The sequence below is a fragment of the Leifsonia sp. NPDC056665 genome (assembly GCF_042791795.1).
Lineage (GTDB): Bacteria > Actinomycetota > Actinomycetes > Actinomycetales > Microbacteriaceae > Leifsonia.
On the sequence record NZ_JBHTXK010000016.1, the window covers coordinates 6,432 to 62,295 of the forward strand.

Annotated in this window: 56 protein-coding genes and 4 tRNA genes (1 of these 60 running past the window's edge); 39 read left to right on the plus strand and 21 right to left on the minus strand. The window is 70.4% G+C overall.

Annotated features, from left to right (window positions below):
• Positions 1–86 precede the first annotated feature (86 nt).
• From ACFQ9V_RS14590 to ACFQ9V_RS14620, 7 genes are all read right to left on the minus strand, one after another.
• Positions 87–1,331: an arginine deiminase gene (locus ACFQ9V_RS14590; RefSeq protein WP_382459850.1), complete on the minus strand. Its 1,245-nt coding sequence runs from the start codon at positions 1,329–1,331 to the stop codon at positions 87–89.
• Positions 1,332–1,389: 58 nt separating this feature from the next.
• Entirely contained in the window at positions 1,390–2,784 is a 1,395-nt protein-coding gene (locus ACFQ9V_RS14595) for a basic amino acid/polyamine antiporter (protein ID WP_382459933.1), read from the minus strand.
• A 194-nt stretch (positions 2,785–2,978) separates the two neighbouring features.
• Complete coding sequence (locus ACFQ9V_RS14600) at positions 2,979–3,794, minus strand: hypothetical protein (protein ID WP_382459851.1); 816 nt, start codon at positions 3,792–3,794, stop codon at positions 2,979–2,981.
• A 97-nt stretch (positions 3,795–3,891) separates the two neighbouring features.
• Complete coding sequence (locus tag ACFQ9V_RS14605; protein ID WP_382459852.1) at positions 3,892–6,051, minus strand: 3-hydroxyacyl-CoA dehydrogenase NAD-binding domain-containing protein; 2,160 nt, start codon at positions 6,049–6,051, stop codon at positions 3,892–3,894.
• Positions 6,052–6,057: 6 nt separating this feature from the next.
• Entirely contained in the window at positions 6,058–7,266 is a 1,209-nt protein-coding gene (locus ACFQ9V_RS14610; RefSeq protein WP_382459853.1) for a thiolase family protein, read from the minus strand.
• A 72-nt stretch (positions 7,267–7,338) separates the two neighbouring features.
• Positions 7,339–8,535 (minus strand): HRDC domain-containing protein, encoded by a 1,197-nt coding sequence (locus ACFQ9V_RS14615; RefSeq protein ID WP_382459854.1) that lies wholly within the window; start codon positions 8,533–8,535, stop codon positions 7,339–7,341.
• The gene (locus ACFQ9V_RS14620) at positions 8,528–9,133 is read right to left on the minus strand and encodes a DUF3000 domain-containing protein (RefSeq protein ID WP_382459934.1); all 606 of its coding nucleotides are present in this window, start codon (positions 9,131–9,133) and stop codon (positions 8,528–8,530) included. The genes ACFQ9V_RS14615 and ACFQ9V_RS14620 overlap by 8 nt, the downstream gene beginning before the upstream one ends.
• A gap of 131 nt (positions 9,134–9,264) precedes the next feature.
• Here ACFQ9V_RS14620 and ACFQ9V_RS14625 point away from each other — a divergent pair, with 131 nt between their 5' ends.
• Both ACFQ9V_RS14625 and ACFQ9V_RS14630 read left to right on the plus strand, forming a co-directional pair.
• Positions 9,265–10,458, plus strand: coding sequence for an alpha/beta hydrolase family protein (locus ACFQ9V_RS14625; protein ID WP_382459855.1), 1,194 nt, complete (start codon positions 9,265–9,267; stop codon positions 10,456–10,458).
• Entirely contained in the window at positions 10,455–11,516 is a 1,062-nt protein-coding gene (locus ACFQ9V_RS14630; RefSeq protein ID WP_382459856.1) for a S66 peptidase family protein, read from the plus strand. Before ACFQ9V_RS14625 ends, ACFQ9V_RS14630 begins: the two co-directional genes overlap by 4 nt.
• 30 nt (positions 11,517–11,546) lie before the next feature.
• Here the strand turns inward: ACFQ9V_RS14630 and ACFQ9V_RS14635 are convergent, their stop codons facing one another.
• Positions 11,547–11,984, minus strand: coding sequence for a SufE family protein (locus tag ACFQ9V_RS14635; RefSeq protein ID WP_382459857.1), 438 nt, complete (start codon positions 11,982–11,984; stop codon positions 11,547–11,549).
• A 34-nt stretch (positions 11,985–12,018) separates the two neighbouring features.
• Positions 12,019–12,918, minus strand: a complete 900-nt coding sequence (locus ACFQ9V_RS14640; protein WP_382459858.1) for a sulfurtransferase — start codon at positions 12,916–12,918, stop codon at positions 12,019–12,021.
• Positions 12,919–13,045: 127 nt separating this feature from the next.
• On the opposite strand from ACFQ9V_RS14640, the gene zapE reads away from it, so the two are divergent.
• The 5 genes from zapE to ACFQ9V_RS14665 all read left to right on the plus strand — a co-directional run bounded on the left by zapE (position 13,046) and on the right by ACFQ9V_RS14665 (position 18,748).
• A complete protein-coding gene (gene zapE, locus ACFQ9V_RS14645) occupies positions 13,046–14,101 on the plus strand; it encodes a cell division protein ZapE (RefSeq protein ID WP_382459859.1) in 1,056 nt (351 codons plus the stop codon).
• A 208-nt stretch (positions 14,102–14,309) separates the two neighbouring features.
• Positions 14,310–15,584 carry an ammonium transporter gene (locus tag ACFQ9V_RS14650; protein ID WP_382459860.1) on the plus strand — a complete coding sequence of 425 codons (1,275 nt, stop codon included), beginning with the start codon at positions 14,310–14,312 and terminating at the stop codon, positions 15,582–15,584.
• Between the two features lie 111 nt (positions 15,585–15,695).
• On the plus strand, positions 15,696–16,913 hold the full coding sequence (locus ACFQ9V_RS14655; RefSeq protein ID WP_382459861.1) for an ammonium transporter: 1,218 nt from the start codon (positions 15,696–15,698) through the stop codon (positions 16,911–16,913).
• The gene (locus ACFQ9V_RS14660; RefSeq protein ID WP_382459862.1) at positions 16,855–17,388 is read left to right on the plus strand and encodes a type II toxin-antitoxin system PemK/MazF family toxin; all 534 of its coding nucleotides are present in this window, start codon (positions 16,855–16,857) and stop codon (positions 17,386–17,388) included. Before ACFQ9V_RS14655 ends, ACFQ9V_RS14660 begins: the two co-directional genes overlap by 59 nt.
• Before the next feature lie 67 nt (positions 17,389–17,455).
• Complete coding sequence (locus ACFQ9V_RS14665; protein WP_382459863.1) at positions 17,456–18,748, plus strand: O-acetylhomoserine aminocarboxypropyltransferase/cysteine synthase family protein; 1,293 nt, start codon at positions 17,456–17,458, stop codon at positions 18,746–18,748.
• A gap of 109 nt (positions 18,749–18,857) precedes the next feature.
• Here the strand turns inward: ACFQ9V_RS14665 and ACFQ9V_RS14670 are convergent, their stop codons facing one another.
• Positions 18,858–20,087, minus strand: a complete 1,230-nt coding sequence (locus tag ACFQ9V_RS14670; RefSeq protein WP_382459864.1) for a MalY/PatB family protein — start codon at positions 20,085–20,087, stop codon at positions 18,858–18,860.
• Between the two features lie 41 nt (positions 20,088–20,128).
• Between ACFQ9V_RS14670 and ACFQ9V_RS14675 the strand changes: the two genes are divergently transcribed.
• On the plus strand, positions 20,129–20,443 hold the full coding sequence (locus tag ACFQ9V_RS14675) for a thioredoxin family protein (protein ID WP_382459865.1): 315 nt from the start codon (positions 20,129–20,131) through the stop codon (positions 20,441–20,443).
• Positions 20,444–20,509: 66 nt separating this feature from the next.
• Here ACFQ9V_RS14675 and ACFQ9V_RS14680 read toward each other — a convergent pair whose 3' ends face one another.
• Positions 20,510–21,937 (minus strand): arabinofuranosidase catalytic domain-containing protein, encoded by a 1,428-nt coding sequence (locus ACFQ9V_RS14680; protein ID WP_382459866.1) that lies wholly within the window; start codon positions 21,935–21,937, stop codon positions 20,510–20,512.
• Positions 21,938–22,159: 222 nt separating this feature from the next.
• Here ACFQ9V_RS14680 and ACFQ9V_RS14685 point away from each other — a divergent pair, with 222 nt between their 5' ends.
• The 8 genes from ACFQ9V_RS14685 to ACFQ9V_RS14720 all read left to right on the plus strand — a co-directional run bounded on the left by ACFQ9V_RS14685 (position 22,160) and on the right by ACFQ9V_RS14720 (position 30,937).
• On the plus strand, positions 22,160–23,371 hold the full coding sequence (locus ACFQ9V_RS14685; RefSeq protein WP_382459867.1) for an ROK family transcriptional regulator: 1,212 nt from the start codon (positions 22,160–22,162) through the stop codon (positions 23,369–23,371).
• 30 nt (positions 23,372–23,401) lie between these two features.
• On the plus strand, positions 23,402–24,214 hold the full coding sequence (locus ACFQ9V_RS14690; protein ID WP_382459868.1) for an ABC transporter permease: 813 nt from the start codon (positions 23,402–23,404) through the stop codon (positions 24,212–24,214).
• Complete coding sequence (locus ACFQ9V_RS14695) at positions 24,211–25,005, plus strand: ABC transporter ATP-binding protein (RefSeq protein WP_382459869.1); 795 nt, start codon at positions 24,211–24,213, stop codon at positions 25,003–25,005. Before ACFQ9V_RS14690 ends, ACFQ9V_RS14695 begins: the two co-directional genes overlap by 4 nt.
• A 116-nt stretch (positions 25,006–25,121) precedes the next feature.
• A complete protein-coding gene (locus ACFQ9V_RS14700; RefSeq protein ID WP_382459870.1) occupies positions 25,122–26,153 on the plus strand; it encodes an aliphatic sulfonate ABC transporter substrate-binding protein in 1,032 nt (343 codons plus the stop codon).
• On the plus strand, positions 26,150–27,673 hold the full coding sequence (locus tag ACFQ9V_RS14705) for a sulfatase-like hydrolase/transferase (RefSeq protein WP_382459871.1): 1,524 nt from the start codon (positions 26,150–26,152) through the stop codon (positions 27,671–27,673). Before ACFQ9V_RS14700 ends, ACFQ9V_RS14705 begins: the two co-directional genes overlap by 4 nt.
• On the plus strand, positions 27,670–29,088 hold the full coding sequence (locus ACFQ9V_RS14710) for a sulfatase (RefSeq protein WP_382459872.1): 1,419 nt from the start codon (positions 27,670–27,672) through the stop codon (positions 29,086–29,088). The genes ACFQ9V_RS14705 and ACFQ9V_RS14710 overlap by 4 nt, the downstream gene beginning before the upstream one ends.
• Positions 29,089–29,153: 65 nt before the next feature.
• Positions 29,154–30,053 carry a hypothetical protein gene (locus tag ACFQ9V_RS14715; RefSeq protein ID WP_382459873.1) on the plus strand — a complete coding sequence of 300 codons (900 nt, stop codon included), beginning with the start codon at positions 29,154–29,156 and terminating at the stop codon, positions 30,051–30,053.
• A 65-nt stretch (positions 30,054–30,118) separates the two neighbouring features.
• Positions 30,119–30,937: a class I SAM-dependent methyltransferase gene (locus tag ACFQ9V_RS14720; protein WP_382459874.1), complete on the plus strand. Its 819-nt coding sequence runs from the start codon at positions 30,119–30,121 to the stop codon at positions 30,935–30,937.
• 51 nt (positions 30,938–30,988) lie between these two features.
• On the opposite strand, the gene ACFQ9V_RS14725 is transcribed toward ACFQ9V_RS14720, so the two are convergent.
• Positions 30,989–31,064 (minus strand) — tRNA-Val (locus ACFQ9V_RS14725).
• A 188-nt stretch (positions 31,065–31,252) separates the two neighbouring features.
• On the opposite strand from ACFQ9V_RS14725, the gene ACFQ9V_RS14730 reads away from it, so the two are divergent.
• From ACFQ9V_RS14730 to ACFQ9V_RS14760, 7 genes are all read left to right on the plus strand, one after another.
• Positions 31,253–31,325 (plus strand) — tRNA-Gly (locus ACFQ9V_RS14730).
• Positions 31,326–31,394: 69 nt separating this feature from the next.
• Positions 31,395–31,465, plus strand: a tRNA-Cys gene (locus tag ACFQ9V_RS14735).
• Positions 31,466–31,487: 22 nt separating this feature from the next.
• Positions 31,488–31,562, plus strand: a tRNA-Val gene (locus ACFQ9V_RS14740).
• Between the two features lie 120 nt (positions 31,563–31,682).
• Complete coding sequence (locus ACFQ9V_RS14745) at positions 31,683–31,886, plus strand: hypothetical protein (RefSeq protein WP_382459875.1); 204 nt, start codon at positions 31,683–31,685, stop codon at positions 31,884–31,886.
• Between the two features lie 2 nt (positions 31,887–31,888).
• Complete coding sequence (locus ACFQ9V_RS14750; protein WP_382459876.1) at positions 31,889–32,065, plus strand: DUF4236 domain-containing protein; 177 nt, start codon at positions 31,889–31,891, stop codon at positions 32,063–32,065.
• A gap of 146 nt (positions 32,066–32,211) precedes the next feature.
• Entirely contained in the window at positions 32,212–32,337 is a 126-nt protein-coding gene (locus ACFQ9V_RS14755) for a hypothetical protein (protein ID WP_382459877.1), read from the plus strand.
• The gene (locus ACFQ9V_RS14760) at positions 32,334–33,059 is read left to right on the plus strand and encodes a Type 1 glutamine amidotransferase-like domain-containing protein (protein WP_382459878.1); all 726 of its coding nucleotides are present in this window, start codon (positions 32,334–32,336) and stop codon (positions 33,057–33,059) included. Before ACFQ9V_RS14755 ends, ACFQ9V_RS14760 begins: the two co-directional genes overlap by 4 nt.
• Positions 33,060–33,085: 26 nt before the next feature.
• Here the strand turns inward: ACFQ9V_RS14760 and ACFQ9V_RS14765 are convergent, their stop codons facing one another.
• On the minus strand, positions 33,086–33,388 hold the full coding sequence (locus ACFQ9V_RS14765) for a hypothetical protein (RefSeq protein ID WP_382459879.1): 303 nt from the start codon (positions 33,386–33,388) through the stop codon (positions 33,086–33,088).
• 89 nt (positions 33,389–33,477) lie between these two features.
• Entirely contained in the window at positions 33,478–34,167 is a 690-nt protein-coding gene (locus ACFQ9V_RS14770) for a GNAT family N-acetyltransferase (protein WP_382459880.1), read from the minus strand.
• 83 nt (positions 34,168–34,250) lie between these two features.
• Here ACFQ9V_RS14770 and ACFQ9V_RS14775 point away from each other — a divergent pair, with 83 nt between their 5' ends.
• Both ACFQ9V_RS14775 and ACFQ9V_RS14780 read left to right on the plus strand, forming a co-directional pair.
• Positions 34,251–34,772, plus strand: coding sequence for an AAA family ATPase (locus ACFQ9V_RS14775; RefSeq protein WP_382459881.1), 522 nt, complete (start codon positions 34,251–34,253; stop codon positions 34,770–34,772).
• Positions 34,769–35,293, plus strand: a complete 525-nt coding sequence (locus tag ACFQ9V_RS14780) for an AAA family ATPase (RefSeq protein WP_382459882.1) — start codon at positions 34,769–34,771, stop codon at positions 35,291–35,293. The genes ACFQ9V_RS14775 and ACFQ9V_RS14780 overlap by 4 nt, the downstream gene beginning before the upstream one ends.
• A gap of 141 nt (positions 35,294–35,434) precedes the next feature.
• Here ACFQ9V_RS14780 and ACFQ9V_RS14785 read toward each other — a convergent pair whose 3' ends face one another.
• Genes ACFQ9V_RS14785 through ACFQ9V_RS14795 form a run of 3 tightly spaced genes read right to left on the minus strand, consistent with a single transcriptional unit; the run spans position 35,435 to position 36,814 of the window.
• Positions 35,435–35,905 carry a 2'-5' RNA ligase family protein gene (locus tag ACFQ9V_RS14785; protein WP_382459883.1) on the minus strand — a complete coding sequence of 157 codons (471 nt, stop codon included), beginning with the start codon at positions 35,903–35,905 and terminating at the stop codon, positions 35,435–35,437.
• Positions 35,902–36,657 carry a class I SAM-dependent methyltransferase gene (locus tag ACFQ9V_RS14790; RefSeq protein WP_382459884.1) on the minus strand — a complete coding sequence of 252 codons (756 nt, stop codon included), beginning with the start codon at positions 36,655–36,657 and terminating at the stop codon, positions 35,902–35,904. Before ACFQ9V_RS14790 ends, ACFQ9V_RS14785 begins: the two co-directional genes overlap by 4 nt.
• Before the next feature lie 25 nt (positions 36,658–36,682).
• Positions 36,683–36,814: a hypothetical protein gene (locus ACFQ9V_RS14795; RefSeq protein WP_382459885.1), complete on the minus strand. Its 132-nt coding sequence runs from the start codon at positions 36,812–36,814 to the stop codon at positions 36,683–36,685.
• Here ACFQ9V_RS14795 and ACFQ9V_RS14800 point away from each other — a divergent pair.
• Positions 36,813–37,439 carry an AAA family ATPase gene (locus ACFQ9V_RS14800; RefSeq protein WP_382459886.1) on the plus strand — a complete coding sequence of 209 codons (627 nt, stop codon included), beginning with the start codon at positions 36,813–36,815 and terminating at the stop codon, positions 37,437–37,439. The two genes, ACFQ9V_RS14795 and ACFQ9V_RS14800, sit on opposite strands and share 2 nt — an antisense overlap.
• The gene (locus ACFQ9V_RS14805; protein WP_382459887.1) at positions 37,429–37,983 is read left to right on the plus strand and encodes an adenylyl-sulfate kinase; all 555 of its coding nucleotides are present in this window, start codon (positions 37,429–37,431) and stop codon (positions 37,981–37,983) included. The genes ACFQ9V_RS14800 and ACFQ9V_RS14805 overlap by 11 nt, the downstream gene beginning before the upstream one ends.
• A 7-nt stretch (positions 37,984–37,990) precedes the next feature.
• Here ACFQ9V_RS14805 and ACFQ9V_RS14810 read toward each other — a convergent pair whose 3' ends face one another.
• Complete coding sequence (locus ACFQ9V_RS14810; protein ID WP_382459888.1) at positions 37,991–38,431, minus strand: GNAT family N-acetyltransferase; 441 nt, start codon at positions 38,429–38,431, stop codon at positions 37,991–37,993.
• Positions 38,432–38,579: 148 nt separating this feature from the next.
• Between ACFQ9V_RS14810 and ACFQ9V_RS14815 the strand changes: the two genes are divergently transcribed.
• Positions 38,580–40,637: a protease pro-enzyme activation domain-containing protein gene (locus tag ACFQ9V_RS14815; RefSeq protein WP_382459889.1), complete on the plus strand. Its 2,058-nt coding sequence runs from the start codon at positions 38,580–38,582 to the stop codon at positions 40,635–40,637.
• Between the two features lie 65 nt (positions 40,638–40,702).
• Here the strand turns inward: ACFQ9V_RS14815 and ACFQ9V_RS14820 are convergent, their stop codons facing one another.
• Entirely contained in the window at positions 40,703–42,874 is a 2,172-nt protein-coding gene (locus ACFQ9V_RS14820; RefSeq protein WP_382459935.1) for a cell wall-binding repeat-containing protein, read from the minus strand.
• Positions 42,875–43,120: 246 nt separating this feature from the next.
• On the opposite strand from ACFQ9V_RS14820, the gene thrS reads away from it, so the two are divergent.
• Entirely contained in the window at positions 43,121–45,091 is a 1,971-nt protein-coding gene (thrS, locus tag ACFQ9V_RS14825) for a threonine--tRNA ligase (protein ID WP_382459890.1), read from the plus strand.
• A complete protein-coding gene (locus tag ACFQ9V_RS14830) occupies positions 45,079–45,693 on the plus strand; it encodes an HIT family protein (protein WP_382459891.1) in 615 nt (204 codons plus the stop codon). The genes thrS and ACFQ9V_RS14830 overlap by 13 nt, the downstream gene beginning before the upstream one ends.
• A gap of 72 nt (positions 45,694–45,765) precedes the next feature.
• Here ACFQ9V_RS14830 and pdxY read toward each other — a convergent pair whose 3' ends face one another.
• Both pdxY and ACFQ9V_RS14840 read right to left on the minus strand, forming a co-directional pair.
• Positions 45,766–46,617 carry a pyridoxal kinase PdxY gene (gene pdxY / locus ACFQ9V_RS14835; protein WP_382459892.1) on the minus strand — a complete coding sequence of 284 codons (852 nt, stop codon included), beginning with the start codon at positions 46,615–46,617 and terminating at the stop codon, positions 45,766–45,768.
• A 17-nt stretch (positions 46,618–46,634) separates the two neighbouring features.
• Positions 46,635–47,963 carry an aminotransferase class I/II-fold pyridoxal phosphate-dependent enzyme gene (locus ACFQ9V_RS14840; protein ID WP_382459893.1) on the minus strand — a complete coding sequence of 443 codons (1,329 nt, stop codon included), beginning with the start codon at positions 47,961–47,963 and terminating at the stop codon, positions 46,635–46,637.
• Positions 47,964–48,058: 95 nt separating this feature from the next.
• Between ACFQ9V_RS14840 and pdxS the strand changes: the two genes are divergently transcribed.
• From pdxS to yajC, 9 genes are all read left to right on the plus strand, one after another.
• Positions 48,059–48,961, plus strand: coding sequence for a pyridoxal 5'-phosphate synthase lyase subunit PdxS (gene pdxS, locus ACFQ9V_RS14845; RefSeq protein WP_382459894.1), 903 nt, complete (start codon positions 48,059–48,061; stop codon positions 48,959–48,961).
• Entirely contained in the window at positions 48,951–49,586 is a 636-nt protein-coding gene (gene pdxT, locus ACFQ9V_RS14850) for a pyridoxal 5'-phosphate synthase glutaminase subunit PdxT (RefSeq protein WP_382459895.1), read from the plus strand. The genes pdxS and pdxT overlap by 11 nt, the downstream gene beginning before the upstream one ends.
• A 138-nt stretch (positions 49,587–49,724) precedes the next feature.
• On the plus strand, positions 49,725–50,648 hold the full coding sequence (locus ACFQ9V_RS14855) for an Abi family protein (protein WP_382459896.1): 924 nt from the start codon (positions 49,725–49,727) through the stop codon (positions 50,646–50,648).
• 59 nt (positions 50,649–50,707) lie between these two features.
• Positions 50,708–52,369 (plus strand): FAD-dependent oxidoreductase, encoded by a 1,662-nt coding sequence (locus ACFQ9V_RS14860; RefSeq protein WP_382459897.1) that lies wholly within the window; start codon positions 50,708–50,710, stop codon positions 52,367–52,369.
• 86 nt (positions 52,370–52,455) lie between these two features.
• A complete protein-coding gene (locus tag ACFQ9V_RS14865; RefSeq protein WP_382459898.1) occupies positions 52,456–53,217 on the plus strand; it encodes a YebC/PmpR family DNA-binding transcriptional regulator in 762 nt (253 codons plus the stop codon).
• A 15-nt stretch (positions 53,218–53,232) separates the two neighbouring features.
• Positions 53,233–53,832 carry a crossover junction endodeoxyribonuclease RuvC gene (gene ruvC, locus ACFQ9V_RS14870; RefSeq protein ID WP_382459936.1) on the plus strand — a complete coding sequence of 200 codons (600 nt, stop codon included), beginning with the start codon at positions 53,233–53,235 and terminating at the stop codon, positions 53,830–53,832.
• Positions 53,829–54,461 carry a Holliday junction branch migration protein RuvA gene (ruvA, locus tag ACFQ9V_RS14875; RefSeq protein ID WP_382459899.1) on the plus strand — a complete coding sequence of 211 codons (633 nt, stop codon included), beginning with the start codon at positions 53,829–53,831 and terminating at the stop codon, positions 54,459–54,461. The genes ruvC and ruvA overlap by 4 nt, the downstream gene beginning before the upstream one ends.
• Positions 54,458–55,510 carry a Holliday junction branch migration DNA helicase RuvB gene (gene ruvB, locus ACFQ9V_RS14880; RefSeq protein ID WP_382459900.1) on the plus strand — a complete coding sequence of 351 codons (1,053 nt, stop codon included), beginning with the start codon at positions 54,458–54,460 and terminating at the stop codon, positions 55,508–55,510. Before ruvA ends, ruvB begins: the two co-directional genes overlap by 4 nt.
• 60 nt (positions 55,511–55,570) lie before the next feature.
• Positions 55,571–55,864 carry the 5' portion of a preprotein translocase subunit YajC gene (yajC, locus tag ACFQ9V_RS14885; RefSeq protein WP_382459901.1) on the plus strand. Its footprint extends 108 nt past the window's final position, so the window shows 294 of its 402 coding nt (coding positions 1–294); its start codon is at positions 55,571–55,573; its stop codon lies beyond the right edge, outside the window.

The following is a 55,864-nucleotide window of genomic DNA, read 5'->3' on the forward strand; positions in this document are numbered from 1 at the left end:
GCCGAGGGGCACGTTGTTGTCGCTTTTCGGGGCGAAAGGTGACAACAACGTGCCCCTCGGCGGTGGATAGCGCGTGTGGGGGTGGGTTAGAAGTCGATGGGGTCTCTTAACAGCGGGCAGGTCATGCAGTGGCCGCCGCCGCGGCCGCGGCCGAGCTCGGCGCCGACGATCGGGATGACCTCGACGCCGGCGCGACGCAGGGCGTCGTTGGTGGCGGTGTTGCGGTCGTAGGCGTAGACGACGCCGGGCCGCAGCGCGACGGCGTTGTTGCCGCTGTCCCACTGCTGGCGCTCGGTCTCGTAGTTGTCCCCAGCGGTCTCGATCACGCGGAGGCGGGGGAGGCCGAGCGCGCCCGCGACCACGTCCACGAAGGCGCGGCCGTCCTCGTCGATGACGTCGACCGGGTTCGCGCCGGTGCCGGGGCGCAGCGTGAAGGTGTGCACGCGGTCCATGATGGCCGGGTACAGCGTCACCAGGTCGCGGTCGGCGAATGTGAGCACGGTATCGAGGTGCATGGCCGCGCGCAGCTTGGGCATGCCGGCGACGATGACCTGCTCGGCCGCGCCCGCCTCGAAGAGCGCCGCCGCGGTCTGCGTGATCGCCTGCCGTGAGCTGCGCTCGCTCATGCCGATGAGCACGGCGCCGTTGCCCACGGGCATGACGTCGCCGCCCTCCAGTGTCGCCTGTCCCCACTCGCGCTCGGGGTCGCCCCACCACACCCGCGCGCCCGCGAACGCCGGGTGGAACAGGTAGATGGCCTTCATGAGCAGGGTCTCGTCGTGCCGGGCCGGCCAGTAGAGCGGGTTGAGGGTGACACCGCCGTAGATCCACGACGTCGTGTCGCGCGTGTAGAGCGTGTTCGGCAGGGGGGGCATGAGGTACTCCTGCACGCCGGTCGACTCGCGGGCCAGCGCGATGTAGCCGGTGCGGTAGTCCTCCGGGAGGTCGACGGTGGAGAGTCCGCCGATGAGGAACTCGGCCAGCCGCTCGGCGGGCAGGGACTCCAGGAACGCCCTGGTGCCCTCCACGAGCCCGAGGCCGACCTCGTTCGGGACGACCTTGCGGTCGAGCAGCCACGCGCGCGCCTCCGGCTGCGCGACGGTCTCGGCGAGCACCTGGTGCAGCTCGAGCACCTCGACGTCGTGGGAGCGCAGGTCGGCCACGAAGGCGGCGTGGTCGCGCTTGGCGTTCTCGACCCACATCACGTCGTCGAAGAGGAGGTGGTCGGCGTTCGTCGGCGTGAGCCGGTGATGCGCGAGCCCGGGCGCGGCCACGAGCACGCGCCGGAGCTGCCCGACCTCCGAGTGGACGCCGAATGTCGTGTCGGTCACAGTGTTCCCCTTACGTGTCGTACGTGATGGATGTTCGAGCGGGAGCGTGCGGGCGTCGTCACAGCGTGATCCAGCCGAGCGAGAGCGCCACGATTCCGGCGATCGCGCCGAGTATCGAGACGGCGAGGATGACCAGCTCCCGGCCGCTGAAGAGCGTCCTGCCCTGCTCGCGCCGGACCATGACGAACAGGATGGTCGCCGGCGCGTAGACGATGAACGACAACAGCACGAAGGTCAGGCCCGCCGCGAACAGCAGGAATGCCGTGTAGGCCACCGCAAGGATCGTCACGACCAGGTCGCGGCCCCAGCCGCGCGGCTGGTCGACGTAGCTCTCCCTGGTCAGCACGAGCTTGAGCGCGTACAGCGCGGCGAGGAAGAACGGGATGAGCGTGAGTGCGCTCGTGAGGTCGAGCGCCAGGTCCAGCGCGTTGTGCGCGAAGTACAGGATCACCAGGACGGCCTGCACGAACAGGGCCGTGAGCAGCAGCGCGTTCACCGGCACGTCCTGCTTGTTCGCCCGGGCGAGGAACCGCGGCATGTCGTGGTCCTGGGCGGCCACGAACAGCACTTCGGCCGCCATGAGCGACCAGGCGAGGTAGGCGCCGAGCACCGACACGATGAGGCCGATGCTCACGAACCAGGCGCCCCACGGCCCGACCGCCGCCTCCAGCACGCCGGCCATCGACGGCTGGCGGAGCTTGGCGATCTCGCCCATCGGCAGGACGCCATAGGACACGATCGTGACCGAGGCGAACACCGCGAACACACTCACGAAGCCGAGGATCGTGGCGCGCCCCACGTCCGCCCGGCGCTTCGCGTGCCGGGAGTACGTGCTCGCGCCCTCCACGCCCAGGAACACGAAGACCGTGACAAGCATGGTGCCGCGCACCTGGTCGAACAGCGAGCCGGCGTAGGCCGCTCCGCCCCAGTTGGCGGCGAACACGTCCGGCTTGAAGACGAACAGTGCGAGCAGGATGAAGATGATGATCGGCACGACCTTCGCGACCGTGACGATGCGGTTGATTGCCGCGGCCTCCTTGATGCCGCGGCGGATCAGGAGGAAGAACCCCCAGAGCGCGACCGAGGAGATCCCGATCGCGAGGACGGTGTCGCCGCTGCCGAACGCCGGGACGACCGCGCCGATGGTCGACATGATGAAGACCCAGTAGAAGACCAGGCCGACGGCGGCGCTGGCCCAGTAGCCGAATGCGGAGAAGAAGCCGAGGTACTCGCCGAAGCCCGCTTTGGCGTAGGCGTACACACCGGCGTCGAGCTTCGGCTTGCGGTTGGCCAGGAGCTGGAAGACGAACGCCAGCATGAGCATGCCGGCACCCGCGATGGACCACGCGATGAGGGCGCCGGCGACGCCGGTCTCCTGCGCGAAGCGCCGGGGGAGCGAGAAGACCCCGGCTCCGACCATGCTGCCGACGACCATGCCGGTCATCGTGAGCATCGAGAGCTTCACCGGGGCGGACAGTCCGGTCTGCGGTGCTGCCTTCTGATCCGTCACGGAACCCCCCAATTTCGCACACCAGTGAGATATACGAACCGTAACGACGCCCTTTCCCCAGGGTCAAGACCCGTCGCGGGTGAAAAAACCAAACCGCCGAGTACGCAGTCAAGCACGCGCCCTCGCCGTGATCCTGGTCATTTCTGGCTATCGCATGTCTGCTTTCTCCAGGTCTTGCCTTCCACCGGAGCAAGGCCGCGAGCATAAATCGAGAAGGTCAGTCCCTCTTCGTTCGTAGATGAGCACGCAGCGCGCAGCGATGCTTCAGAGAGAAGCACGCGTACTCGTGCGTCCTTTTGAGATTCGATAACGAGGCGCTGATCGCACGCCGAATAGAGGTCCGCCGCGTCGTCGTAGCAGTCGAATGCACCTGACACCCAACTCATGTCACTCTTTCGAATTCCGACTCCCGTCACGGTGGCCTTGAATCGGCCCTCGTTTACGACTGTGATCTCAAGATACGCGTAACTGTCTTTGGCACCCAGAACGATGGGCTTGAGCGGATCGTTTTCAACCCATCCAGGCGGATCAGTGGCGTTTGACCAGACCGAGATCCAAGCGTTGGCTCGGACCACCGGGCCTTCGTACGACTGCTGCATGCGCCAGTTGGCGAGTTCTTTCCTGAGGTTCTCCGCCTCGCGTCGAGCAGCATCGGCATTGGCTTTCGAAGCCGATATCGCACGGTCCTGCTGCCGAGCCTGAGCCTCAAGCGAGCTACGGGCCGATTCAATCTCGCTATTGAGGCTCCAGTGCGAGTACCCGACCGTCGCAGAAAGCATTAGCAACGAGACGGCGAGCGTTAGGCGCTTGTACCACCGTCGTGCATTGGCTTCACGCGCGGATGCCCGATTCCCGGCGTTTAGGGCCATCGTTGCGCGGCGCTGTTGGACGAGGCTCAGCCCGCCCCTGGACTCGTGATATGTCCAGGCCCGGCGTCGAGAGTGCTGTTTCACCCCTCATGTCTAGAGTATGAATGTATAATATTGCAAGTAGCCGCCGGGCACGCAGTTTTTCTGGGTGCCCGGCGGCTCCGGTGGCTTTCGTCGCGGGTTAGGCGGCGGCCTCCACGGGGGTGGGGACGCCGCGGACGGGCGGGTGCTGGAAGGTGTCGCCGAAGACTCTCTCCGAGGCGCCCACGCGGTCGAGGTACGGCGTGATGCCGCCCATCTGGAACGGGAAGCCCGCGCCGAGGATCATGCAGAGGTCGATGTCCTCCGGCGCCTCGACCACGTGGTCGTCCACGAGCATGCGGTGGATCTCGTCGGCCAGGCCGTCCTCCAGCCGGCGCAGGATCTCCTGCTCCGTCCAGGGGTTCTTGCCGCCGGCCAGGATCTTGGCCGCGCCCTTGTCGAGGCCCTCCACCTTGCCCTTGGAGTCCTTCTCCAGGAGGGTGCCGTGCTCCGCGAGGCGGTGCAGGTTCTCGCTGCGGTAGAACCGGTCGGGGAAGGCCGCGTGGTGCGTGTCGAGCACGTGCGCGCCGACCTTCAGGCCGACCAGGTCGAGCAGCACCGAGGGCGCCATCGGCAGGCCCAGCGGGGCGAACGCCTTGTCCACGGTCTCGAACGGGGTGCCGTCGTCGACCGCGTGCATCGCCTCGCCGAGGACCTTCGCGAGCACCCGGTTCACGACGAACCCGGGGGTGTCGGCGGTGATGACCGCGTTCTTCTTGAGCGCGGCCGCCGTGACCATGGCGGTCGAGAGGGTCGCGTCGTCGGTGTGCGGCGTCTTCACCACCTCGATCAGCGGCATGACCGCGACCGGGGTGAAGAAGTGGAAGCCGACCAGCCGCTCAGGGTGCTTCAGCTTCGCGCCGATCTGCTCCACCGACAGCGAGGAGGTGTTGGTCGCCAGCACCGCCTCGTCGGAGAGGTATTGCTCGACCTCCGCGAAGACGTTCTGTTTGACGGTCAGCTCCTCGAAGACGGCCTCGATGACCCAGTCGCAGTCCGCGAAGTCGGCCCTGTCCGTGGTGCCGGTGACGAGCGCGCGCAGGCGGTTGGCCTCGTCGGGGGAGATGCGGCCCTTCTCCTGGAGCGTGCCGATCTCGTCGTGGATGTACGCCACGCCCTTGTCGACGTGCGCCTGGTCCAGGTCGGTGATGACCACGGGCACCCGCAGCCGGCGGACGAACAGCAGCGCAAACTGGCTGGCCATGTAGCCGGCGCCGATGACGCCGATCTTGGTGACCTTCTTGGCCAGCGCCTTATCCGGCGCGCCCGCGGGCCGCTTGGCGCGCTTCTGCACCAGGTTGAACGCGTAGATGCTCGCCTGGAACTGGTCGCCGGAGATGAGCTCGCCGAGCGCGTCGTCCTCCAGCTCGAAGCCGGCGGCGCGGTCGTTCGACTTGGCGGCCTTCAGCAGGTCGAGCGCCCGGTACGGCGACTTCGGGACGGTGCCGATGCGGCTCTCCAGCATCTTGCGGGCGATGCCGATGGCGGCGTCCCACTTGACCAGCCGCTCGACCTTGCCGGGCACGTTCGGGCGCTTGACCTCGACGGCTCCGGTGAGCACCTTGTCGGCCCAGAGCAGCGAGTCCTCGAGGAAGTTCGCCGAGTCGAAGATCGCGTCGGCGATCCCGAGCTCGAAGACCTCCTGGGGCTTCAGCATCCGGTTCTGCTTGAGCGGGTTCTCGATGACGACCTTGAGGGCGTTCTCGATGCCGATCAGGTTCGGCAGGATGGTCGCGCCGCCCCAGCCCGGGATCAGGCCGAGGAACACCTCGGGGAGCGCGAACGCGGCCGCGTTGCGGTCGATGGTGCGGTAGTCGGCGTTGAGGCCGATCTCCACGCCGCCGCCGAGCGCGAGGCCGTTCGTGAACACGAACGACGGGACGCCGAAAGTCGCCTGCTTGCCGAGCACGTAGTGGCCGAGCTGGGGGAGCAGCTTGGCGACCTCCACGCTCGGGATGTCGCCCACTCGGCTGAGGTCGGCGCCTGCGGCGAGGATGAACGGCTTGCCGGTGACGGCGACCGCGTCGATCTCGCCGCGCGCCGCGCGCTCGGTCAGCGCGTCGAAGGTGCGGCCGAGCTCCAGGAGCGTGGCGGGGCCCATCGTGTTCGGGCGGGTGTGGTCGCGGCCGTTGTCGAGCGTGACCAGCGCGAGGGTCTTGCCGCTGGGCAGCGGCACGTCCTTCACGTAGGAGTGGCTGACGACCTCGTCGATGGTGAGCTCGACGAGCGGGGAGAAGTCGATGGTGCTGTAGTCGGTCACTGGTGCTCAGCCCTTCTTCGCCGCGCGCTTGCTGTAGTGGGGGTTCTCCCAGATCACGGTGCCGCCCTGGCCGAGGCCGACGCACATCGCGGTGAGTCCGTAGCGGACCTCCGGGTGCTCCTCGAACTGGCGGGCGAGCTGGATCATCAGGCGCACGCCGCTCGCGGCCAGCGGGTGGCCGACCGCGATGGCGCCGCCCCACTTGTTGACGCGGGGGTCGGCGTCGTCGATGCCGAAGTGGTCGAGGAACGACAGCACCTGGATGGCGAACGCCTCGTTCAACTCGAACAGGCCGATGTCCTCGATGGTCAGGCCGGCCTTCCGGAGCGCCTTCTCGGTCGAGGGGACAGGGCCGATGCCCATGATCTCCGGCTCGACGCCGGCGAACGCGAAGCTGACCATGCGCATCTTGGGCGTCAGGCCGAACTCCTTGACGGCGTCGGAGGACGCCAGCAGGCTCGCGGTCGCGCCGTCGGTGAGCGGCGACGCGTTGCCCGCGGTCACCCGGCCGTGCGGGCGGAACGGGGTCTTCAGCGTGGCGAGGCCTTCAAGCGTGGTCTCGGGGCGCATGCCCTCGTCCTGCGTGGCGAGGCCCCAGCCCTGCTCGGAGCGGATGGCGACGGGCACCAGGTCCGGCTGCAGCTTGCCCGCGGCGTACGCGGCGGCGGTCTTCTGCTGGCTGCCGAGGGCGAACCGGTCGGAGCGCTCCTTGGTGAGCGCGGGGAACCGGTCGTGGATGCGCTCGGCGGTCATGCCCATGTTGAGGGCGTCCTCGCCGACCATGCGCTCCGACAGGAAGCGCGGGTTGGGGTCGGCGCCGAAGCCCATCGGGTGCCGGCCCATGTGCTCCACACCGCCGGCGATCACAAGGTCGTAGCTGCCGAACGCGATGCCGGAGCCGAGCGTCGTGACGCTGGTCATCGCGCCGGCGCACATCCGGTCGATCGCGAAGCCGGGCACCGACTTCGGCAGCCCGGCAAGCAGCGCCGCCGTGCGGCCCAGGGTCAGGCCCTGGTCGCCCTGCTGCGTCGTCGCCGCGATGGCGACATCGTCGATGCGCTCCTTGGGCACGTTCGGATTCCGCTCCATCAGGCCGATCATGGCCTTGACGACGAGGTCGTCGGCGCGAGTGTTCCAGTACTGCCCTTTTTCGCCCGCACGTCCAAACGGAGTACGGACTCCGTCGACGAACACGACATCCGTTCTATCGGCCACAGTGCCTCCCAAATCAGGTCGCTGACGATCCTAAGGAGGCCCGAACGCCGCAGTGGAATCGTTTGATTCTTTCTACGAAGCGGCTTCGGACGCGTCGCCGGGCGTTTGGCTGCTTTCCACAAAGGCCTGGGCGATCGACTGTGCGGTTGCCTCAATCTGCCAGCGCCGGGCGCCGTGCTGGGCGAGCGCGTCTCCGACGGCCGACGGCGTGACGTCGGCCGGCGGCGCCCAGGCGACGCGGCGCAGCGTGTCGGGGGTGAGCAGGTTCTCCAGCGGGAGCGAAAGCTCCTCGGCCAGGACCCCCAGGGCGGCGCGCGCAGCCTTGAGCCGGGCGTCGGCCTCCGGGTTGCGGTCGGCCCAGGCCCGGGGCGGCGGGAGGCTCTCACCAGTGCCGCGCAGGACGGGGAGGTCGTCGGTCGTGCGTCCTGCCTCGATCGCGCCCCACCAGCGGTCCAGCTCGGTGCGGCTGGCGCGGCCGGTGAACTCCCGCATGGCGGCGAGGGCGCGCTTGGACTCGGGCATCGCCTTGGCGGCGGCGGTCAGGGAGGCGTCGGGGACGAGCCGCCCCGGCGCGACGTCGAGCTGCTGGGCGAGCGCGTCCCTGCTGAGCCACAGCTCGCGCGCGGCGGCGAGGTTGCGGAGGCCCCGGATCGAGTGGATGCCGGACAGCCGCCGCCACGGCTCGTGGCGCGGCACGACGAGCTCGCGGGTGAGCTCGTCGGCGAACTCCTGCCGGGCGATGTCGGTCTTGCCCGCCTCCAAGAGCAGCCCGGCGATCGCGTCGCGGAGGTCGGGCAGCAGCTCGACGTCGAGGGCGGCATACTGCAGCCACGGCTCGGGCAGCGGGCGGGTCGACCAGTCGGCGGCGCTGTGCTCCTTCGCCAGGTGGACGCCGAGCAGCTCCTCCACGACGGTGCCGAGGCCCACGCGCGGCAACCCGAGCAGGCGCGCGGCCAGCTCGGTGTCGAAGATGCTGACCGGGTCGAGGCCGACCTCGCGCAGGCAGGTGAGGTCCTGGGTCGCCGCGTGCAGGACCCACTCGTCGCCCGCGATCGCGTCGTTGAGCTCGTCGAACCGGCCGACCGCCGGAGGGTCGAACAGGAAGGTGCCAGAGCCGCGCCGGAACATCTGGATGAGGTACGCGCGCTGGGAGTAGCGGAAGCCGCTCGCTCGCTCGGCGTCGACCGCGATCGGCCCTTCGCCCGCGACGATGAGGTCGAGGGCGCGGTGGTAGCCGTCGCGCGTGTCGATGACGGTGTGATCAGCCACGCGGTGTCCGTCTCGTGCTCAGCAGGCTCACCCCTTCGCCCGTCGGCGGCAGGCCGGCCAGCATGCACAGCAGCTCGCCCCAGCCCTCCACGTGGGCGGCGATGTCGGTCTCCAGCGGGCTCCAGGAGGCGCGCAGCTCGATCTGGGCGCCGTCGCCCTGGGCGGCGAGCTCGCCGAAGCCGGTGGAGATGATCTTGGTCGCGGTGCCGCTGGCCGCGGTGTACCTGGCGTGCCGGGCGTCGAGCGCGTCGACCAGCCACGACCAGGCGACGTCGGCGAGGAACGGGTCGAGCCCGATGTCGGTCTCCAGCGGAGCTTGCGCGAAGCAGACGATGCGGAACGGGCCGCCCCAGGCCTCCGGCTCGTCGGGGTCGTAGAGCAGGATGAAGCGTCCGGTGCCGAGGTCGGAGTCGTCACCGTGCCGCGCCGGCCGCACGTCCGCCGCGAGCGCGATGGAGTACGGCGCCAGCTGCGCGGGAGCAGGGATCTCCGTGACCACGAGTTCGGGCCGCGACGTCGCGGCACGGATGGACTCCAGCGCGGCCGCATATTCCTTGGGCAGGTGCGGCTCCCTGGGCTGGTGCGGGTCCCCGGGCAGGTGCGGCGGGGTCGAAGTGGGTGTCGACACGCTACGAACACTAGAAGGGTTCGGGGGCCTGCGACAGTAAGGCACGCCGCCTGACGAACTCCTGAGGGCGGCGGCCACCGGGCGCGGCTACGCTGTCGGGCATGGCGAGCACGAGCAGCGGATCGGGCGGGAACGGGGCACTCGGGAAGGCGATCGGCGTCGGCGCGGCCGTAGCCGGAGGAATCGCGCTGGTCGCGGCGGCGTCCGCCGCCTACGCGGTCGCGCGGGTGGCCAGGACCGTGATCACACCCGTCCGCCGCCGGCCGCAGCGCGAGTTCGTGCGCGGCGTGGACGAGGCGCTCGGCACGATCACGCTCAAGCGGACGCCGGACTCCGCGATGCCGGGGCGCTTCGGGCTGTGGTTCGGGTCGGAGTCGGGCTACGCCAAGCTCGGCGGCCTCCTGGAGACCACGGACGGCAGCGTCGTCCGCGAGCTGGAGCGCATCCACTTCGGCGAACTCGGGCCCGGACGCGCACGGATCAGCGGGTACTACTACCTGGAGCCGGAGGAGCTCGGGCTGCCGGTGGAGAGCGTGGTGATCGAGACGGACCTGGGGCAGGCGCCGGCGTGGGTGTTCCCGGCGGATGGTTCTGCTTCGGGTGACCGCTGGGTCGTCCAGGTGCACGGCTGGGGCGCGTCGCGGCAGGAGGGGCTGCGTGCGGTGCCGACGTTCCACGCCGCCGGGTACACCTGCCTTCTGGCCTCCTACCGCAACGACGGCGACGCCCCGGAGAGCGCCGACCGCCGCTACGGCCTCGGCGGCACCGAGTGGCGCGACATCGACGCCGCGATCCGGTACGCCGCGGACCACGGTGCGCGCTCGATCGTGCTGATGGGCTGGTCGATGGGCGGCGCGGTGGTGCTGCAGACGGTCACCCGCTCGGAGAACCTCGACCTGGTGAGCGGCGTGGTGCTGGAGTCGCCTGTCGTCGACTGGATCGACACGCTCGAGTTCCAGGCGAACATGCTGCGCCTCCCCGACGCGATCGCCCAGGGCGCGATGCGGCTGATCGCCTCGAACTGGAGCGGGCCGATCACCGGGCTGGGCGCCCCGATCGACCTGCGCAGCATGGACTTCGTGGCGCGGGCGGCGGACCTCAGCCTCCCGATGCTCATCCTGCACAGCCAGGACGACGGCTTCGTGCCGGACTCCGCCTCGCGCGCGCTCGCCGCGGCGCGCAGCGACATCGTGACGTTCGTGCCGTTCACGGTCGCTCTGCACACCAAGCTCTGGAACTACGACGAGGCGAAGTGGTCGTCGGCCGTCCGGGAGTGGCTGGACGAGCGCGCGTGACCGGTGCGCACCGCCCGGTCGTGCCGCCCGCGGCCCGGCCGGGGGACAGGGTCGCCGTGCTGTCGCCGTCGTCCGCGGCGCCCGCGCGCTGGCCGGCCGTGCACGAGCAGGCGCTGCGGAGGCTGGAGGAGCTGACCGGGCTGGTGCCGGTCGAGTATCCGACCACCCGGCAGCTCGGCGCGACGCCGGAAGATCGGGCGCGGGACCTGAACGCCGCCTTCGCGGACCCCGGCATCCGTGCGGTGCTGGCGACCATCGGCGGCGACGACCAGCTCCGGGTGATCCCGCACCTCGACCGGGAGGCCGTGCTGGCCGACCCGAAGCCGTTCCTCGGCTACAGCGACAACACCAGCCTCCTGAACTGGCTCTGGTCGGCGGGCGTCGCCGGGTTCTACGGCGGCAGCACACAGGTGAACCTGGGGCCGGGGCCGCGCGTCCACGACATCCACCTCCGTTCGCTGCGCGCCGCCCTGCTCGGCGGCGACCCGATCGAGCTGACCGACCCGGGCGAATCGGAGGACTTCGGGACCGACTGGGGAGACCCGCGCGCCCTGACGGAGACCGGGGAGCGCGAGCAGACCGACGGATTCGCGTGGGCGGGTCCGGCGCTCAGCGTCACCGGCACGACGTGGGGCGGCTGCCTCGAGGTCGTGGACTGGATCCTGCTCGCCGACCGCTTCGCGTTCCCGCCGTCGGCGCTGGAGGGCGCTGTGCTGCTGGTGGAGACGAGCGAGCTGACGCCGCCGGCGCACTGGGTGCGCTACACGCTGCGCGCTCTGGGCGAGCGCGGGCTGCTCGCGCCGCTCGCAGGCGTGCTCGCGGCGTGGCCTCCCGTGAGCACGTTCGAGCGGCGGCCGGACGCGGCCGAGCGCAGGCGGCTCCGGGACGCGCAGCGCGACGCCGTCATCGAGACCGTCGCCGAGTACAACCCGGACGCGGTGGTCTGCGTCGGCGTGCCGTTCGGGCACACCTCGCCCCAGTGGATCGTGCCGTACGGCGGGCGGATCACCCTCGACGGCGAGACGCGCCGGGTGTTCGCCGACTACCGCCGCGGCTGAGCGGGGCCGACTGAGCGCGGGCCGACTGAGCTAAGCTGCCGCGACCTTCGCCCGCACCTGCCGCTTCGCGCGCCCGAGCAGCGCCGACATCCCGCGCAGGCGCAGCGGCGACACGGCCTGCGTGAGGCCGAGGGTGTTCGGGAAGTCATCCGGCACCGCGAGCACCTCGTCGGCCGTGAGCCCGGCGAGGCCCTGCACGAGGATCGAGGCGAAGCCGCGGGTGGTGGGGGCCTCCTGGGGAGCCGTGGCGAAGAGGTGGACGATGTCGTGCTCGTCCACCTCCACGAAGATGTAGACCGGCGCCTGGCACTCCTCGACGCGCTCCAGCAGGTCGGGGTGGTCGCGGTAGCGCTCCGGGAGGTCGGGCAGCTCGTCGGAGAACTCCAGCAGCAGCTGCAGGCGGTCGTTCTGCTCCAGCGCCTGGAAGTCGTCGCGGATCTCGGCGAGCGTGCCGGTGAGGGCGGTCATCTCTTAAGGCTACCTTCGTGCGGGTGCAGCAGGGTCAGTGTGCCGGGACCTCGCCCGGCTCCGTCCCCGTCACGATGGGGACGCGCACGGCCGAGCCCCACTCGGTCCACGAGCCGTCGTAGTTGCGGACGTTCTCGAAGCCGAGCAGGTGGGTCAGCACGAACCAGGTGTGGCTGGAGCGCTCGCCGATGCGGCAGTACGCCACCACCTCGTCGCCCGGCTTCAGGCCGGCGTCGCCGAGGTAGATGGCCTCCAGGTCGGCGCGGCGCTTGAAGGTCGCGTCCGGAGCCGCGGCACGCGCCCACGGCACGGAGGCGGCCGACGGGATGTGGCCGGCGCGCAGCGCGCCCTCGGTCGGGTAGCCCGGGATCTCGGTGCGCTCGCCGCTGTACTCCTCGGGCGAGCGGACGTCGATGAGCGGCTTGCCGAAGTGGGCGAGCACGTCGTCCTTGAACGCGCGGATGGTATGGTCGTCGCGCTCCACCACCGGGTACTCGACCGGGGCCGGCGTCGGCGTCTCGCGGGTGAGCTCGCGGCCCTCCGCGATCCACTTGTCCCGGCCGCCGTCGAGGAGGCGGACGTCTTCGTGGCCGAACAGGGTGAACACCCACAGCGCGTAGGCGGCCCACCAGTTGTTCTTGTCGCCGTAGATGACGACGGTGGTGTCACGGGCGATGCCCTTGGCGCCGAGCAGCTCGGCGAACCGCTCCGGGCTGACGTAGTCGCGGACCACCGGGTCGTTGAGGTCGGTATGCCAGTCGATCTTCACCGAGCCGGGGATGTGGCCGGTCTCGTAGAGCAGCACGTCCTCGTCGGACTCCACCACGACCAGGCCGGCCTCGCCGAGGCGCTCGGCCAGCCAGCCGGTGGTCACCAGCCGTTCGGGGTGCGCATAGCCGGCGAAGTCGGTCGAGGGGTCGGGGGCGATGGCCATGCTGCTGATCCTCCGGGTTAAGCTGGGAGCCTGCGAAATCGCGGGCCAGGAGTCCAGGCTACGCGGCCCGCAGCGGGTGACGAACGTCCCGTCAACACTTCTTCACACTAAAGGTGCGCATCCACACATGACGATCGAGACGACCGGAGCCCTGCCCCGCCTCGCGGACCGCTCGCCGGCGATCACCGGCGCCGAGATCGCGGCGAGCCTGGTGCCGCCGTCGCAGTTCGAGCACGCAACCTTCGACTCGTACCGGCCGGACCACGACTACCCGTCGCAGTCGGAGGCCGTGGCCACGCTCAAGCTGTTCGCCAAGTCGTGGGAGCCGCAGCGCCCGGCCGGACTGTTCAGCCGCAGCCGCCGCAAGGTGGAGGCCATGAAGCCGGGCGTGTACCTCGACGGCGGCTTCGGCGTCGGCAAGACCCACCTCCTCGCCGCGCTGTGGCGCGAGGCGCCCGGACCCAAGTACTTCGGCACCTTCATCGAGTACACCGCGCTCGTGGGGGCGCTCGGCTACGCCGGCGCTGTCGACCTCCTGCGCGGCTCCACCCTGATCTGCATCGACGAGTTCGAGCTGGACGACCCGGGCGACACCATGATGATGACCCGGATGCTGGGCGAGCTGGTCGCCTCCGGCACCCGCATCGCCGCCACGAGCAACACGCCCCCGAACGCACTCGGTGAGGGCCGGTTCGCCGCGAGCGACTTCCTGCGCGAGATCCAGTCGCTCTCCGCCAACTTCCAGACCCTGCGCATCGACGGCCTCGACTACCGGCGCCGCGACACCTCCGGTGCAGCGGTCAGCGTCGACGCCGCACAGTACGACCGGATGCTCGCGGCTCTCGCAGCGCGCGGCGAGACGGCCACGAGCGACACCTTCGACGGCCTCATCGCGCACCTGGCCACCGTGCACCCGTCGCGCTACATCAAGATGCTCGACGGCGTCGACGTCATCGGCCTCTCCGACGTCCACGTGCTCCACGACCAGATGGCGGCACTCCGGCTCGTGGCTTTCGTCGACCGCGTGTACGACGCGGAGATCCCCATCGTGCAGACCGGGACGGCGATCAGCGAGGTGTTCGACGACGAGATGCTGGGCGGCGGCTACCGCAAGAAGTACCTCCGCTCGGTGTCGCGCATGATCGCGCTGACGGCGGGCGAGCTGCCGCCGCACGACGAATAGGGTTCCCTCCCCGCGACCGCCCCGGACATTCGCACGGCGGCGAAACAGACTGTTTACACAGCGCAGGGATGCGTAACACCCGCGAAACACGAGTAGCCCGCAGCCGAAACCTCCCGCGATCAGACTGGCTCCACCCCGAAGCGCCCGGCTCGGCTCCGATGAGTCAGAACCCCCCCCAAGGGCGTCGCATAGAGAGGTAGAGACTCGCATGGTGTTGCACACAGCAGCGGACTACGCACCGGTAGGGACCGTCAACTCCCTGTGGCTGCTCGTCGCCGCAGCCCTCGTCCTTCTGATGACCCCCGGCGTCGCATTCTTCTACGGCGGCATGGTCCGCGCGAAGAGCGTCGTCTCCATGATGATGATGAGCTTCGGCGCGATGGCCATCGTCGGCGTCCTGTGGGTCGTCTACGGTTACGGCCTCGCGTTCGGGACGCCGCTCATCCCGCACGTGCTCGGCACGCCGGACTGGTTCCTGTCCAGCCTGATGGGCAAGGACGGCATCACCCCCGACCTCGGCGGCCTCGCCTTCGCGGGGTTCCAGGCCACCTTCGCCATCATCACCGTGGCCCTGATCTCCGGCGCGATCGCCGACCGCGCGAAGTTCGGCGCCTGGATGGTCTTCGCGGGCGTCTGGGTGACGGTCGTCTACTTCCCGGTCGCGTTCTGGGTGTTCAACCTGTCGCAGGGCTGGATCTCCTCCGTCCTGCACGTGAACGACTTCGCCGGTGGCACCGCGGTGCACATCAACGCCGGTGCGGCGGGCCTCGCCCTCGCCCTGGTGCTCGGCAAGCGCGTCGGCTTCCAGAAGGGCATGAGCAAGCCGCATAACGTGCCGCTGACGCTCCTCGGCGCCGCGCTGCTGTGGTTCGGCTGGTTCGGCTTCAACGCCGGATCGGAGGCCGCGGTCGATGGCGTCGCCGCGATCGCCTGGATCAACACGCTCGCCGCCCCGGCCGCCGCGACCATCGGCTGGCTGATCGTCGAGAAGATCAAGGACGGCAAACCGACCTCCATCGGCGCGGCGTCGGGTGCGGTCGCCGGCCTGGTCGCGATCACCCCGGCCTGTAACATCCTGACCCCGGGCTTCGCGATCCTGCTCGGCCTGGTCGCCGGCGCGGTCTGCGCCGTCGCGATCGACCTCAAGTTCAAGCTCGGCTTCGACGACTCGCTCGACGTGGTCGGCATCCACCTCATCGGCGGCATCATCGGAACGCTGTGGATCGGTGTCTTCGGCTTCACCCACATCGACGGCGACGCCACCAAGCCGTTCTCCAGCCTCTGGTACGGCGGGAGCCTGGTGCAGCTCGGAGCGCAGGCGATCGGCGCCTTCAGCGTCCTGATCTACTCCTTCGTCCTGGCCTACGCGATCGGCTGGGTCATCCAGAAGACGATGGGCTTCCGGATCAAGAACGAGGACGAGCTGGCCGGCGTCGACACCGTCGTGCACGGCGAGGAGGGCTACTCGCTCGAGCCGGTGTGACCCGACCACACCATCGAGCATCCGCGAACGGGGTGCCGCCTGCGGGCGGCGCCCCGTTCCGCGTGTGCCGGGCCGCTAGGGTAATGCTTGCATTGAGGCGGAAGGAGCGGGATGGCCGCCACGAGCGAGCAGGTCGACACCCTGCTGCTGTTCGTCTGCGGGGCGCTGACGCTGCTCGTCCCGTTCGGCCTCGCCTTCTTCGTCGGCGGGCTCGGTGGGCGCTCCACGACCTCCCGTGCCATGAAGTTCGCCCTGACCGGCACGGCGGCGACGATCCTGCTCGGCGTGGCGGGCGGCTACGGCATGATCGCCGGACGGCCGTTGCTGGCGCACGTGATCGGCGCTCCGTCGTTCGACCTCGCCAGCGGCTTCGGGGCGGCGACGCACCGGCCCGACCTGTACGCGCTGGCCAAGGCGGGGGCGATCCTCGCGGCGGCAGCGGTGTCGGTCGCGATCGTGGGCGTCGCCGTCGCGTCGCGGATCACGCTGCGCGCCTGGCTGGTCTTCACGGTGCTCTGGTCGGTGCTGGTGCTGTACCCGGCGGGCTACGCCGTGTTCGCGCTGGACGACGGCTGGGCGACCGGCGTCCTCGGCGTGATCGACTTCGGGGGAGCGCTGCCCATCGGCGTGGCTGCGGGAGCGGCGGCCGCCGGGGTCATCCTGGCGTGCGGGCGCGGCGAGCACCGGCCTCCCGAGCAGCGCAGCTTCCCGGCCATCGCCATCGGCGGGACGCTCCTCTGGGTCGGCTGGCTCGGGCTGGTCGTCGGGTCGGAGGGGGCGGTGGACTCCTTCACCGGCCTGATCTCGATCAACGCGTTCGTCGCCTCCGCCGGGGGCTGCCTGGCCTGGATGGTCGTGGACAGGGTGCTGCTGCGACGGCCCACCACGGTGAGCGCGCTCTGCGGCGCGTTCTCCGGGCTCGTGGCGATCACGCCCGCGGCCGGCGTGCTGACCGTCGGCTGGTCGCTGCTGCTCGGCGCGATCGCTGCGGTGGCGTGCGCGACGATGGTCGACCTGGCCGCGCGGGCGCGGTTCGGCGCGTCGATGGCGCTGATCGTGATCGTGACGGTCGCGAGCATGGTCGGCCTGCTCTACCTCGGGCTGTTCGCCGCGGGCGGCGGGATGGTGGACAGCGGGAACTTCGACCTGTTCACGGCCCAGGCGATCGCGGGATTCTCGGTGCTGATCGGCTCGTTCGTGGTGTCGCTGCTGCTGGCGCTCGCGCTGCGCTTCACGGTGGGCCTCACCCGGATCCGCTATCGTGCCACGAGTGAGCCGACTCCTCGACGCGATCGCGCGACTGTTCCGGCCGGCGGCGCGGAAGACTGAACGACCGGCCTCCCGGTTCGCGCGTGCCCGCTCCGGACGCGTCGCCGGGGTCGAGCCCGGGCGCGGCGGCGTCGACGCGACGATCCAGGTCGACCCGCGCCGGCTGAAGGGCCTGCGCACCTCGTACAACCCGAAGACGGACGGCGAGCCCGACCCCGGCGAGATCGTCTGGACCTGGGTGCCGTACGAGGAGAACGACGGCCGCGGCAAGGACCGCCCGGTGCTCGTGGTGGCGGCAGAGCCCTCCGGCTCCCTGATCGCGGTCGCGCTGACCAGCCAGGCGCATCCCGGGCGTCCCGAGTACCTGGCGATCGGCGCGGGAGACTGGGACGGCCAGGGAAGGGCGAGCTTCGTCCGGCTCGACCGGGTCTTCCGGGTGCACCGCACCGGGATGCGCCGGGAGGCCGCCGCCCTCGACGCGCGCCGGTTCGCGACCGTCCGCACCGCGCTGCGGACGCTGTACGGCTGGAGCTGAGCGGCGTCCGTGACGAACGGTGAACGCGGAGTGCACGGCGCCCGCCCTGCGTCACTACAGTGTCGGCATGCCTGACGACTGTTCGCACCCTCTCGACTTCGAGACCCGGCAGATCCACGCCGGCGCGGTGGTCGACGCTGAGACCCGCGCCCGCGTCACCCCGATCTACCAGACCGCCGGCTACGTCTTCGACGACTTCGACGACGGCGAGGAGCGCTTCGCCGGCCGCAGCCGCTACCGCGCGTACTCGCGCAACGACAACCCGACCAACGCGGTGGCGGGGCGGCGGATCGCCGACCTGGAGGGCGGCGTCGACGGGATCGTGGTCTCCAGCGGGCAGGCCGCCATCGCCGCGGCGCTCAACGCGCTCGCCGAGGCGGGCGACCACATCCTCGCCACCCGGTCGCTGTACGAGGGCACGCGGGAGATGTTCCGCGGCATCCTGAAGCGGCAGGGGATCGCGTTCGAGTACGTGGCCGACGACGCGTCCGACGCGGAGTGGGCTGCGCGGTTCCGGCCGAACACGAAGGCCGTCTACACCGAGACGCTGCCGAACCCGCTCAACCAGGTGGTCGACATCGAGCGGCTGGCCGGGATCGCGCACGCGGCCGGCGTCCCGCTGGTCGTCGACAACACCGTGCCGACGCCGTACCTCTGGCGCCCCATCGAGGACGGCGCCGACATCGTCGTGCACTCGACCTCCAAGTGGCTGTCCGGTCACGGATCGGTGATCGGCGGTGCGGTGGTCGACGGCGGCCGGTTCGACTGGGCGGCGCACACCGACCGCTTCCCGCAGCTCACCGCGCCTCCGCGGCCCGGGGTCCCGTCGTTCGTGGAGCGGTTCGGCGACGGCGCGTACCTGGCCTACCTGCGCTCGGTGATCGTGTTGGAGTACGGCCCGACGGTGCCGCCGATGAGCACCTTCCTGCTCCTGCACGGCATCGAGACGCTGTCGGTGCGGATGGACAGGCACGTCGCCAACGCGCAGGAGGTGGCGGAGTTCCTGGCCGGCCGGCCGGAGGTGGCGCGGGTGTTCTACCCGGGGCTCGCCGGGGACCCGTTCCACGACCTCGCGGCCAGGTACATGCCGAAAGGCGCCGGCTCCATCGTGTCCATCGACCTCGCGGGCGGGAGGGCCGCGGCGCAGCGGTTCCTCGACGCGCTGCGGCTGGTCAGCCCGATGACGCACATCGGCGACGTGCGCACGCTGGCCATCCACCTGGGCAGCACCATCCACGCCAAGCTCACCGAGGAGGAGCGGCTGGAGGCCGGGATCACCCCCGGCCTGGTGCGCTTGTCCATCGGGATCGAGAGCCTCCGCGACATCATCGCCGACCTCAAGCAGGCGCTCGAGGCGTAGCCCCGCGCGACATTCGTGCCGAATCGCGCGAATGCGCCGCCGTTTCGCGACATTCGTGCGGAATCGCGGGAGGGTCCTTTCGCGACATTCGTGCCGAATCGCGAGAGCGTTACGCGGGGAGGGGCGCCAGCGCCGGGCTCGCCGCGGCCACGGTCGCGGCGATCCGGCGGACCGCCTCCACCACGGTGTTCGGGTCGCAGGCGAGGTTGATCCGGGCGAAGCCGCGGCCCTGCTCGCCGAACGCGAGGCCGGAGTTGAGGGCGACCCGGCCGACGTCGATCAGGGTGCGGGCGGGGTCGTCGCCGAGCCCGGTCTCCCGGAAGTCCAGCCAGGCCAGGTAGCCGGCATCGGGCCGGATGACGTGCACAGACGGCGCGTGCACGGCGAGCTCGGCCTCCAGCAGCCGGAGGTTCGTCACGAGCTGGTCGAGCAGGCCGTCCCGCCAGCGCAGGCACGACAGCGCCGCGACGTTGGCGTGGAGGCCGAGGATGCTGGTGCGTGCCGCGAGCTCCTCCGGGAGCCGGGTGAGCAGGTCGGCGGTGGCCGGCTCAGCGGCGACGATGACCGCGCACTTGAGCCCGGCCAGGTTCCACGCCTTGCTGGCGGAGGTCACCGTGACGGCGCGGGCGCCGGCGGCCAGGGCGACGGGCGCGAACGGCGTGAAGCGGGCGCCCGGGTGGGCGAGCGGGGCGTGCACCTCGTCGCTGACGACGAACACCCCGTAACGGGCGGCGAGGCGGGCGAGCGCCTCCAGGGAGCGCCGGCTGTGACATCGGCCGGTCGGGTTCTGCGGGTTGCAGAGCAGCATCGCGTCGGCTCCCGCGGCGAAGGCGGCCTCCAGGTCGTCGAGGTCGAGCGTCCAGCCGGCGTCCTCGCGCAGCGGGACCGTGATCGCGACGGCGTCGGCCTCCTCGATCATCTCGAAGAACGGCGGATAGACGGGAGGCGTCAGCACGACGCGCCCACCGGCCTCCGGCAGCACCAGCCGCAGCGTCTCGACCACGCCCACCGTCACGTCGGTGGCCAGGTGCACCCACTCCGGGTCGACGCCCCACGACCACGAGCTCCACGCGAAGTCCGCGAAGGCGGGCGCCAGCGGACCGGCCGAGTCGAGGTAGCCGGTGTCCGAGTTGCGGAGCGTCTCGGCGACCCGGTCGAGGATGGCCGGCTCGACGTCGAAGTCCATCTCGGCGACGAAGACCGGCAGGACGTCCGCGGGATAGCGGCGCCACTTGATGCTGGACCTGGACGCGTAGAGCTGCTCCAGGGGGCGGGCCGGTGCGAAGCTCATCGCCCAAGGATGCGGCACCGCGGCGCCGAGCGCATCCGGTCGTGTCACGGAACGTAAGGTAAGGACGGGAGAGGGTCGATCGGAGGGCTATGCAGGTCGAGGTGCTGCACATCCAGGACTGCCCGAGCTGGCGCGAAGCCGGCGCACGGCTGGAGGTCGCGCTCGCCGAGGCCGGGATCGACGCGGCGGTGGAGTACCGGCTGCTGGAGGATCCCGCCGACCTCGCCGGGACGGTGTTCGCCGGCTCGCCGACGATCGTGGTCGACGGCGCCGACCTGTTCCCGGCGGCCGAGCCCATCCGGGAGCTGGCGTGCCGTGTCTACCCGACACCGGCCGGACTCAGGGGGATGCCGGACACCGAGCAGCTGGTGACGGCGCTGCGCGCGCTCGCGCCCGGCGGCTAGGCCGGGAGAGGTTCCCGGGGGCGCACGCGACCTCCGGAGACCCGCTCGCTCAGCGGTGCCCGCGACTCAGTGGATCGGGAAATGCTGCGCGGGGAGGCCGTTGCAGGTGTAGATCTGCAGCTGCGTCCCCGGTGTGACGCTCCCGCCCGGGTCGTCCAGGCAGAGCCCGGACTGCGGGTTGAGAAGCGAACCGTTCGACTGCGGGACCCAGACCTGGCCGCCGGCGGAGTCGCAGGTCCAGAGCTGGACCTTCGTGCCCTTCACCGTGCTGTTGCCCATGATGTCGAGGCAGGCGCCGACCGTCGTGACCGTGTCGTCCGGGTTGAGCACCCATTTCTGATCCAACGCGGTGGAGTCGCAGGTGTTGAGTTGCACCTGCTCCCCGTCGCCTCCGGTGTCGTTGCCGGAGGGGTCCACGCACAGGCCGCCCTTGCCGACGACCTGCACGCCGCCACGGCTGTAGCCGGCGTAGTTCGTCGAGACGATGTTCGCCTGGATGGCGGCGTCCGTCGCGTCCGGCGCATATCCCGCCGTCATCGCACCCTCGAAGAAGGAGCCGGTGCCGCGGTTGCTGTCGTCGCCTCCGGTGCCGAGCACGATCGAGCCCTCCAGGTGCATGGGCGCGTATCCTCCCGCCGGCAGCGGCCCGTCGTACCAGGTGGTCAGAGCCCCGGACTGGGAGTCGCCGCCCTTCAGCGCGAAGCCCGTGGTGCCGTTGTTCTTCAGCACGGCCGTGACGAAGTCGCTGCTGTTGCCGTGGTTGGAGTTGTCGGTGAGCGTGGCGCCCTTGTAGAGGCCGTTCTCCAGGTCGGCGGCGACCCAGGGGCCGTTGCCGTAGCTGCCCGTAGCGTTGCGCACCGAGATGTTGAGCGCGTCCATGTGCCCGGCGCCGGTGTCGGCCTCCTGCACCTCCGCGTTGCCGAAGTCGGAGCAGCACTTGTCGTTGGCGTTCGTGCCGCTGCCGACCAGGTACATCGACTCGGGCTGCGAGCCGGTCGCGACGCCAGCGCCGCTGGTGTGCCGGTAGCCGACGCCCGGCTGCATGAGGATGCCGTACGCCTCGTGGCCGTTCACCGTCACCGGGAGCAGGTCGGCGATGGCGCCGACGTCCTGGCCGCCCTGCACGCCCGGTCCCTCGATGGTGAGGTCGTTGTGGCGCGGCGACTGGTCGTAGACGACGGTGATCGTGCAGGTGGTGCCGGCGCAGAACGTGTCCTGCGCCGCGGCGTTCGCGTAGCCTCCCGCGCTCAGCACCCCGATGTCGAGGGTGTGGCCGTCGGAGGCACGTGTCACCTGGTACAGGCTGCCGCTGTAGCCGACGTAGAGCGCGCGCACGGAGCTGTACGCGGCGACGCACGGAGTGGAAGCCGAGCCGTACAGGTCGCAGGGGAGCGACGAGGCGGCGGTCGCGCTCTGCGGCACGGCGACGAGGGCGAGCGCGGTGACCGTGAGCGCGAGCGCGCCCAGCGCGAGGAGATTCCGGAGACGTTTCATGGTGCCCCTTCCTGTGGCGCAACTCTGCGCCGGAGAGCGCCGAGGCTCGGCGCTGCCACATGCTAGATCCCGCGAATTCTTCCGGAAACCGGGCGGTCGAATGGATATCTCCGGGCTGTTCCGCGCCTGATTCCCGCAGCGGAGCGGGCGTCAAGGATGTTGTGAAAATTCATTTATGCCGTTGCGTTGACGGAATAATTCACACTCCATACAGTTGCGATCGTGCACAAGCCCACTGACGTGCCGCAGCTGATCCGGCGCACCCACGAAGAGCGGATTCTCGCGACTCTCCGCGAGATCGGCCCGCTGACCCGTGCGGAGCTGGAGAAGCGCGTCGGGCTCTCCCGCACCACCCTCTCGGACATCACTGCCGTGCTGCTGCGCCGGGGTGTCCTCGTCGAGCGCCCCACCGTCGACGACAAGCGCGGGCGCGGACGGCCGGCGGCCAAGCTGGCCCTCGACCCCGCGTCCGGGCAGTTCCTCGGCGTCGACCTCGGGCACCGCCGCGTGCACGTCGCGGTCGTCAACGCGTCCAACGAGATCATCGTCTCGGGGGAGCGCGCCTACGACCGGGACACCACCTGGTCGGAGCGCATCGACGCCACTTTCGCGCTGATCGAAGGCCTGGCGCGCGACGAGGAGGTCGGCCTCCAGGCGCTGGAAGGCATCGGTGTCGGCGTCCCCGGCCCGCTCAGCACGGCCTTCCGCGGCGAGCAGCGCACGCCGCCGCGCTGGCGCGGCCAGGGCAGGGACGAGCTGCTCGACCTGATCCGCGGCCGGTTCGCCGGTCGCTTCTCGGCTCCGCTCACCCTCGACAACAACACCCGTCTCGCCGGGCTCGGCGAAGCCGTCTGGGGACGCGCCGACGACGCGGACAGCCTCCTCTACGCGCGCCTCGGCGACGGCGTCGGCGGCGGGCTCGTGGTCTCAGGGCGCCTGGTCTCCGGAGCGTCCGGCTCGGCCGGGGAGGTCGGCCACGTGACCGTCGAGCCGGACGGTCTCCCGTGCTGGTGCGGCAAGACAGGCTGCCTCGAGACGGTCGCCTCGGTGCCCGCGATCCAGGAGCGGCTCGCGGCCGCCCGCGCGGAGGACGGCGACCCCGACGGGAGTGTGGCGGATGCCGTCGTGCGCGCGGCGGGGGAGGCGACGGGGCGCGCGCTCGCGGCGGCGTCGGTCGTCGTGGACCCGCGGGACATCGTGATCGCGGGCGACGTCCTCCGGTTCCCCGGCTTCCTCGACGCCGCGCGGGACGCCTTCGCGCGCGAGACCCTCCTGGTCGGAGGCGGAGCCCGGCTGCGGGTCTCCACCCTTCACGACGAGGCCGGGGCGCTCGGCGCGATCGCCGCGGCCTTCCACCGCTCCTCACTGCTGGTCGGCTACGCGAGCCTCGCCGGCCTCCCCGAACCCGCCGACGCCGCGCGCCGGCAGGCCTAGCCCTCCGAACCCATCTCGACAAGGAGAACCATGACGACCCTCGCGACCGAGAGCCTCCCTGTGGAGGAGGGTGGTGCGCCGCCCGCGCGCCCCGGCCGGCGCAGGCGGGTGCCCACCTGGGCGTTCACCACCATCTCGATCGTCGCCGGCATCGGCGTGTTCTGGCTGCTGTCGCTCTTCACGATCCTGCCCAGCCCGCCCGCGGTCGTCGCCAAGACCTTCGACCTGGCGTCGAACGGCATCCTGTTCGCCGACATCGGGGCGAGCCTGGCCCGGGTGCTGGTCGGCTTCCTGCTCGGGACGCTGCTAGCCATCCCGCTCGGCTTCCTGATGGGCTGGTACACCACGGCGCGCGGGCTCCTGCATCCGTGGGTGCAGTTCGTGCGCATGATCCCGCCGCTGGCGATCCTGCCGCTCTCGATCGTCGTGCTCGGCACGGGCGAGGTGGCGCGAGTGTTCGTCATCTTCCTGGCGTCGTTCCTCGCCGCCATCGTCGCGACCTACCAGGGCGTCGTCAGCGTCGACCGCACGCTGGTGAACGCCGCGCGGGTGCTCGGCGCGAAGGACGGCACGATCTTCGCTCGCGTCATCGTCCCGGCCTCCTCGCCGTTCATCTTCGTCGGAATGCGCGTCGGCCTCGGCTCGTCGTGGGCGACGCTCGTCGCCTCCGAGCTGATCGCGGCCCAGCAGGGCCTCGGCTTCCGGATGCAGCAGGCGCAGCTCTACTTCGACCTGCCGACGATCTTCGTGTCCATCATCTTCATCGGCCTGCTCGGTCTGCTCATGGACCGCGTGCTGATGGCCATCGAACGGAGAGTGACCTCGTGGCAGGAACGCCGATGACCCCCAAGATCAGCATCAGGGACCTCCGCAAGGTCTTCCCGCTCGGCACCGACGAGTTCACCGCGCTCGGCGGGGTGGACCTGGATGTCGCCGACGGCGAGTTCGTCACGCTGGTCGGCCCGTCCGGCTGCGGCAAGTCCACGCTGATGAACATCGTCGCCGGGCTCGAGACGCCGACTTCCGGAACCGTCCTGGTGGACGGGGAGCCGGTCGACGGGCCGGGCCCGGAGCGCGGCGTGATCTTCCAGCAGTACGCGCTCTTCCCGTGGCTGACGGTCCGCAAGAACGTCGAGTTCGGCCTCCGCGTCTCGGGAGTGCCGGCGGCGGAGCGCCGCGAGCGCGCGCAGCACTACATCGACCTGGTCGGGCTGACGACGCACGCCGACCAGCTCCCCAAGGCGCTGTCCGGCGGCATGAAGCAGCGCACCGCCCTCGCCCGCGCCTACGCGGTCGACCCGCGGCTGCTGCTGATGGACGAGCCGTTCGGCGCCCTCGATGCGCTGACCAGGGTCACCCTCCAGGACCGGCTTCTGCGGACCTGGCAGGAGGAGCGGCGCACCGTCCTCTTCGTCACGCACGACGTGGAGGAGGCCGTGTACCTGGCCTCGCGGGTCGTCGTCATGGCCGCCCGTCCCGGCCGGATCTTCGAGGTCATCGACGTCGACCTCCCGCCGAACCGCACCGAAGAGACGCGGCTGTCGCCCGAGTTCGCGGAGATCAAGAACCGCGTCTGGCGGGCCGTCTACCACCAGCCGGCCCTCGACACCGCGAGCGTCGGCGCGCAGCGCTGACCTCGCCCCCATACCGCACGACAACACCGCCCGCACGACAACACCGCCCGCACGACAACACCGCCCGCATCACACCACATCCCAGCACCACCCGACCGACAGAAAGCAGCATCGCCATGCCAAAAATCCCCGCACGCCTGGGCATCGCCGCCCTCGCCGCCGGAGCACTCGTCCTCTCGCTCGCCGCCTGCAGCAGCGGTTCGGCCTCGGCCGGCTCCGGCTCCAGCGCGACCTCGTGCTCGACCACGCAGAACGTCAACTTCGGCTACATCGGCGATTTCAACGGCACCAGCCTCCTCGCCATCGCCAAGGCCAAGAACCTGTGGGCGGCGCACTGCCTCACCGTGGACCCTCAGGTCTTCACCAACGGCCCGCTGCAGATCACGGCCATGGCCTCCGGCAGCCTGGACTTCGGCTACATCGGCCCCGGCGCGCTCTGGCTGCCCGCCTCCGGCAAGGCCAAGATCGTCGCGATCGACACCTTCACCAACGCGGACCGCATCGTCGCGCTCCCCGGCAAGGGCATCAAGACGATCAAGGACCTCAAGGGCAAGAAGGTCGCCTACCCGAAGGGCACGTCAGGCGAGATGATCCTGCGCCTCGGCCTCCAGAAGGCCGGGATGAGCATGAGCGACATCGACGCGACGCCGCTCGACTACGCGACGCTGACCTCCGCGCTCTCCGCGGGCCAGTTCGACGCGGCCGGCTTCGGCTACCCGCAGCTCACCACCGTGAAGAAGCAGCAGCCGGGCATCATCGAGCTCGCGAAGGACTCCGACTTCTCCAGCTCCATGCGCTTCGTCACCGCGTTCGTGGCGCGGGAGAACCTGCCGACGCAGAACCCGAAGATGGTCTCGGCCGTCCTCGCCGTGCTCAAGGAGGCCAACGACTACCGCCTCGCGCACCGCACCGAGGCCATCAACCTCGTGTCGCAGATGACCAACGTCCCGGTCGACCAGGTGACCACCGACGCCGGCTTCGACCAGCTCGTCTCGTCCGCGTCCCTGGAGGCCTCCACCAAGTCGGGCGATGTGGACAAGTGGCTCGACACCTTTGGGAAGTACTTCACCACCGTCGGCACGCTGCAGCAGCCGGGCAGTGCGAAGGATTACTACACCTCCGACCTCTATGCCAAGGCGGGACATTGACCTCCACCGCTCCACAGCACGACGGCCAGCGCCGGAACATCCTGTTCCTGCTGACCGACCAGCACCGGGTCGACACGCTCGGCTGCTACGGCAACACCCGGATCAGCACCCCTGCCTTGGACCGCCTGGCGGCCACGGGCACGCGGTTCGACCGGTGGTACACCCCGACGGCGATCTGCACCCCGGCGCGCGCGAGCCTGCTGACCGGTCAGGCGCCGTTCCGGCACCGCCTGCTCGCCAACTACGAGCGGAACGTCGGCTACCTGGAGGACCTGCGCGAGGGTCAGTTCACCTTCGCGCAGGCCCTCCAGGAGCAGGGCTACCGCACTGGGCTGGTCGGCAAGTGGCACGTCGGCACGAACAGAACCGCGGCGGACTACGGCTTCGATGGCCCGACGCTGCCCGGCTGGCACAACCCGGTCGACAGCCCGGACTACCTCGCGTACCTCGCCAAGCACGGCTACCCGCCGTACGCGATCGACGACCGCATCCGCGGCGTGCTGCCGAACGGGAGCCCCGGCAACCTACTCGCCGCCCGGCTCCACCAGCCCGAGGAGGCCACGTTCGAGTACTACCTGGCGGAGCGGGCGATCGCGATGCTTCGCGACTACGCCGAGGGACGACTGACCGAGGGGACCCCGTTCTTCCTGGGGCTGCACTACTTCGGGCCGCACCTGCCCTACCTGATGCCTGACGAGTTCTTCGACATGTACGACCCGGCGCAGATCGAGCTGCCGGCCTCCGTGCAGGAGGACTTCCTCGGCAAGCCGCCGGTGCAGCGCAACTACAGCAAGCACTGGACGTTCGACACCATCCCTATCGAGACCAGCCGCAAGCTGATCGCGGTCTACTGGGGCTACGTGACCCTGATCGACCGGCAGCTCGGCCGCGTGCTCGACACGCTCGACGAGCTGGGGCTGTCGGACGACACCGCGGTGTTCTTCTCCAGCGACCACGGCGAGTTCACCGGCGCGCACCGCCTCCACGACAAGGGGCCGGCGATGTACGAGGACATCTACCGCACCGCGGGCATCATCCGCGTGCCGGGGATGCCGCCGGGGCAGGTCAGCGACGAGTTCGTGACGCTCACGGACGCGACCGCGACCATCCTCGCGCTCGCCGGGGCCGACACCCGCCCAGCGCTGGACTCCCGCAACCTGCTCCCGCTGGTCGGCGGGGAGGACGTCGACTGGCAGCAGGACGTGTTGTGCGAGTTCCACGGCCACCACTTCCCATACCCGCAGCGGATGCTGCGCGACCGGCGCTACAAGCTGGTCGTGAACCCCGAGTCCGTCAACGAGCTGTACGTCCTGGAGGCCGACCCGGACGAGCTGCACAACCGCTACGAGCATCCCGAGTTCGAGGAGGTCCGCGCCCGGATGCTGCACCGGCTCTACACGGCGCTGGTCGAGCGCGGCGACAACTTTTACCACTGGATGACGTCGATGTACGACGTGGGCGGGGTCCGTTACGATCCGAGCATGAGCGGCCTCGACGAGAGCAGTTACCCGGTCCGATGAGCAAGCGCCGGCCGAACGTGGTGATGATCCTCACCGACGATCACGCGTCCCACGCGATCGGGGCGTACGGATCGGTGGTGAACTCCACGCCGCGCATCGACGAGATCGCGCGGCGCGGGGTGCTCTTCCGGAACTGCTTCGTCACGAACTCGCTCTGCTCGCCGAGCCGCGCGAGCATCCTGACCGGCACGTACAGCCACGTGAACGGCGTGACCACGCTGGAGACGCCGATCGACGCCTCCCAGCCGACGTTCGTGTCGCAGCTGAAGACCGCGGGTTACCGCACGGCGATCGTCGGCAAGTGGCACCTGGGTCACGGGCCGGGGCACGATCCCGAAGGCTTCGACTACTGGGACGTGCTGGTCGGATCGGAGGGGCAGGGGGAGTACTGGGACCCGCTGTTCCTGTCGGCGGCGGGGGAGCGGACCGTGGAGGGGTATGCGACGGACATCATCACCGACCTGGCGCTCTCGTGGTTGGATTCGCTACCAGGGGACGACCCGTGGTGCGTGCTGATCTACCACAAGGCGCCGCACCGGCCGTGGGAGCCGCGGGAGGGGTCGCGCCCCCGGACCGAGGCCGTCCCGCTGCCCGCGACCTTCGACGACGACTACGCCACCCGGTCGACCTCGGCCAGGCGGGCAGCCATGCGGATCGCGGAGCACCTCGCCCTGGAAGACCTGAAGGCGACCCCGCCGGACGGCCTCAGCTACGAGGACGCCGCGGTCTGGAAGTACCAGCGCTTCATGGAGGACTACCTCGACTGCGTGCAGGCCGTGGACGAGAACGTCGGCCGCGTCATCGACTGGCTCGACGAGCGCGGCAGCTTCGACGACACCCTGCTGATGTACGCCTCCGACCAGGGTTTCTTCCTCGGCGACCACGGCTGGTTCGACAAGCGCCTGATGTACGAGGAGTCGCTGCGGATGCCGCTGGTGCTCAGCCTCCCGTCGCGGGTGGAGGGCGGGGCCGTTCACGACGGGATCGTGACGAACGTGGACTGGGCGCAGACCATCCTCGACGCCGCGGGGGTGGAGCCCGTGGAGCGGATGCAGGGGAGGAGCTTCTGGGGCGACCTGGTGGCCTCCCCGTCGTCGCCTCCGGCACCGGGGATGTATTACCGCTACTGGGAGCACGACGACAGCTCGCACCGCGCGCCGGCGCATTACGGCTACCGCACGCGGACGCACAAGCTCATCTACTTCTACAACGACGGCCTCGGGCTGCCGGGGACAGGGCCCTTCACGTACCCGCCGGAGTGGGAGCTGTACGACCTGGAGCGGGACCCGGAGGAGCTGCACAACGTGTACTGGGAGCCGGAGTATGCCGAGGTGCGGGCCGAGCTGACGACGGCGATGCTGCGGGAGCAGGCGCGGGTGGGGGATCTCCCGCATCCGAGCCAGAGCGCGGGATAGCGCGGTCCCGAATACCGTACTGGCACGGATTCTGCGGCAGACGTCCCGTCGCTAGCGTTCGAGCCATGACCGACGTGACAAGCGCCCTCCCTCCCGACACCGACCGCTTCGCCTGGGTGCGCAAGCTCCTGCCGAGGATCGTGGTCGGCTCGCTGATCGCCGCCGCACTGGTCGGCGTCTACGCCGTGATCATAGGGACCTGGGACGAGACCTGCTGGCGGCTGATCGGCACCATCGCGCTGCTGGTGTTCTTCTCGCTGGTCTCCTGGTACGACGCGGACGTGTCCGCTCGCCGCGCGCCGTGGTTCGGCGCGGTGTCGGTGATCCTGTCGGCGTTCCTGCTGCTGGACGGCCTGGTGAAGATCTGGTCGCCGGCGTTCGACGGGAGCTCCTCTACGGAGGGCAGCCCCGGCACGTCCTCCTGGGGCTTCGTCGGCTGGATCGCGCTCGTCGTCGTGGTGCGGCTCGGCCTCCTGCACATCCATCTGGTGCTGAACACCCAGCGCCGCTTCACCGGCCCGATCATGTCCAAGGTGACCGTGTGCACGCTGGTGCTGGTCGGCGCGCTCACCCTGGGGCTCGCGGCGCCGCTGGTGTTCGACCACACGACGTTCTCTGACACGTACTGGCGGCTCGTGGCGACCATCGCGATCCTGGACGCGTTGGGGACGATCCTGATCCCGTTGACGTACACGTTGTTCGGGCCGAAGGCGGAGAAGGGTGCCCGGAGCGCGGGGGTGGTTCCGCCGGTCGTCGGGCCCGTTGGTTACGCTCCGCCCGTTGCGACCGCCTCCTACGCGCCGCCCGCGGCTCCTCCCGCCGCTGCCACGCCCTCGTCGCCGTACCCGAACGTGCTGACGCCGGTCGGCGGATACCGCCTGGAGTGGCCGCGCTACGTCAACGGCACCCCGCTCCCGGCCAGACAGGACGGCGCGCCGGACTTCACGGGCGTCATCGGATACTGAGCGGCTGGTGCCCGCGGACCTGGAGGAGCTGCACACTGAGTACCGCAGCGCGAGGAGGTCCGCACATGCCTGAGCCGATCGACATCCCGGGAGCGCGGGTCACGATCCCGGCCGAGGTCACCGCAGAAGCGTTCGACCTCGACCACCGTGTCGCGACCTCCGCCACCGTCCTGGAGCGCATCGCCCGGGAGGTCGACGGTGACGATTACCCCGAGGGCGTCGAACCGTACGGGTTCTCGACCCTGTGGACGCTTAGAACCTTCGTGGCCGAGCTGGCGCTTCCCGAGAACGGCACGCTCGTGGACATCGCCTGCGGGCGAGCGGGCGTGAGCCTCTGGGTCGCCCGCGAGACGGGGGCCGACGTGATCGGCGTCGACTGGTCGCCGGTCGGTGTCGCCGCGGCGACGGAGCGCGCGGCCGGCTGGGTCGCCGAGGGTCGTGCGCGGTTCCAGGTCGGCGACCTCGTGGACACCGGCCTGCCGGACGGCTGCGCGGACGCGGTCCTGTGCGCCGACGCGATCTTCTTCGCATCCGACCGGGTCGCCGCGGTGCGGGAGGCCGCCCGCCTCCTGCGGCCCGGCGGCCGCTACGCGTTCACCGCGGACGAGGCGGACGACGGGCGTGAGCGCTCGGTCCCGGACTGGCGCCCGATCATCGAGGCGGGCGGCCTCCAGGTCGTGTCGCGCATCGAGATACCGCACTGGCGGGAACGACTGACGCGGATGTACGAGCTCTGGCTCGAGAACCTGGACGAGGTCCGCGAGACGCTCGGCGACGAGTACGCGGACGAGCTGAGGGACGAGGCGGAAGCAATGGTTCCCGTGCTCCCGGAGCGCACGGGCGTCCTGTACGTCGCGAGCCGGCCGGCGGTCGCAGGCGGGTGACCCGGAAATGCGAGACGGCCCCCGGGAACTCCCGGGGGCCGTCTGTCGTCGTGGTGGGCGATACCAGACTCGAACTGATGACCTCTTCCGTGTGAAGGAAGCGCGCTACCAACTGCGCCAATCGCCCGTGCGTTCGCGGCCGCGGATTCCGGCTGCGAGACTCGATACTAGCCGACCGCGGCACCCGATTGCACATCGGCCCCGCGCGGCGGCCGTTGCGTCGCGCGACACACCCGGACGGCGCGTCCGGTTTGGTCATCGGTGCGGGGATCGGCTAAAGTCGTACAAGTGCCGCGGGAGACCGGGGTGCGAAATGCGGATGTAGCGCAGTTGGTAGCGCATCACCTTGCCAAGGTGAGGGTCGCGAGTTCGAGTCTCGTCATCCGCTCGAGTCGGCCTGGTTTCCTCGGATTCCAGGCCTCTCGAATACGGTACGGTTCTTCCGTGTTGTGGCTTCGGTGGATTGGCCGAGAGGCGAGGCAGCGGCCTGCAAAGCCGTATACACGGGTTCGAATCCCGTATCCACCTCGATCCTGAGCACTCAGGCTCTGGGCGATTGGCGCAGCGGTAGCGCGCTTCCCTGACACGGAAGAGGTCACTGGTTCGATCCCAGTATCGCCCACCAAAAAACCCCCGGAAATCCGGGGGTTTTCTCGTTTAGCCGGGCTGCGTGCAATATTCGTGCAGTATCCAGCACCTGAACGGGGTGTGTTCACTCGTGGGGGCTGCTCACTAGGCTCAGCCCATGCAGAACTTCCAGGTCATCCATGACGGCAGGATCTACCTTGTTGAAGGGGGTGACCCCGCGGAGCTGCAGCAGAGGATTACAGAAACCATTCGATCGGGTGGCGGGTTCGTCACGTTCGATGCCGCCGCCGACTACGACACTGATGGGCCCGTTAGCATTTTCGTCAGCTCGGCGAAGACGGCCCACATCGTTTTGGTCTGAGAGTGCCCGTCTACTACCGCAAACGCGCCAGTCTCGGTTCGGGCGCGCACCTGAACATCTCGAAGAGCGGAGCGTCGGTATCGCAGCGGGTCGGGCGCGTCACGTTCAACTCCCGCGGCCGCGTATCCGTGCGCATCCTGCCTGGGCTGACGTGGCGGATCGGCGGCGGTCGCCGCTAGAGCGCACCCCTGGAAACGAAAAAAAAGGCGATCACCTCGAATCGTGCGATCGAAGCGAGCGTCGAAGGGTCGATCACCTCCTTCACCGACACGGTCGCGATGTTCACCTCGGTCGATTGGACCGGATAGCTCGGTAGCCTGCTCGGATGACCTTCGACTCGAATCACCCGGGCGCCAGCGCCGGCAGGATCCGCCCAGGCACCCTCAGCAGGGACCAGTCCGGCGACGCGGCAGCATCGGTCGCCGTCGCAGCGGGGTGGGATGCCGCGTGAGCGTGCACCTCATCGGCGGCGGGGCGACCACCGTGGCGGATGCCCCGCTCTACGCCCCGTTCGTCCGCGAAGCCGCGCAGCGAGCAGGCCACGCGGGCCGCGTGACGCCACGCATCGCCGTGATCTCACTGCACCCCGAGGCCGAGGAGAAGGCAGCGGCGCTCGGCGAACTCCTGGCTGAGGCGGGAACGGGATCCATGCTCGAGCTGCGCCTGACCGCGGGCCGCCGGGGGGAGCCGATCGGGGTCGACGCGATCGCCGACGTCGACGGCATCGCGGTCGGCGGCGGCTACGTGGAACAGGTGCGCGCCGGGCTCGAGCCGGTGTTCGGCGAGTTGCGCCGGCTGGTCGCCGCGGGCGTCCCCTACCTCGGGGTCTCGGCGGGCGCCATGATCGCGGCGGAGGGCTCGCTCGGGGGCGGCACGCGCATCGGCGGAGTGGTCGTCTCACCGGAGGAGCCCGGCGAAACGGGCGAAGAGCTGGAGGTCGCGACCGGTATCGGCCTCGTCGACCTGGCCGTGGAGGTGCACGTCGCCCAGCGCGGCATGCTCTCCCGGCTGGTCGCAGCCATCGAAGCTGGGCTGATCCCTGGCGCCCTCGGGGTCGACGAGCGCACGGCGTTGATCGTGGACGGCGGGGACTTCCGGGTGGAGGGCACGGGCGCCGTCCGGCGGGTGCTCCCGACCGAGGACGGCGTGCTGGTCTCCACGATCAGGAGGTGATCCGGCCAGCAGGTGATTCGGTTAGCTCACTGGTCGACCGCCCGCGCCTGTCCGGCCTCGCTCGTACGAACATCCAGGAGCCGGCCGACGTAGGCCATGACCACCGAGGCGCCGATGAGTGCGACACCCAGCGGCGTCATGACCTCCCCGATGACCCGGACGACCAGGTCGAGCAGTGCGAGGAGTGCCTGGTCGACTCCCGTCGCCGCGCTCGGCTGCTGGACGGCGGTGTAGGCGAGTTGCGGCATCAGCATGGCCAGCAACACGCCGGCTACTGTGAGCGCGATGCCCCACCACAGCACGACTCTCGGTCGCAGCTTCGACTCCATGACAGATGTCCCCCTTCGTCGCGGTTGGTGACGATGCTAGCGGGCCGCTGAGTGACGTGGGCGCACGCGCGTGCGCCGCCAGGTGGCCCTCAGACCCGGACGCCGAGGTTCCTCCCGTACGGCTGCAGCCCCAACCGCGCCGCAAGCCGCATCGAGGCGACGTTGTCCTCCCGGCACCGCCAGCGCGCGAGTCCGGCGCGCCGTGCCGAGACGGCCAGGGCGACCGCGGCCACCTGTTCGCCGAGGCCGCGTCCCCGGAAGGCGGGGGCGACCAGCAGGCCCACGTCGGTGCGTCCGCCGACCCAGGGCCCCAGCGCCGAGACGGCCACGAGGTCGCCGTCCGCCCAGGAACCGAAGTGCTCGACGTCCGGCTCCAGCACGCCGGACTCCTCGACCTCCTCAGCCGGGATCCGCTCGGCCATTCGCCGCACCTCCTCGACAGTCGGTCGAGCCTCCTCGACCGCGGGACGGAGAACGTCGCCCGACACGAAATGGGCCGCCGGGCCGAGGATCACGGGATCGAGGCCCTGGAGGGCGGACCTCCACGGCGCCGGGTCGAGGGCGTCCTCGACCGAGAGCCCGCGGAGGAGGCCGTCGACCTGCCCCCGGAGCGCCTCGCGGGCGCGCACGCGCACGGTGTCGCCGATACGCAGGACATAGATCCCGGCACGGGGATCGTCGACGAACGTGGCGTGCACGCCGGGAAGCCTCAACACCGCCCGCTCGACCCGGAACACCGCCGACCAGTACTCGTCCGCGCGCTCGGTCGGTGTAGGCACGCAGCGATCGTAGGGTCGTCGGCCCGTGCACGCAATGCCATGCGTTCGAGGAGCCTCCGCTCCGCGCCTGCAAGAATCGCGGGATGCACGCAGTGTTCCTGAACGGCACGGTCGGCGTCGGCAAGACCACCGTCGCCGACGCGATGAGCGACCTGGAGGCGCGCCCGCACGCCGTCGTCGACCTGGACGAGATCCGCCGGTTCCGTCCCGCCGCGGCCGGCGACCCGTTCAACCTGGGGCTGCAGCTCGCGAACGTCGCGGCCCTGGTGGCGAACTTCGGCGCGGCCGGCGCGCAACTCGTCGTCGTCGCCGGGGTCATCGAGTCCCGGGAGGACGCGGAGCGATTCCGGCGCGCAGTCGGCGGCGCCGCGACCTTCGTGCGGCTGACGGCCGACGCCACGGTCATCGAGCGACGGCTGCGCGCGCGGCACGGGGACGATCCGGACGGCTTGGCGTGGCACCTCGCCCGCGCGCGGGAGCTGACGGCGATCCTCGACTCCGCGGGCATCGAGGGCGAGGTGGTCGACACGAGCGCGGACGACGTGGAGGTGGTGGCGGCCCGCGTGCTGCGAACGGTCGCAGTCGCGGAAGGGGCGCAGCCATGACGGCCGTTGAGGGTCGCACCAGCGCACTCGTCGTCCTCCGCGGCAACTCCGGCTCGGGGAAGTCCACCGTGGCGCGCCTGGTGCAGGAGGAGCTCGGGCCCGGCGAGTGCCTCGTGGTGCCTCAGGATGTCGTGCGGAGGCAGCTCCTGAACGAAGCCGACAGGGCGGAGGCGGCCAGCATCGACCTGCTCCGGACGATCGCCGCCTGGGGACTCGACCGAGGACTCGTGGTGGTGGTCGAGGGCATCATGAACGCCGGACGCTACCAGCGCACGCTCGAGCACCTCGCCGCGATTGCGGCACGGTCGCACTTCTTCGCGTGGGACCTCCCGCTCGACGAGACGCTCCGACGACACGCGACGCGGGCGAAGGCCGAGGCGTTCACCGCGGACGAGATGAGCGGCTGGTATCACGGCTGGCAGCCGCTGGACTTCGTGACGGAGACGCGATTCGACGCGGAGGTCAGTGCGCGGGCCGCGGCAGACCGGGTTCTGGCGGTGGGACGTCGCGTTACCCTCTGACCGTGACGTTCGACGGGGACACCCGCAGTTGGTGTTCGTCGGCCAGCGACGGGCGCGGACGTCTCCGGAGCGGGAGGTCGTGATCGAGCTGGGTGGAGGGATGTTCCTCATCGAGCCGGGCTCAGTGCGCCGTGCCGCCGCTCACTCCCACCCCACATTCACGACGTCGATGATCGCGCCGTACTCCTCGGTGAGCTGGACCGCCGCGAAGCACCGGACCGGCCACGCGTCGCCTTCCCGCAGACTCTCTCCCGCGCGGAGCGTGATGTGCGCGCGGTAGCCGTCGTGCCAGTAGCCGGGCTCGTCGGCGACGAAGCCGGGCAGGCGCTCGACCGCCTCCGCCAGCGCCTCGTGCACGCCGGGGAAGGGGCCCGGCTCCACGAGCTGGACCGGGATGTCTGCTGCGGGTCCGAACATCGCGCGCCCCGCGATCCGGGCCTCGACGGGTGGGCTGTCCACCAGCGCGTCACGGACGACCTGGATCACCCGCTCCGGCGACGCCCCAACGACGAAGTTGGAGACCAGCGTCAGGTGCGCGGGCCACGCCGACCGGGGGATGGCGGTACCGACCTCGATCGGTGCGAAGAGGGCGACGGCGGCGAACGCGTTCATCGCGGCGGCTCCGCCACCAGCACGAAGAGCAGGAACGCGAGGAAGCGCCCGCTCTCGTGCTTCCCGATCTCCGGGAAGCGCTCGAACGCCTCAGGTGCGGGAGCAGGCTCGCTGATCGCCGCGATCCGGAAGCCGGCAGCGGCGAACGCGTCGGTCATCGCGTGCAGCGGCCGATCCCAGAAGGTGAGCTCGGCGGTCCGGCCGCCCAGCGTCCACTCCTCGGTCCGCTCGTGGACCCCGAAGTACTCGCGGTCACCACCCGACAGCCGGTCCGAGAGGAAGAGGGCGGTGGGATGCTCCTCGGAGACGATCAGGCGCCCGCCCGGCCTGACGACGCGATGGAGCTCGGCGAGGGCCGGCCCCCAGTCCTCCAGGTAGTGGAGGACCTGCGACGCGATGACGTCGTCGAAGGTGCCGTCGTCGAACGGCAGCGGCTCCGCCAGGTCGGCCATGCGCAGGTCGGCTCCGGTCCCGAGCCGGGCTCGTGCCTGTTCGAGCATCCCGGCGCTCGCGTCGACACCAGTGACGATCGCACCGCGCTCGCGGAGGTCGGCCAGGGTCGGACCCGAACCGCAGCCGACGTCCAGGATCCGGCGACCGACGACGTCGCCCGCGAGCTCCACGAGCGCCGGCCGGTTGTAGTACTCGTTCAGCAGGCTGGTCGCGTTGAGCTCCGTGTAGCCGTCGGCGATCGCGTCGTAGGGAGCCGTGCGCGGGGTGTCGTCATGGTCGGCGTCGAGTGGTCGAGTCATAACGGCATGCTTTCAGACCGATCGGTCAGCTCGCATCCGCGATCACCTGGTCGATCCAGCCGTGCCGCGGCAGCGCCCGGATCTCCTCACGGTCGTGGTGACGTAGCCGGCCCGGTAGCCGTTCGCTCGTCGCAGCCCGGGCTACCCTGTCCGTCATGCCATCGGATCAGCCGCCACCGCCACCTCCGTCCACCGCCACCGGTCCTGCCGTCGTGCTGGTCGTCGGCCGCCCTGCGTCAGGGAAGACCACCGTGAGCACGGCCATCGCCGACCGCTGGGGCCTTCCCGTGGTGTCCAAGGACGGGCTGAAGGAGCTCCTGTTCGACACCCTCGGCTCGGGCGGCCGGGAGTGGTCGATGGCGCTGGGCCGCGCCAGCTTCGCGCTGCTCGACTACGTGGTCGAGCGGCAGCTGCAGGCGGGTGCTGCGTTCGTGGTGGACGCCGCGTTCAACGCAGCCTACGAGGACGCCAAGTTCCAGTCGTGGCAGGCGGAGTACGGCTTCACGGCGATCCAGGTGCACTGCACGGCGTCGGCGGACGAGCTGGTCCGCCGGTTCGAGGAGCGCGCCCGCGACGGGTCGCGGCATCCCGGTCACGGCGACCACGCCTGGGTCGAGCAGTTCCGGGAGAGCATCGACGACGACCGCCGGGAGGTGCTCGACCTGCACGGGACGGTGCTGCCGTACGAGTCGGAGGCTCCCGGGGCGCTGGAGAGCCTGCTCGCGCGGCTCGACCGGTTCCTGCCGGCGGCCCGGGCGCTGAGAGAAGACGATGTCACCTGACTCCCGCACCGACGTCATCTTCATCGGCGGCCGATCAGGCGTGGGCAAGTCGTCCGTCGCGGCGGAGGCGTCCCGCATTCTGGCGGGGGAGCGCATCCGCCACGCGGTCATCGAGGGCGACAACCTGGACCAGGCCTTCCCCGAGCCGTGGCGCGACGGAATTGATTTGGCGGAACAGAATCTCGCAGCGATGTGGAAGAACTATCGAGCGGTCGGCTATACGCGGCTCATCTTCACCAACACCGTCAGCGTGCTCCAGACGTCAACGCTCATCGCCGCGCTCGGCACCGAGATGCGCCCCTTCGCCGTGCTGCTGACGGCAAGCGACACGACCGCCGCTCATCGACTCGCGAAACGGGAGATCGGGAGCGCGCTCACAGAGCACATCGACCGCAGCAGCCGCGCAGCGCGGACGCTCGACTCTGCAGACAGAACGGTGACCCGGGTCGAGACCGACGACCGCTCGGTGACCGACATCGCCCGAGAGATACTGTCGAGAGCGGGCTGGCTGGAAGCACGCGAAGGCCCGGATCGGCCGGCTTAGCGGCGCCTTAGTCGCGCACCCCCGCGTACCGCATCAGCGCCGAGTCCCTCCGCACGAATCCCACCGACTCGTACAGCGCGATCGCCGCCTGCCGGCTCGGTCGCGACGTCAGGTCGAGCGTCCGCAGCCCCCGCGCCTCGGCGAGCTGGATGATCGCCTCCAGCAGCCTTCGGGCGATGCCCTGGCCGCGGTATGCGTCGTCCACCACCACGTCGTCCACGTGACCGCGCCAGCCGGTCGCGAGCGGGAACGACGCCAGCGTGGCCATCCCTGCCACCTCGCCGTCGGCACGGGCGACCAGCAGGTCGGTGCCCGGGTGGCCCAGCATCGCCACGAGCCGCTCCTCGTCGAACGTGGATGAGCGGGAGAGTTGCGGGAGCAGCCGGCGGATGGCCTCCAGGTCGGCGCTGTCGAGGGCGGTCGGGACGTCGATCTCGATCGTGGTCATGCGCTCCACCGTAACTGTGGCCAACCCGATGGCAATCCTCCGTTCCTGAATGGTTTCTCAGAAAACCATGCCTGGTCTACCCCTGTTCACAGGGGTTGGATGGCCATGCGCTTACCAGCGCATCCATCGCATTGGTGAAAGGACATCCATGCGCACGACAAGCAGAACCCTCAGGGCCGCAGCCGTCACCACCGGCGCGGCCCTTCTCTTTGCCGCGGTGGCGGCGTCGCCCGCCGTCGCATCGCCCGGCAGGAACGCCCTACCGGGCAGCCAGCCGGCCTGGGCGAACGCGAAAGCGCTCCGCTCCGCGGCGCCCGCGACCGACACGGTCGACCTCCGGGTGTACCTGCCGTGGCAGAACCAGGCGCAGGCGGCGGCGACGGCGCTCGCCGTGTCCACGCCCGGCTCGGCGAGCTATCGGCACTACCTGACCCCGCAGCAGTTCCGCCAGCAGTTCGCTCCCGCGCAGTCCAGCGTGGTCGCCGTGCAGCAGTTCCTGCGGTCCGCCGGCTTCTCGATCGTGGACACGCCGTCGAACAACCGGTACGTCTCCGCCGAGGGCACCGTCGCCCAGGCGCAGAGCGCGTTCGGGGTCACCCTCGGCGAGTACGACGCGTACGGCACCACGTTGCGCGCACCGGAGTCCGCGGTCACCATTCCGGCCTCCCTCAGCGGGATCGTCGAGAGCGTGGCGGGCCTCGACCAGGGCGCAGACCTGATCGCGCCGAGCAACACGAACGGCAACGGCCCCAACCAGGTGCACGGCGCACCGTCGGCGGGATTCCGCGCCGGCCAGCCGTGCTCGCTCTGGTACGGGGAGAAGACGGTCGCGATGCCGAACGCCCCCGCGTACCGCACCAGCAGCAAGCCGATCGCCCCGTGCGGGTACACGCCGGCCCAGGTGCGCGGCCTCTACGGCCTCGACTCGGTCGCGGCGACGGGAGCCGGCCAGACGGTCGCCTTCGTCGGCGCCACGGCGAGCCCGACGATCGTGCAGGACGTGACGAAGTACAGCAGCCTGCACAACCTTCCCGCCCCGAAGCTGAGCCAGATGGTGGCGCCGGGCATCTACCGGCACCCCGACACCCCGAAGCTGACGCCCGGTGCCTTCTACGGTGAGGAGACCCTCGATGCCGAGGCCATCCACTCGATGGCGCCGGACGCGAGCCTGATCTACGTGGCCTCCGCGAATGCGGGCCAGGACTTCGACGCGGCGGTGAACCACATCGTCGACAAGCACCTGGCGAGCATCCTCTCCATCAGCTACGGCTTCTCGGGGGAGGCGGTCCCGCAGGGCTTCGTCAACAGCCTGAACAACACCTTCATCCAGGCGGCGGCGACCGGAATCGGCGTGTTCGTCTCCAGCGGTGACAGCGGTGACGAGGTCGGCAACTTCGGTTCGCCCCAGGTCGACTTCTACGCCGACAGCCCCTGGGTGACGGCCGTCGGCGGCACGTCGGCCTCCGTCGTCCCGACCGCCGCAGCCCCGACCGGACTCGGCTACGGCTCGGTCGACGACCCGACCTCCGCCCTCAACCAGAGCGGCTGGAAGCGGTCGTTCGAGGTGGGCTGGCAGACCGGGCTCGACGCGGTGAAGCCGACCGCGACCGACCACATCACGAGCGCGCCCTATGAACTGGACGGCACGTTCGCGGCAGCCCTCCCCGGCGGCTTCAACGGCGGTGGCGGTGGAGGCGTGAGCAAGATCTTCGCGCAGCCGTCGTACCAGGCCGCGGCGGTCGGCTCGGCGTCCGGGAGGCTGGTGCCCGACATCAGCGCCCTTGCCGACCCGAACACCGGCCTGCTCGTCGGTCAGACCCAGGCGTTCAGCAACGGGACGTACTACGACGAGTACCGCATCGGCGGCACCTCCGTCGCCGCTCCGCTGACCGCGGGGATGGCGGCCGTCGCCAACCAGGTCGCCGGCGCTCCGCTCGGGTTCCTGAACCCGCGCATCTACGGGGCGTACTCGGCCGGGGGCTCGGCCTACTACGACGTCGACCAGGCCGACATGTTCGGCTCGGCGCTGCCGAGCGTCCTCCGGGTCAACTACGTCGACAGCGAGAGCGCCGCGGGCGGTCTCAGCTACAGCCTGCGGACGGAGGAGTCGCCGAACCAGACGCTCCACAGCACCAAGGGCTACGACACCGCAACCGGAGTGGGGACTCCGAACGGCGCCTCGTTCTTCGCGGCGATCACCAAGTAACTGCTCCCGCAACACACGAGTGCCCCCTCCCGGCCGGGAGGGGGCACTCGTGTGTCAGCGGTCGCTCAGTAGCAGACGGCGAAGGTGTCCACGTCGCTGGAGAGCACCGAGGTGCCGCCGGCGATCTCGTACGACGACGTGCCGAGCCGGACGAACTGGTCGCCGATGGCCCGCGGGATGCAGGTCGTGTTGGCGAGCAGGAGCGGCTGGGAGGTCGCGCCGGCAGCGGCGCCGGCGACCAGCGCGTCCTGCCAGGCGTAGCCGGAGGCCACGTAGGCCGAGGAGGCGCTGTTGTTCGCGAAGCCGGCCGCGACCAGCGCCGCACTGGTGTCGAAGCGGGTCGCACCGCCGATCCGCGTCGCGGTGATCCCCGAGCTCGTCGCGGAGTCGGCCCACGCCTGCGCGATGACCGAGGTCCCGCCGATCAGCGTCACCGCGCGGAACGGCCGGGCGGCGAGGTAGGACGCCGTGGCCGGGTCCATCCCCGAGCCGTCGATCAGGAGGAGCGGGACGCCCTTCTTCGCCGCGACCGGGGCCGCGGTGAGGGCGTCGGCGAAGGACGAGCCTGTCGCGACGTACGCCGACGTGGCGGACGGGAACGCGTAGCTGGCGACCAACCGGGAGGTCTCGAACCGGTCGGCGCCGCCGATTCGCTGCAGCGGGCGGCTCAGGGCGGCCAGCTGGGCGTATGCGGTGGAGTCGACCGCCGCGGTCCCGCCGATGACGACGATCTTGGCCGGCTGCAGCCGGTTGAGCTCGGCGATCGTGCCGGCCGGAACAGTGTCGGTGCCGGTCAGGAGCACCGGCCCCTTCTGGGCGCCGGCGGCCGCGGCGGCGGAGAGCGCGTCAGGGAAGTTCATCCCCGACGCCACGTACGCGACGGGGACGCCGGGGTTCGGGAAGGCGTGCTTCGAGATCTGCACGGCCGTGTCGAAGCGGTCGGTCCCGGCGAGCCGCTGGGACGAGGGGACGGTCGCACTGGCCGGTGAGAAGAACGAGGTCTTGCAGCCGAGGGAGGCGTTGCCCGCGGAGTCGCCCGGCAGCGCGATCACCGTGATGCAGGCTCCGTACTGCCCGTTGCCCGACCAGGGCACCTGGGCCGAGAACCCGTGGTAGTTGCCGACTCCCGGGTAGACGGAGGCGACGTCCGGCCTGCTCTGGTTGGCCGTCACCGTGGTCTGCGTCACCCCGGAGGGCGTGTTCCAGGCGATCTGCACTTGGACTGGCGCGGCGAGGTTCGTCTGGTCGAACGCCCATCCCGTGACCGAGAAGGAGCTCCCGCTGTTGAGCGTCGCCGTGTCGTAGGACCCGATCGGAGGGTGGTTCTGCGCCCCCAGGGCGAACTGCGTCAGCTGGGTCTGGGTGCCGTTGAAGATGTCCTGGTCGCCGGCGAAGGTCCCGGCGTCGGCGTACTGCCACATCGTCCAGTCCACCCAGCTCGCGGGGAGGGCTCCCGGAGTGCTGGTGCCGTAGCGGGCGACGAACACCGGGTAGGCGCCGAACGTGTTGTTGGAGCCGGTGCAGGTGTTCCACCAGTTCGCGGTGGAGTAGATCGCGGGCCGCACGCCGGTGAGGTTCTGGACCGTCGAGACGAAGTCGTAGATCCAGTTGGACATGTCGACGGTCGAGAGCCCCCAGCAGGAGTTCGTGTGGTCGGAGGCCGTGTACGGGTCGTACTCGATGTCGAGCAGCGGCGGGAGGGTGCGGCCGTCCGGGGACCAGCCGCCGCCGTTGGCGACGAAGTACTGGGCCTGCGTGGCGCCGTTCGACGTGTTCGGCGTCGCGAAGTGGTAGGCCCCGCGGATCAGACCGGCGCTGTACGACCCGGAGTACTGGGTGCCGAACTGGCTGCTGGTGTAGGAGGTGCCCTCCGACGCCTTGATGTAGACGAAGCGTGCGCCTGCCGCGTACTGGGAGGGCCAGTTGATGCCGGTCTGCCAGCCGCTGACGTCCATCCCGAGCACGCCGGTGACGCCGAGCGAGGCCCTGAACTGCGACTTCGTGGCGGTTCCGCTGGCCGGGTCGGACGAGGGGATCGTCGATCCCATGGTGTGGTTGCGCGCCGCGTTCATCTCGGCGATGCCCGGGTCGCCCGCCGGCGCCTGCGCTGCGGTCGACGGGGAGGCGGTGGAGGTCGGCGCCGGTGTCGGCGCGGCAGCCGCGACGGCGGGTATGGCGGGGACGACGGCTACTGCGGTCAGGATGGCTGCTGCGAGAACCGCGAGGCCGGTCTTCATGGTGGACACATCCGCTCTGAAGGGGTGGGGAGGGTGAGGTCCGTGCGTTCGGGTCGTCCGGGGGCCCCGGGTCGGAGGGGCACGCGGGCAGTTTAGCCCGGGGTCGCGAACAGTTGGGAGGTTCGAGCCCCGCGCGTCGTACCCCAATTCGGGCCCCGTTCCGGTCAGGCATCCGGTCCGTACCGCGTCTGCGTGCCGACTAGAGTTGAACGCATCCCATTGGAATACGACTCAAGGAGTGGACAGGTGGCCGACGGCTTCGAGCTCTTCACCGACCGTTCCGTTGTCGCGATGCGCGTCAACGGTGAGCTGAAGGATCTCGCGACGACCGTCACGACCACCGACACTGTCGAGCCGGTCACCATCGACTCGGCAGACGGCCTCAGCATCCTCCGCCACTCCACCGCGCACGTCCTCGCGCAGGCCGTGCAGGCGGTCAACCCGGAGGCCAAGCTCGGCATCGGGCCGCCCATCACCGACGGCTTCTACTACGACTTCGACGTCGCCGAGCCGTTCACTCCGGAGGACCTGAAGGCCCTCGACAAAGAGATGGCGCGGATCGTGCGCGCGGGCCAGCGCTTCATGCGCCGCGTGGTCACGGACGACGAGGCGCGCGCCGAGCTCGCCGCGGAGCCGTACAAGCTCGAACTGATCGGGCTCAAGGGTTCCGGCGCCGAGTCCGGCAGCGGCGACGAGTCGGTGGAGGTCGGCTCGGGCGAGCTGACCATCTACGACAACGTCGACCCGAAGACCGGCGAGACGGTCTGGAAGGACCTCTGCCGCGGCCCGCACGTTCCGAGCACCCGCATGCTCGGCAACGGCTGGGCGCTCACCCGCGTCGCCGCCGCCTACTGGCGCGGCTCGGAGAAGAACCCGCAGCTCCAGCGCATCTACGGCACCGCGTGGCCCAGCAAAGACGAGCTGCGCGCGTACCAGACCCGGATGGAGGAGGCCGCCAAGCGCGACCACCGCAAGCTGGGCGCCGAGCTCGATCTGTTCAGTTTCCCCGACGAGATCGGCTCGGGCCTCGCGGTCTTCCACCCCAAGGGCGGGATCATCCGCAACGAGATCGAGAACTTCATGCGCGAGCGGCTGATCGCGAACGATTACGAGCTGGTGAACACGCCGCACATCACCAAGGCGCACCTCTACGAGATCAGCCAGCACCTCAACTGGTACAAGGACGGCATGTTCCCGCCCATGCACCTGGACGAGGAGCGCGACGCCGAGGGCAACATCACCCGGCAGGGGCAGGACTACTACCTCAAGCCGATGAACTGCCCGATGCACAACCTGATCTTCCGGGCGCGCGGGCGCAGCTACCGCGAGCTGCCGCTGCGGCTGGCGGAGTTCGGCACCGTGTACCGGTACGAGAAGTCCGGCACGCTCTCCGGCCTGACCCGTGTGCGCGGCCTCACGCAGGACGACGCGCACATCTACGTGACCGACGACCAGATCAAGGACGAGGTCGCGCGCCAGCTCGAGTTCGTGCTCGAGACCCTGCGCGGCTACGGCCTCACCGACTTCTACCTGGAGCTCTCCACCAAGGACCCGGAGAAGTACGTCGGCAGCGACGAGAGCTGGGAGACCGCGACCGAGACGCTCCGCGAGGTGGCGGTCGAGTCCGGGCTGGAGCTCGTGGACGACCCGGGCGGCGCGGCGTTCTACGGCCCGAAGATCTCGGTGCAGGCACGCGATGCGATCGGTCGCACCTGGCAGCTCTCGACCGTTCAGCTCGACTTCAACCAGCCGGAGCTGTTCGAGCTGGAGTACAACGCGGCCGACGGCACGCGCAAGCAGCCGGCGATGATCCACCGTGCGCTGCTCGGCTCCATCGAGCGGTTCTTCGCGATCCTGCTTGAGCACTACGCGGGCGCCTTCCCGGTCTGGCTGTCGCCGGTCCAGGTCGTGGGCATCCCGGTCGCCGACAACTACGCGCCGTTCCTGGACGACGTGATCGCGCGGCTGAAGGCCAGGGGAGTGCGCGCCGAGGTGGACCACTCCGACGACCGCATGCAGAAGAAGATCCGCACGCACACCAAGGCCAAGGTGCCCTTCCAGCTCATCGTCGGCGAGGAGGACGCGACGGCCGGCACGGTCTCCTTCCGCTTCCGCGACGGCAGCCAGCGCAACGGCGTGACCGTGGACGAGGCGATCGACCGCATCGTCGCGAGCATCGAGAGCCACGAGCTGGTCGAGACGGCATGGCTCGACTGAGCCTGGACGACTACGCCGACGGCTCGGACGGTGAGGGCGGCGGGGACCTCCGCGCGGAGCAGATCCGCGTGGACGACCCGTCGCACCTCGTCGGCGTGCCCGACGAGTTCCAGCGGCTGTGGACCCCGCACCGGATGGTCTACATCCAGCACGGGCAGCAGCCCGGCAAGGACGACTGCCCGTTCTGCGTCGCCCCGACCCTGAGCGACGAGGACGCGCTGATCGTCGCGCGCGGCGAGCACGCCTACGCGCTGCTCAACCTCTTCCCGTACAACAGCGGCCACCTGCTGGTCTGCCCGTACCGCCACATCGCGAACTACGACGAGGCGACACCGGAGGAGGTCGCCGAGATCGGCAGCATCACGCAGACCGCGATGCGCGTCATCCGCGAGGTCTCGCACAACGACGGGTTCAACATCGGGATGAACCAGGGCGAGGTCGCCGGCGCCGGAATCGCCGCGCACCTCCACCAGCACATCGTGCCGCGCTGGGCGCAGGACGCGAACTTCTTCCCGATCATCGCCAAGACGAAGGCGCTGCCGCAGCTCCTCGGCGAGGTGCGGGAGGCCATCGCGAACGCCTGGCCTCACGACGGCGACTGACCCGCCCCACATTCGTGCCGAATGTCGCGTTTGCGGGCGCGAAAAGCGACATTCGGCACGAATTCGTGCGGGTCAGCGCACCTGCGTCACGGCGAACTGCTCGCGCGGGTGCGCGTACGACGCCTGCGACTCCACGAGCTGGAGCTCGCGCTCACCCGACGCGAGCGTGTTCGCGAGCAGGTCGTAGACGCTGGAGACGGTCTTGCTGAGCGCGGAGGCCGCGTCGCCGGACGCGACGTAGTGCGCCGTGAACAGCGCCGCTGTGACGTCGCCCGACCCGTTCGCCTTCAGCGCCAGCCGCGGCGTCTGCACGATCCACGCGCCTGCGTCGTCCACTGCGAGCATCTCGATGGTGTCCTCCGGCTGGTCCGGCCGCTCAACGCTGGTGACGAGGACGGTGCGCGGCCCCATCGCCCGCGCGGCGTCGACCGAGGCGAGCGTGGACTCTAGGTCGGCCGGTTCGGTCCCGGTGAGGTAGCCGAGCTCGAACTGGTTCGGCGTGATGATGTCGGCGACCGGCACGACCCTGTCGCGCAGCAGCTCCGGGATGGCCGGCGCGACGAAGCAGCCCGACTTCGCGTTGCCCATCACCGGGTCGCACGCGTAGACGGCGTTCGGGCTGGCCGCCTTCACGCGGGCCACGGCGTCCACGATCACGTCCCCGATGCCCTCGCTGCCCTGGTATCCGGACAGCACGGCGTCGATGCTCCCGAGCACGCCGCGCTCCTCGATCCCGGTGATCACCGCGCGCACGTCGTCCGGCGCGATCAGCGGCCCGCGCCACGCACCGTAGCCCGTGTGGTTGGAGAAGTTCACGGTGTAGACGGGGAGGACCTCCACACCGATGCACTGGAGCGGGAAAACCGCGGCGGAGTTGCCGACGTGGCCGTAGGCGACAGCGGACTGGATGGAGAGGATGCGCATCCTTCGATCCTGGCAGATCAGAGGCGGGGCGCCGAGCGCTCGGCTGCCTCCACCAGGTCGTCCACCAGCCGGCCCGCCTCCTCCTCGCCGAGGTCGTGCACCGTCAGCCGCAGGTGATGCGACGCCGCGGGCCGCCCGCCCAGCAGGAACTCGTCCCCGGTCCGTGCCAGCCACCCGCGCCGCATCAGCCGCTCCGCGACGATCCGTGCCTCGACCGGCAGCTCCACCCACAGGTTGAGCCCGTCGCCGGCCTCGGTCGGGAGGCCCCGGGAGCTGAGCCGCGCCGCGAACGCCGCGTTCTGCGAGGCGTAGTGCCGCCCGGCCTCCGCGACCTCGCCCAGCACCGTGTCGTCGGTGAGCTGCGCGAGCACGAGCCGCTGGAGGATGTGGCTCACCCAGGTGGTGCCGGGGCTCAGCCGGAACGCGAGACGGTCAGCCGTCTCCGCGTCGGTCGCGGCGATCGCGAGGCACATGTCGGGGCCGAGGAACTTCGAGACGGAGCGGACCAGCGCGAAGCGGCGGTGGCCCGGCCCGATCAGCGTCTCGTACGGCCGCTGCGACAGCATGGAGAAATGGTCGTCCTCGATGACGAGCACGTACGGATGGTCTGCCAGCAGCGCACGCAGGGCGGCGGCGCGCGCGGGGGAGAGGGTGGCGCCCGTCGGGTTCTGCGCGCGCGGCGTGCAGATGATCGCGCGCACGCCGGCGTCGAGCGCCGCACGGAGGCCGTCCACGGTCATCCCCTCGGCGTCCACCGGCACGGGCACCGCGCGGTAGCCGCCGTGGCGGACCGTGTGGATGCTGGCGAGGAAGCACGGGTCCTCGAGCGCGACCGCGTCGTCGCGCAGCAGGGCCTGGGCCAGCAGCCGCTCGACGGCATCGACCGCGCCGTTCGTCACGGTGATCCGGAGGTCCGGGTTCGGCAGGTCCTCCCGAACCCAGGCGAGCGCGATGGCCTCCAGGGCCGGGTCGATCACCGGCTCGCCGTAGAGCACCGGCCGGCCGGTGGCGCGGGCCAGTGCGGAGGAGAGGTCGGGGATGCGGCCGGGATCGGGATTGCCCGTGCCGACGTCGCGGAGCACGCTGTCGGCCGCGTAACCCTCCTGCGCGACGGCCTCCACACCCGCGATGACCGTTCCGGCCCTGCCGCGTGCGACGACCACGCCCGCCTGTGCCAGCAGCCGGTACGCGGCGACCGCCGTATTGCGGTTGACCTGCAGCCGGGCGGCCAGCTCGCGCACCGGGGGGAGGGCGTCGCCGCGGCGCAGCGCACCGCGCTCGTGCAGTGCGCGCACGCTCGCCGCGATTTCTGCTGCGGTCGTGCCCGTGATGACCTGTTCGTCCAATATCCGCTCCCCGGCGTCGAGTCTAACCAGCCCTCAGGGAGATGATATCTTCGGCATAGGCCAAAACTTTTTTCGTACCGCACGAGAGGGCGATCATGACAGTCACAGAACAGGGCACCGCCACGGGGTCGAGCCGCGTCAAGCGCGGCCTGGCCGAAATGCTGAAGGGCGGCGTCATCATGGACGTCGTCACGCCGGAGCAGGCCCGCATCGCCGAGGACGCCGGAGCCGTCGCCGTGATGGCGCTGGAGCGCGTCCCCGCCGACATCCGCGCGCAGGGCGGCGTCGCCCGCATGAGCGACCCGGACCTGATCGAGGCGATCATCGCCGAGGTCTCCATCCCGGTCATGGCGAAGGCCCGCATCGGCCACTTCGTCGAGGCCCAGGTGCTGCAGGCGCTGGACGTGGACTACATCGACGAGTCCGAAGTGCTCTCGCCCGCCGACTACGTCAACCACATCGACAAGTGGCAGTTCACCGTGCCGTTCGTCTGCGGCGCCACGAACCTCGGCGAGGCCCTGCGCCGCATCAACGAGGGCGCGGCCATGATCCGCTCCAAGGGCGAGGCCGGCACTGGCGACGTCTCGGAGGCCACCAAGCACATCCGCAAGATCACCTCGGAGATCAACGCGCTGAAGTCGATGACGCGCGACGAGCTCTACGTCGCCGCCAAGGACCTTCAGGCCCCCTACGAGCTGGTCGCCGAGATCGCCGAGACCGGCAAGCTCCCCGTCGTGCTGTTCACCGCGGGCGGCGTGGCCACCCCGGCCGACGCGGCGATGATGATGCAGCTCGGCGCGGACGGCGTGTTCGTCGGCTCCGGCATCTTCAAGTCGGGCAACCCGGAGCAGCGCGCCGCCGCGATCGTCAAGGCGACCACGTTCTACGACGACCCGCAGGTCATCGCCGAGGTCTCCCGCGGCCTGGGCGAGGCGATGGTCGGCATCAACGTCTCCGACCTCGCCGCGCCGCACCGCCTCTCCGAGCGTGGCTGGTAACGCGACTCCTGCCGGCCCCCGCGTCGGCGTCCTGGCCCTGCAGGGAGATTTCCGCGAACACCTCGCGGTCCTGCGGGGCCTCGGCGCCGACGCGGTGCCCGTCCGCCGGGCGGAGGAGCTGGAGAGCATCGACGGCTTGGTCATCCCGGGCGGCGAGTCCAGCGTCATGGACAAGCTGTCGCGGGCGTTCGGCGTGGCCGAGCCGCTGAAGGCCGCCATCGCCGCCGGGCTGCCGGTCTACGGCACGTGCGCGGGGCTGATCATGCTCGCGGACGCGATCGTCGACGGCATCGCCGGCCAGCAGAGCCTCGGCGGCCTGGACGTCGCCGTGCGCCGCAACGCCTTCGGCTCCCAGGTGGACTCGTTCGAGACCGACCTCGACATCCCGCAGCTCGGCGACGAGCCGGTGCACGCGGTGTTCATCCGCGCTCCGATCGTGGAGAGCGTGGGGGAGAAGGCGACCGTGCTCGCCCGCGTGCCGGACGGGCGCGTCGTGGCGGTGGAGCAGGGCGACCTGCTCGGCACGTCGTTCCACCCGGAGATCACGGGGGATACGCGGTTCCATGAGTACTTCCTGGGCAAGGTGCGGGCGCGGGTGAACGCGCGGGTGGACGCCGCGGTCTGAGGATGGTGCGGCCCCGCGGTAAGGCATAAGGCGTCAGATTTCACTTGCGCAGTTCAAATGTTCTGACGTAAGCTGGCATCACCAAGACCGGTTCCGCCTACTTCGGTAGGTCCAGGGCCGGTCCTCATTTTTAAGGCGGTGCGGTTGCACGAAGAGGTGAAGGCGTTCCGCTCCTACGATTCGCAGGTCGAGTTGCTTCGCGAGCGTGGAATGGATGTCGGGGATCAGGATGCCGCAGGCGGGCTGCTGCAGCGCGTCAACTACTACCGCCTCAGCGGCTACTGGTACCCGTTCAGACGAGTCCACGGTGACGTGCGTCAGGACGACTTCTGCACGGGGACGCGATTGAGCGACATCGTCGCGTTGTACGAGTTCGACGCGCGCCTCCGAGCCGCGACTTTCGCGGAACTGGCACGTATCGAACTGGCGATCCGAGCGTTGCTCGGGCATGAGCTCGGGCGCGTCGACCCCTGCGCGCACCTCGAGCCGAACTTGCTCGGTCCCACCGCGCGTCGAGGAGATCAGTACCTGCGCTGGCTCCGCGGCTACGAGGCAGAACTCTCCCAGTCGCGCGAGGACTTCGTAGCCCATCACCGCCAGAGGTACGGCGGTCGGCTTCCGGTGTGGGCCGCGGTGGAGCTTCTCGATTGGGGTGGCTTGACCTACCTCTACGGCTTCGCGCCGCGGCAGGCGCAAGACGCCATCGCCGATCAGTGCGGCCTGACCAGCCCCCAGCTTACGAGCTGGCTCAAGGCCCTCAACCTTCTGCGCAACACCTGCGCACACCACGGCCGGCTGTTCAATCGCGTCCACACGCTCTCTCCGAAGCTGCCGCGGATCGGACGTCATCCGGATCTCGACGCTGCAGCATGCAACTGGAGTCGAACCTTCGGACAGCTCACTCTGGTCCAGTTCCTCCTGGACCGACTCCAGCTCGGTCGGCGGACGCTGCTTCCGGCGGCGCTGAAGACCCTTCCCACCGTGAGCGCTGTTCCGCTGGCTCATGTGGGCGCCCCATCCGATTGGCAGGAAAGAAGCACGCTGTGGCGGAGCGCAGCCTGACGGTGGACGCATCGGTCTGAGGATGGTGCGGCCGCACCGCGGTCGCCTATGATCGCGGCGTGCCGACGCCTCCTGCCGAGCGGCCGCCGTTCCGGGTTCCGGTCGGCACCGCGGCCAACCCCGTCCTGGAGCAGGACGTCCTCGCCCGGTTGATGGCGCTCGGCGAGCCGGAGGAGTTCGTCGTCGGCGACACGCTGTTCCGCGCCGGGGACGAGGAGCTCGACTTCTTCGTCATGGAGTCCGGCCGGGTCGACATCGTCCGGGAGGCGACGGCGGACTCGCGTGCGCGCGTCGTCGCCGAGTGGCAGGCCGGCGAGTTCCTCGGCGAGCTGAGCATGCTGACCGGGCAGGCCTCCCTGCTCACCGCCCGGATCGTCGAGCCGAGCCGGGTGCGGCGCATCCCGAACGCGGTGTTCAAGCAGCTCATGTCGAACGACGGGGAGCTGTCGGAGATCCTGCTCGCGGCCTTCCGTGCTCGGCGGCGCCTGCTGATGGCCGCCGCCGACCGCACGACGCAGATCTTCGGGACGGAGGGCTCCGCTGCGGCCCTGGCGCTGCGCCGCTACGCCGCGCGGATGGAGCTGCCGCACCGCTGGACCGATGTCTCGACCGAGGCGGGCCGGGCGGCGCTGGAGGCCTCGGAGCACGCCGGCCTCGACCTCCCGCTCGTGGTGTCCCGCGGCGCGGTGATCGCCGCCGCGACCCCGCTCGCCCTCGCTGAGGCCGTCGGGCTGGCATACCGCTACCGCGACGGGGACGAGTTCGACCTGGTCGTCGTCGGCGCCGGTCCGGCCGGGCTCGCGGCCGGCATCTACGGTGCCTCCGAGGGGCTGCGGACGCTGGTGCTCGACGCCCTCGCTCCCGGCGGCCAGGCCGCGGCCAGCTCCCGGATCGAGAACTACCTCGGCTTCCCGTCCGGCGTCTCCGGCGCCGAGATCACCGAGCTGGGCCTGGTGCAGGCGCTGAAGTTCGGGGTGCGGCTGTCGGCGCCGGCGGAGGTCACGGCACTGGCGCCGCGGGAGGGCGGCCACGAGCTGACGTTGGCGGAGGGCGACGCCATCCGGGCGCGCGCGATCGTCGTCGCCACGGGGGCGCGCTACCGCCGCCTCCCGCTGGAGCGTTGGGCGGACTTCGAGGGCGGCAGCATCTTCTTCGCGACGACCGAGCTGGAGGCCAGGACCGTCGCACGCCGGCCCGCGGTCGTCGTGGGTGGCGCGAACTCCGCGGGGCAGGCCGCGCTCTACCTCGCCGAGCTGGGCAGCGAGGTCGCGCTGGTCGTCCGCGGGCCGGACATCGCGGCCAAGATGTCCAGCTACCTGGTCGACCGGGTGCAGGCGCACGAGCGGATCACGGTGCACGCGTCGTCCGACGTGACGGCGTTGCACGGCGGCGAGCAGTTGGAGGCCGTCACACTGACCTCGTCCGCCTCCGGCGAGCGGGCGGACGTCGCCGCCGCGGCGCTGTTCTGCTTCGTCGGCGCGGAGCCGCGCGCGTCGTGGCTGAGCGGCGCGGCGGTGGACGCCAGCGGCTTCCTGCTGACGGACGTCGACCTCCCGGCCGTCGCCGACACCGGGCGCGGGCCGCTGCCGTTCGAGACGAGCCTTGCCGGCGTGTTCGCCGCGGGCGACGTGCGCCACGGCTCGATGAAGCGCATCGCCGCGGCCGTCGGCGAGGGCGCGAGCGCGGTCGCGTCGGTGCACAGGGCGCTCGCTGCGCAATAGCGCCCCGACCGCCAGCCGCGCCTTCGGGCCGCCCTCTGCCGAGGCATTATTATGGACAGGTTCAACCGCAATTCGAGGGAGCACCAGTGTCCGGGCATTCCAAGTGGGCAACGACCAAGCACAAGAAGGCGGTCATCGACGCCCGTCGCGCCAAGTCGTTCGCCAAGCTCATCAAGAACATCGAGGTGGCGGCGAAGACCGGCGGCGCCGACCTGACCGGCAACCCGACCCTGGTCGACGCGGTCCAGAAGGCCAAGAAGACCTCGGTCCCCAACGACAACATCGACCGCGCGATCAAGCGCGGCGCCGGCCTCACCGGCGAGACGATCGAGTACACGACCATCATGTACGAGGGCTACGGCCCCGGCGGCGTCGCCCTCATGATCGAGTGCCTCACCGACAACAAGAACCGCGCCGCCGCTGAGGTCCGCACCGCGATGACCCGCAACGGCGGCACGATGGCCGACCCGGGCAGCGTGGCGTACAACTTCCACCGCAAGGGCGTCATCGTCGTCCCGCACGCGGACGGGGTGGACGAGGACACCGTCCTCACCGCCGTCCTCGACGCGGGCGCCGAGGAGGTCACCGACCGCGGCGAGAGCTTCGAGGTCCTGACCGAGGCCACCGACCTGGTGGCCGCGCGCACCGCACTGCAGGAGTCCGGCATCGACTACGACTCGGCCGACGCCGAGTTCGTCGCCACGGTCAACGTGGAGGCCGACGCCGAGCTGGCGCGCAAGGTCTTCCGCCTCATCGACGCTCTGGAGGACTCGGACGACGTGCAGAACGTCTACACGAACCTCGACCTCACGCCCGAGGTGCAGGCGCAGCTCGAAGACGACGAGTAAGGCGCCGCGATGACGATCCGGGTGCTCGGCATCGACCCGGGTCTGACGCGCTGCGGCGTGGGCGTCGTGGACGTCCGTGCCGACCGCACGGCGGCCCTGGTGGAGGTCACGGTCATCCGCACGCCCGCCGACATGCCGCTGGAGCAGCGGCTGCTGGCGGTCGGCACCGGGATCGACGAGCTGCTCGACGCCCACCGCCCCGACGTGGTGGCGATCGAGCGCGTCTTCGCCCAGCACAACCTCCGCACGGTGATGGGCGTCGCCCAGGTGAGCGGGGTCGCCCTGCACGCCGCCGCGCGCCGCGGCCTCCGCGTCGCGCTGCACACGCCGAGCGAGGTCAAGGCGGCGATCACCGGGTACGGCGCCGCCGACAAGAAGCAGGTCCAGACGATGGTGGCGCGCATCCTCGGGCTGGCCGAGGTGCCGAAGCCGGCGGACGCCGCGGACGCCCTCGCCATCGCGATCTGCCACGCCTGGCGCGGCTCGCCCGCGGCCGACGGGGGAGCAGGCGGCGGGGGAGCAGGCGGCGCGGCGCAGACTCCCGCGCAGGCCGCGTGGCTCGCCGCCGAGCGCTCCGCCCGGACGTCGGGCGTTCCCCGTAGGCTGGCCAGGTGATCTCCTCCCTCCGCGGCACCGTCCTCTCTGCGAGCGGCGGAACCGCCGTGATCGAGGTGGGCGGCGTCGGCTTCGCCGTGCAGCTCACCCCCGACCACGTGCTCTCGCTGCGCGTCGGCGACGAGGCGTTCGTCTTCACGTCGCTCATCGTCCGGGAGGACGCCCTGCAGCTCTTCGGCTTCGCCGACCTCGAGCAGCTCCAGGTCTTCGAGCTGCTCACCGGCGTGTCCGGGGTCGGCCCGAAGTCCGCGATCGGCGTTCTGTCGGTGCTCGGCCCCGACCAGGTCGCTGACGCCGTCGCGGCCGACGACGACGCGCCGTTCCGCAAGGTGTCGGGCATCGGCCCCAAGACCGCCAAGCTCATCGTCGTCTCGCTCACCGGCAAGCTCGCCGCCGCCCGGCGTGCTCCCGCCCGCGCGGTGAAGGCGAAGGGAGCGCCCTCCGCCGTCCCCGACAGCGTGATCGTCGCCCTGGTCGGCCTCGGCTGGCCCGAGAGGATCGCGGCGGAGGCCGTGTCCGACGTGGTCGCCGAGACCGATGAGGGCGAGCGCGACTCCGTCCAGGCCCTCCTGCGGCTCTCGCTCGCGCGTCTCGGCCCGGCCGGCGCGGCGAGCGGAGCGGCCCGATGAGCGACGACCTCACCGCGCCGGAGCTCGAGTCGGAGTCGGAGCTCGCCTTCGAGGGTGCGCTGCGCCCGCGCACACTGTCCGAATTCGTCGGGCAGGCGAAGGTCCGCGGCCAGCTCCAGTTGCTGCTGACGGCCGCGAAGATGCAGGATCGCACGGCCGACCACATCCTCCTGGCCGGGCCGCCCGGGCTCGGCAAGACCACGCTCGCCATGATCGTCGCGCATGAGAGCGAGCGGCCGCTCCGGCTCTCCAGCGGCCCCGCCATCCAGCACGCCGGCGACCTCGCCGCGCTGCTGTCGTCGCTGACGCCGGGGGAGGTGCTCTTCATCGACGAGATCCACCGCATGGCGCGCTCGGCGGAGGAGATGCTGTACCTCGCGATGGAGGACTTCCGCATCGACATCATGGTCGGCAAGGGCGCAGGCGCCACGTCCATCCCGCTCGAGCTCGCGCCGTTCACCCTGGTCGGCGCGACGACGCGCTCAGGGCTGCTGCCGAACCCGCTGCGCGACCGCTTCGGTTTCACTGCTCACCTGGAGTTCTACGACGAGGGCGAGCTGACCCAGGTGCTCACCCGCGCCGCGACGATGCTCGACTTCGAGGTCGACCGGGAGGCCCTGGCCGAGATCGCCGGCCGCTGCCGGGGCACCCCGCGCATCGCCAACCGGCTGCTGCGCCGCGTCCGCGACTACGCGCTCGTCCACGGCCACCGTGCCGACGTTGTGGCCGTCCAGGCCGCGCTGGAGCTGTACGACGTCGACCCGCTCGGCCTCGACCGACTCGACCGCGCCGTCCTGCACGCGATCCTGGAGCGTTTCGAGGGCGGCCCGGTCGGTCTCAACACCCTCGCGGTGTCGGTCGGCGAGGAGGCGGAGACCATCGAATCCGTGGTCGAGCCGTTCCTCGTCCGCATCGGTCTGCTGTCGCGCACGCCGCGCGGACGGGTCGCCACGCCGGCGGCCTGGCGGCACTTCGGACTGGCCAGCCCTCGACCTGGGGGTGTACCGCAAGGCCACTCACAGCAACCGTCCCTGATGGATGATCTATAATTCAAGCTGGCCACTCGCCACACACCCCCTTGACTTCACCGGAAGGTTCGGCTTACTTTCATGGATCCGTTGACCATTGTGATGGTCGTCATTTTGGCGGCCCTCGTCTTCTTCATGTTCCGCAACAGCCGCAAGCGGCAGAAGGACCAGGCGGAGACTCGTTCGAAGATGGTGCCCGGCGCCGAGGTCATGACCAACTTCGGCCTGTACGGCACCCTGCTGTCCGTCGACGAGGACGACAACACCGCCATCATCGAGACCAGCCCCGGCCACGTCGTGAAGGTGCACCGCCAGGTGCTCTCCCGCGTCGTCGAGCCCAAGACCGTCGAGACCGACGACACCGAGGTCGCGGGC

Coding starts and splice junctions, on each gene's coding strand:
- zapE (WP_382459859.1), top strand. CDS start 13,046: ATGACGATCGAGACGACCGGAGCCCTGCCCCGCCTCGCGGACCGCTCG.
- ACFQ9V_RS14815 (WP_382459889.1), top strand. CDS start 38,580: ATGCGCACGACAAGCAGAACCCTCAGGGCCGCAGCCGTCACCACCGGC.
- ACFQ9V_RS14675 (WP_382459865.1), top strand. CDS start 20,129: ATGCAGGTCGAGGTGCTGCACATCCAGGACTGCCCGAGCTGGCGCGAA.
- ACFQ9V_RS14795 (WP_382459885.1), bottom strand. CDS start 36,814: ATGACGGACAGGGTAGCCCGGGCTGCGACGAGCGAACGGCTACCGGGC.
- ACFQ9V_RS14780 (WP_382459882.1), top strand. CDS start 34,769: ATGACGGCCGTTGAGGGTCGCACCAGCGCACTCGTCGTCCTCCGCGGC.
- ACFQ9V_RS14680 (WP_382459866.1), bottom strand. CDS start 21,937: ATGAAACGTCTCCGGAATCTCCTCGCGCTGGGCGCGCTCGCGCTCACG.
- pdxY (WP_382459892.1), bottom strand. CDS start 46,617: ATGCGCATCCTCTCCATCCAGTCCGCTGTCGCCTACGGCCACGTCGGC.
- ACFQ9V_RS14690 (WP_382459868.1), top strand. CDS start 23,402: ATGACGACCCTCGCGACCGAGAGCCTCCCTGTGGAGGAGGGTGGTGCG.
- ACFQ9V_RS14655 (WP_382459861.1), top strand. CDS start 15,696: ATGGCCGCCACGAGCGAGCAGGTCGACACCCTGCTGCTGTTCGTCTGC.
- ACFQ9V_RS14715 (WP_382459873.1), top strand. CDS start 29,154: ATGACCGACGTGACAAGCGCCCTCCCTCCCGACACCGACCGCTTCGCC.
- ACFQ9V_RS14665 (WP_382459863.1), top strand. CDS start 17,456: ATGCCTGACGACTGTTCGCACCCTCTCGACTTCGAGACCCGGCAGATC.
- ACFQ9V_RS14635 (WP_382459857.1), bottom strand. CDS start 11,984: ATGACCGCCCTCACCGGCACGCTCGCCGAGATCCGCGACGACTTCCAG.
- ACFQ9V_RS14805 (WP_382459887.1), top strand. CDS start 37,429: ATGTCACCTGACTCCCGCACCGACGTCATCTTCATCGGCGGCCGATCA.
- ACFQ9V_RS14755 (WP_382459877.1), top strand. CDS start 32,212: ATGACCTTCGACTCGAATCACCCGGGCGCCAGCGCCGGCAGGATCCGC.
- ACFQ9V_RS14785 (WP_382459883.1), bottom strand. CDS start 35,905: ATGAACGCGTTCGCCGCCGTCGCCCTCTTCGCACCGATCGAGGTCGGT.
- ACFQ9V_RS14765 (WP_382459879.1), bottom strand. CDS start 33,388: ATGGAGTCGAAGCTGCGACCGAGAGTCGTGCTGTGGTGGGGCATCGCG.
- ACFQ9V_RS14640 (WP_382459858.1), bottom strand. CDS start 12,918: ATGGCCATCGCCCCCGACCCCTCGACCGACTTCGCCGGCTATGCGCAC.
- ACFQ9V_RS14790 (WP_382459884.1), bottom strand. CDS start 36,657: ATGACTCGACCACTCGACGCCGACCATGACGACACCCCGCGCACGGCT.
- pdxS (WP_382459894.1), top strand. CDS start 48,059: ATGACAGTCACAGAACAGGGCACCGCCACGGGGTCGAGCCGCGTCAAG.
- ACFQ9V_RS14625 (WP_382459855.1), top strand. CDS start 9,265: ATGGCGAGCACGAGCAGCGGATCGGGCGGGAACGGGGCACTCGGGAAG.
- ACFQ9V_RS14595 (WP_382459933.1), bottom strand. CDS start 2,784: ATGCTCACGATGACCGGCATGGTCGTCGGCAGCATGGTCGGAGCCGGG.
- ACFQ9V_RS14695 (WP_382459869.1), top strand. CDS start 24,211: ATGACCCCCAAGATCAGCATCAGGGACCTCCGCAAGGTCTTCCCGCTC.
- ACFQ9V_RS14810 (WP_382459888.1), bottom strand. CDS start 38,431: ATGACCACGATCGAGATCGACGTCCCGACCGCCCTCGACAGCGCCGAC.
- ACFQ9V_RS14775 (WP_382459881.1), top strand. CDS start 34,251: ATGCACGCAGTGTTCCTGAACGGCACGGTCGGCGTCGGCAAGACCACC.
- ACFQ9V_RS14800 (WP_382459886.1), top strand. CDS start 36,813: ATGCCATCGGATCAGCCGCCACCGCCACCTCCGTCCACCGCCACCGGT.
- ACFQ9V_RS14745 (WP_382459875.1), top strand. CDS start 31,683: ATGCAGAACTTCCAGGTCATCCATGACGGCAGGATCTACCTTGTTGAA.
- ACFQ9V_RS14820 (WP_382459935.1), bottom strand. CDS start 42,874: ATGAAGACCGGCCTCGCGGTTCTCGCAGCAGCCATCCTGACCGCAGTA.
- ACFQ9V_RS14720 (WP_382459874.1), top strand. CDS start 30,119: ATGCCTGAGCCGATCGACATCCCGGGAGCGCGGGTCACGATCCCGGCC.
- ruvB (WP_382459900.1), top strand. CDS start 54,458: ATGAGCGACGACCTCACCGCGCCGGAGCTCGAGTCGGAGTCGGAGCTC.
- ACFQ9V_RS14830 (WP_382459891.1), top strand. CDS start 45,079: ATGGCTCGACTGAGCCTGGACGACTACGCCGACGGCTCGGACGGTGAG.
- ACFQ9V_RS14710 (WP_382459872.1), top strand. CDS start 27,670: ATGAGCAAGCGCCGGCCGAACGTGGTGATGATCCTCACCGACGATCAC.
- ACFQ9V_RS14650 (WP_382459860.1), top strand. CDS start 14,310: ATGGTGTTGCACACAGCAGCGGACTACGCACCGGTAGGGACCGTCAAC.
- ACFQ9V_RS14700 (WP_382459870.1), top strand. CDS start 25,122: ATGCCAAAAATCCCCGCACGCCTGGGCATCGCCGCCCTCGCCGCCGGA.